This window comes from Anaeroglomus insulsum, assembly GCF_050689095.1.
GTDB classification, from domain to species: domain Bacteria; phylum Planctomycetota; class Phycisphaerae; order Sedimentisphaerales; family Anaerohalosphaeraceae; genus Anaeroglomus; species Anaeroglomus insulsum.
The window spans coordinates 173,014-230,684 of record NZ_JBOGCL010000003.1 but is presented as its reverse complement, the minus strand read 5'-3'; the positions used below and the strand labels follow the sequence as shown (position 1 = coordinate 230,684).

The following is a 57,671-nucleotide window of genomic DNA, read 5'->3' as shown; positions in this document are numbered from 1 at the left end:
GATCATGATTGGCCGCGATGACCACCGCACAGATAAAAAAGATGAAGGTTACCGAGACTGCCGGAAAGACATCCTTGACCGCTTCGGCAAACCGTCGGAAAAAACGCCGAAACAGGAACCCCGCCGCCAGCGGCACAAGCACTGTCAAAATCAAATCGAAAAACATCTTCCAGAAACTGACCTCCAGTCGGGTCCCCACCAGCAGCTTGGTCAGCCCCGCCGTCATCAGCGGACACAACAGCGTCGATACCGAGGTCAGTGCCACTGAATACGCGGTATCAGCCCCCGAGATATAGCAAATCACATTGCTGGACATCGCTCCCGGTGCACACCCGGCCAGAATCAGCCCTGCCGCCAGCTCATCGGGCAACTGAAACCACTGCGATATCAGATACGCACTGAACGGCATAATCGTATATTGCGCCGCCGTCCCCAGCAGCACCAGCCACGGCTGCCGCACCACCGGCATAAAATCCGCTGGCGTCAGCACCGCCCCGATACCAAACATCGTCAACGCAAAAAAATACAGGTTGTACTTCTGTGCTCCGGCAAACACACCGGGCCAGAAATACGCCGCCACTCCGGCCAGCACAATCCACAACCCGAAGAGCCGACTATAACCTTGCAGTATTTGTCTATACACAACGACGACTTTCTTCTAACACATTTTTAATCTTCATTTTGGACCAGAAAAGCTAAGATTAGTGCCCTTTTTGTGCGAAATCAAGCAAATATCCCACATTCCGCCCTTCCAACGGGAAACCCATTTTAATTTGACTTTAATTGCCCAAATTGTTATAATTATTTGATAAATATCGGAAATTCTTCCGTGTTATTACTACTTTCGGAGAGGAGAAATGATGAAAACCACCCTATTTTTCAGTCTTGCTTTGTGTGCCCTTCTGGCAACAGCCACCCCGGCGTCCGCTTCTGTGTTAGCCGTTTGGAATTTCGGCGACAGCAGTGCCTTTTACACCGAAAGCCCGGCCTACTACAACACCGTTACCGCTCCGACTCTGTCCCTGCTTGGCTCCGGCCTTGACACCAATGGAAAAAACGGCATCGCCTATACCGATTCGGCCGGGATTTCACATATTGCCGGTCAGGCTGCCGCATGGGATGACATCAACAAATCCGGTACGGACAATGATGCGGCATTAATCATCACACTCAATACCACAGGCTTTACCGGCCTGACCATCCGCTGGGATTATAAATCCGAACTGGCGGTCAGTTTTGATTTCGCTTATCGCACCTCCGCCGACGGCAAGTGGACCCAGGTCGCCGACAACCAGGCCATCACACCCGGGTGGGCCACGGATTCCTGGTATTCCGTAACCCTGGATTTATCCGCATACACCGCAATCAATAACCAGAGCTTTGTCCAGCTTCGGCTCGACGACCTCGTGGAAGGCCCCGGCAACGATAAGTTTGCCATCGACAATATCGAAATCGCCAGCATCCCTGAACCGGCAACACTGCTGATGTTGGGTCTGGGTGGAATGGCTTTGAGAATGCGTAAAAAATAAACGAGAGGGTGATGTCACCATACATCACTTTTGACGATAGGCCGCGGGTGACCCTCGCGGCTTTTTTTATTTGATAGCCCAGCGTAATTTTGCCGACGCACTGCGCGGATTGGAGGCAATCTCTTCACGCGAGGGCGTAATCACGTCTTTGGCCGCCATCGCGTACACCCCCTCACGTACTCCATGGGAAAAGGCATGTTTAACCAGCCGGTCCTCGCCGCTGTGAAAACTAAGGATCCCGATTCGACCGCCGGGCTTGAGGCAGTATGGCACCACACGCAGCAATTCCCGCAGCGTCCCCAGTTCATCATTAACCAGCATCCGCAGCGCCTGAAATGTCCGTGCCGCCGGGTGCAGCAGCCCCGGATTCTGCCGCCGCTTCCAGTCCTGCATTGTGATGCCTTTGACCTCAAAAATCAGCGTAACCAGCTGCCTGGTTTCGACAAATTTCTCTGTTGCCCGTCGCTGAACAATCCGGCTCGCAATCGCCTGGCAGTCCGGCTCATCGGCCAATTCGTCCAGGGCCTGGGCCAGCTCCTGCTCTGACAGCGTATTGAGCAAATCCGCCGCTGTCCGCTGCCGCCGGTCATCCATCCGCATATCCAGCGGCCCATCATGCTTATAACTCATCCCGCGAGCGGGATTATCGATCTGCATGCTCGACAGCCCCAGGTCGGCGAATATCACATCAAATCCCTCCAGCCCTTCCTTCGTCATCACATTGGCAATCCCCGCAAAATTGCTTCGATACAGGCTCATCGGCACCCCCAGCGGCTCCAGCCGATTGCGGGTCCGTTCCAGTTCGGCTCCATCCACATCAAAGCCCACCAGCCGACCCGTTGGCCCGATCCGCCGCATAAATTCCGCTGCATGGCCGCCATAACCCAGCGTACAGTCCGCCACGATTTCCCCCGCCGCGGGCCTGAGCACATCCATGACCTCATGGACCAGAATCGGGATATGTGTCCCTGCCGGCGTCTTGCCCTTGGCCCGAAGATGCTCCAGCAGCTCCGGATGCGCATCGATGGCGTGCTCCTTGTATTTTTCGGTAAAATGCCTCGGGTGTGTGCCGCAGTAGCGTTTTCGACGCTGTGGCTTGTTCTGCCCTGACGAATCAATCGTGTTCATAGACCCCCGCTTTTAGCCGATTTACTTTTCGTCGTCCTCGTCTTCGTCGAGTTCTTCAGTGGGGCTGTCATAGTCTTGGTCAGCGGCGGCTTCCTGGGCCAGGTCCTTATAACCGGCAACTTCATCGGCCAGCATATTCTTTCGCATCTGTTCGTATTCATCGAGGGTCATGGTCACTTCGCGGGCCTGTGAACCCTTGTATTCGCCGAGAATGCCGGCGTTGGCCATCATCTCGATAATTCGACTGGCGCGGGCATAGCCAATCGATAATTTCCGCTGCAGCAGCGACACACTGCCGCGTCGGGTCTCCAGCACAATCCGCACCGCCTCATCAAACAGTTCATCCTTGCTGCCTTCGCCGATATCAATACGGTTCATCTGAATCAATTCAGGGTGATACTGCGGCTGGGCCACATCCTTGAGGAAATTGACCACGCCGCGGATTTCATCATCATCCAGGTACGCCCCCTGCGAGCGAATCAGGTCGCTGGTGCCGGGCTTGAGGAACAGCATATCACCCTGTCCCAGCAGGGCCTCCGCACCGTTCTGGTCAAGGATAATACGGCTGTCCATCCGGGCGGCCACACGGAAACCGATACGACAGGGCATGTTGGCTTTAATCAGGCCGGTCACGACCGTCGCCTGCGGACGCTGCGTCGCCACCACCAGGTGAATCCCGACCGCACGGCTCTTCTGAGCAATACGCACGATATACGCTTCGACTTCCTTGGCACTGGTCATCATCAGATCGGCCAGCTCATCAATGATAATTACGATATACGGCAGCTTCTTGGGAATCTTGAGTTCTTCTTCCGGCGTGGACGGCTTGAAGATGTCGTTAATCTGCTCCGGCGTCAGCATATTATACGAGGCAATATTGCGTACCTTGGCCTCGGCCAGCAGTTCGTACCGCTCATCCATCGTCGTCGTCGCCCATTCCAGAATCTGTTCGGCCTTGCGGGTCTCAGTAACCGTCGGGCACATCAAATGGGGAATCGATTCAAAAGCCGCCATTTCCACCATCTTCGGGTCAATCAAAATCATCTTGACCTCATCGGGCCTGCGAGTCAGCATCACGCTGGTAATAATCGTATTGATACAGACGCTTTTACCCGAGCCGGTCGTACCCGCAATCAGCAGGTGCGGCATCCCTGCCAGATCAGACACCAGTGCCTCACCGGAGGAACTCTTGCCCAGAAACAGCGGAATCTGCATCCGGGCAATCTGCGAACCGCCTCGCAAAATCAGATCCTTGAGCCGAACTGTTTCTCGCTGGCTGTTGGGGACTTCGATGCCGATGGTGTGCTTGCCCGGCAGCGGTGCCACAACACGAACCGTCCCCGAACCCAGTGCCCGAGCCATATCGTTGGCCAGATTGGAAATCTGGTTGACCTTGATGCCCGGAGCCAACTGCAATTCATACATGGTAATCGCCGGTCCCGGCTCAGCATTAACCACCTGGGCATTGATGCCAAACTCATTGAGCAACCCTTCCAGTATCTGGGCCTTCTCTTCAACCATCTTGCCCTGCACGGCAGCAAAGCCCTTTTCCGGATCCTTGAGCAAATCCAGCGGCGGAAGCTGATAATCATCATACGTCGCAGGTTTGTATTCCGGCTGCTTGGGCCGGGGGGCAGGACGCGGCTTGATCAGGGATTTGGCAGCGGGGGCCTTGGCTTCTGTCTGCTGGGTGTGCTGAGTCTCAACACCATCTCCTTCTCCAGCGGTCTCAACCGCTGTCTGTTCACCTACTTCTCCAGCCGTCTGCTCCTGACCTTCACCTAATTCCGTCTGATCGTGAGCCTGTGGTTCCTGTGCGGAAGGTATCAGCGAGACCTTGGGCTGGGTGCGACCCAATGGAATCCGGTTGGGCAATTTAATGTCGCGCAGGGAGCCATCCCCTCTGGCTTTCTGCTTTTCGCTAAGTCGTTTCCAGATATCACCCAGCACGGCCGACTGCTCCCGGGCAGCGTGAATCGCAGGGCCGGCAACACCAAAGAATTTCATCACCCCATACCCAAACCACCGTACCACCGCCAACACCAGCGAATCCGCCAACAGCACCGCTCCCACCAGCCAAGTACAGCACAAGACAATTACCGACCCCAGCAAGGCAAATTTCTGTTTGAGCAACTCCCCGGCAAAATGACCAATAATCCCGCCATTGCCCATCGGGAATTCATCGCCATTAAAGGCCAGCACCCCGCCGGGCAGACGGATAACCTGATAATTATAAACCCACCCCAAAGCCCCCTGATAAAATACACCGTATTCCGCTGTATTGACCGGCCAGAGCAGATACCAAGTCGTCGAAGCGGCTGCAACCAGCAGCAGCATCCCAATAACCCGCAATACCGGCTGGGAAATCTCCTTACCCGACAGATGCGTAATGAGCATCCAGATACAGGCAAACAGTCCCAGTAAAACCCCCGGACCAATATAGTAATGCATATAATAGGCCGCCAGCGCCCCAGCCGGACCTATCCAGTTCTTTACCGGCTGGTTATGCGGCCAGGCATAGTCGCTTGGAGGATCGGCGATGTCGAAACTGGCCGCGCTGCAAAACAATAAAATGCACCCGCACAGCAGGATGCCCTCCACGGCAATACGATATAAATTGCTATGTTTCACCGCTTTTCTGTATTCCTGTATCGAGGTCAAAAGCAGGTCAATCCCGCCACGACCGCCTATGGTCTATCTGTATTTCCTCTGTTTTCAATAAAAACAGCCCTGATAATACTGGCAGGGCCGATTGTTATTGTATCGGCCAAAAAGGGCCCTTCTCTGTATAGTCTGGAAAGATATTTCCAACTTCGCCTGAATGTCCCAGAATATCGTGTTTTACACAGGAAACAACCCCGAATTCCCGTTTTTCAAGACAACCGAGCTGCTCAACACCCCCGGCAGGAAGGGACGATGCAGCCTCCGTCGCCAGTGGTTTTCTATGCCCGTTGATTGGGGATATGTCGTTAGCGGTAATAAAAGGTTTTTTTCTTTTTCTCAACCAGACGCGGACCACTAAAGAACATAAACGCCACCAGAATCAGCGCTGCCCCTGACAGGCATAGTGCCGTCCGATAACGCGGATAAATCACCCGCTTCATCCACACAGGAATCTGTTCATTGGGATCAGCAGGTTGGGAATTTTCAATGATTTCCCTGGCCATATCAGCAAGCTGGGTATTATATTCGGATGGATAGGCCGTATTTTCCTGCACCGGCGTCTGGCGAAGCGTAATCTGCTCCAGACGCTTGAGGACATTGGGTTCCTGCTCAATAAGGATAATCTGAGACTTGTATTGGTCGATTAAATCCCTGATCTTGTCGTTATCCCGCCGGGTCTTTTCCAGCATCTCCCGGCTCTGGAGATAATCTGTCATTTCCGGCTTGACCAGAAACGAGACCACCATCGCGGTCCCGCCCACCGCGAAAAACGTGCAGAATATCAGATATCGTATCAACAGTCCCAGCCTGCTCATGCCAGACATAACCGCCCTTCTCGACGGACAGCAGTCAATAAAAAAAGCAGAGGTCCCTGCAACAGAGACCTCTGCTGTACAAAATCGACTAAATTAGCCTTTATACTTGAAGATTTCGCCGCCATACACCGCCGCCGAACCCAACTGCTCATGAATCCGCAGCAACTGGTTGTACTTGCAGATGCGGTCGGTACGGCAGGGAGCACCGGTTTTGATCTGGCCGACGCCGGTAGCAACCGCCAGGTCCGCAATGGTGCTGTCTTCGGTTTCGCCGGAACGATGGCTCATAATAGCGGTGTAGCCATTGCGGGAAGCCAGGTTGATTGCCTGCAGGGTTTCGGTCAGGGTGCCGATCTGGTTGACCTTGATGAGAATCGAGTTGGCACAGCCTTTTTCGATACCCATGGCCAGACGCTTGGTGTTGGTAACGAACAGGTCGTCGCCGACGAGCTGGCAGGTGTCACCGATCTTGTCGGTCAGGGCCTTCCAGCCGGCCCAGTCATCTTCAGCCAGGCCATCTTCGATGCTGACGATGGGATAATTCTTGACCCACTTGGCCCAATGCTCGACCATATAATCGGAGCTGACCAGGTTCTTGGGGGCAGATTTGAAGAATTTATACTTCTTGTTTTCATACATTTCAGTCGATGCAGGGTCCAGTGCAATGGAAATATCCTTGCCTGCCTTGTAGCCGGCCTTTTTGATGGCTTCCATAATCACGTCCAGCGCCTCTTCGTTGCTCTTGAGCGAGGGAGCAAAGCCGCCTTCGTCGCCGACGGCGGTGTTGTAGCCCTTGCTTTTCAACACACCCTTGAGCGTGTGGAAGACTTCGGCACCCATCTGCAGGGCCGTCGGGAAGTCCGGAGCACCAATGGGCATAATCATAAATTCCTGGAAATCCACGTTGTTATCGGCATGTTTGCCGCCATTGAGGATGTTCATCATCGGCACCGGCAAAACATTGGCATTGCACCCGCCGATATAGCGGTACAGAGGCAGGTCCACCGAAATCGCAGCCGCCTTGGCCACAGCCAGTGACACGCCCAGAATGGCATTGGCACCCAGTTTGCTCTTGTTGGCTGTGCCGTCGATATCGCACAGATACTTGTCCAGCTCTTCCTGAGCCAGGGCATCCATCCCGATGATTTCCGGGGCGATCTTCTTGTTGACATTGTCAACCGCCTGCTGTACGCCTTTGCCCATATAGCGTTTCTTCTTGGGATCACGAAGTTCGCAGGCTTCATAGGCACCCGTGCTGGCTCCCGACGGAACCGCAAACCGGCCAAACGACCCATCATCCAGCAGCACATCGACTTCGACGGTCGGATTGCCGCGAGAATCCAATATTTCTCTTGCTTTTACATCCACAATTGTCGTAAACATATCCGTTTCCCTTTCGTTCTGTTAGGATTTCAACCGTTATTCACACACTGGGTGCAGATTATCTCCATCAGAAAACAGCGACAAAGAGTACCCGAATTCCCCCATACCGTCAAGTCTAAAAGAAAGGAATCCGCCGGGGAAAGAGGCTTTGGCGTATTTAGGAACTGATTGCGGTGGGTAAAACAACTCGTCCCAAAGCCGCTGTACACCGCCAATACGAGCTACGATCGGGAGCCGACAGCCCTGGCAATGTTTTCGAGCGCTTCGCGAGCTGGACCAGGCTTGAGTTGGCAGATGGCTTTGAGAGCCATTTGCGAATAATCCGAGGCTTTTTGTCGTGCCAGGTCCAGCGCCCCATTAAGCTGCAACTGCTCAATACGACTGGATTTATCCATGCCGGCCAGGGATTCAATAAATGCCCTTCGTGCCGCAGGCCGCTTTTTTCGGAGGCAGTAAATCAGCGGCAGAGTCAGCTTATTTTGTCCCAGATCGGTACCGAGCGTCTTGCCAAGGCGTTTATCATCACCGGTAATGTCAAGGATGTCATCTGTAATCTGGAATGCCATGCCGACGCAGCGGCCATATTCGCGCAGGATATCTTCCTGAACCGGATTCGCCCTGGAGGCGATGGCCCCCAAAACACACGCCGCAGAAAACAGACTGGCCGTTTTACCTTCGATTATCTCAAGGTAGTCTGCTTCAGTCAAAGAGACATCGCCCTGTCGGAGGTTCTGAAGAAGCTCTCCCTGACAAATCTGTTCCGCGGTCTGGCTGAGAATCTTGCCAGAACGAGGAAGATTCAGTTCCGCCCCGGCCAGAAACGCCCGGCTCAGAAGAAAATCGCCCATCAGAACAGCGGCCGTATTGCCCCAGAGCTGATTCATCGTCGGCTGATTGCGGCGGGTGCGTGCCTGGTCGATGACATCATCATGCAGCAGGGTAGCGGTATGCACCAGCTCAACCATCATGGCTAACTCAATATGATCATGTCGGATAGAACCAATGACCTTGCCGCTAAGCAGCAGCATGGCGGCTCGAAACAGCTTGCCCTGGCCGGCACCAATCGATTCGATCTGGGAATTGACGCGATCATAACGACTGGTCAGACGCTGGGTCAACTGGCGACGGACCAACTCTATCTGTTCGGCCACAGGAGCAAACAAATCCGCAAACGCCGCAGCCGGCTGCGGTTTTGATGAGGCCTTGTTGGATTTACGAACGGGCATATTCAAAAAACAGCTTTCGCAGTTTCTGAGTGATCGGCCCCGGGGTACCCTGGCCAACTCTGCGACCATCGATTTCCACTACGCCGATGACTTCAGCCGCCGAACCCGTCAGGAAAAATTCATCCGCAACATACAAGTCAAACCGTGTCAGATTCTTTTCCACCACCGGCAATCCGGCCTGTGAGGCCAGACGCATGACAACCTGGCGTGTAATTCCATCCAGAGAGCCGGCCTGCACCGGCGGCGTGTAAATCGTTCCATTTTTCACGATAAAGACATTGTCCCCGCTGGCTTCAGCGACATACCCTTCGCTATTATACATAATTGCTTCACTGGCTCCGGCATCGATGCACTCGATCTTGGCCATAATATTGTTCAGATAATTCAGACTCTTGACCTGCGGCGGCAGTGCCATGGGGTGATTTCGCAGGGTTGGGACACTGACCACCTTGAGGCCTTTTTCATATAATTCCTCTTTATAAAGCTGGATGTTGGCGGCAATAATAATCACACAGGCCCGTTTGCACAAATAGGGATTAAGGCCCAGATCGCCGACACCGCGGGTGACCACCTGACGAATGTAACCATCGACAACATTGTTGGCCCGGACGGTCTGATAGAGAGCCTCGGTCATCTGCTCCATGGTCATTGGGATTTCCAGACGAATGACTTTGGCAGAATCCCACAAACGTTTGAGGTGTGCCTCAAGTTCAAATATTTTGCCGCCGTACACCCGAATCCCTTCAAATACACCATCTCCATACAGCAAACCATGGTCAAACACTGACACCTTTGCCTGCTCTTTGTCCACCAGCCCGTTGTCCAGCCAGATTTTCATGCCACAACCTTTCATTGATGCCTGTACGGCTTATTTAGGATACGATCTTCCCATCGGACAGCTTAATCACACGCCCCGCCTGACGGGCAATCCGGTCATCATGGGTCACCATCAGAATCGTCTGACCCTGCTGATTCAGTTCATTCAGAATCTCTAAGATACCATGTCCTGTCTTAGAGTCAAGATTTCCGGTCGGCTCATCAGCCAAAAGGAGTCTGGGACTGTTGATTAAAGCCCTGGCAATAGCCGCCCGCTGACGCTCACCGCCGGACAGTTCATAGGGTTTGTGCCGCAGACGGTCCTTAAGCCCCATCCGTTCCAGGAGGGAAATGGCTTTGTTTCGCACATTTTTTTTAGACTTCAGCCAGCCGACAGGCCCGGCAGCAATCATAGCCGGCAACAGGACATTTTCGAGAACATTCAATTCATCTAATAAATGATAAAATTGAAAGACAAACCCCACATTTTGATTGCGGAACTGGTTGAGCCGGCGGTTGGACATCTGGTCGAGCCGCTGGCCTTCGAATTCTATCATTCCTTTGTCGGGTTTATCGAGGGCGCCAAGGATATGCAGCAGTGTACTTTTGCCGCTGCCAGAGGCGCCAACAATTACGGCAAAATCACCGGCCGACAGACTCATCTCGACCCCGCGGAGAACCGTCAGAATCTGCTTGCCCATCGTATAGGATTTATGAAGGCCTTTTGCTTGTAAAATGTGTCCCATGGTTTATCCGTTCGGGGAAATAGTCCTTTTAAATCTGGCTGACCTGCAAGGCCCGTACCGGCGATTGTCGAGCGGCCTGGATACTGGGCACGCTGGCCCCCAGCAGACAGGCCGCGACTGCAGCCGCAGCCACACAGACCAAAACCGGCCATTCAATCGCGTTGGGAATCTGGTCAATGGCATAAATCGCCCGGTCCCAGACACGCCAGCCGTAATGGTCGTACAGCCAGTTTTCCATCGCGTTAATCTTCCACAAAAACAGGCACCCGGCGGTCATGCCAATGGCGGTGCCAATCAGACCGACAATCGCAGCAAACCCAAGAAAAATCGCGGCAACCCGCGAGGCCGGCATACCGAGACTTTTAATCAGACCCAGGTCACGGGTTTTATGGCCGATAATCATATAAAAGACAACGAAGATGATAAAGACTGTTACAACGCCCAGCATTAAAAATAATACAGTCAGCATCAACTGTTCTTTTTCCATAGGGCCAATGAATTCTCGCCGATCCTGCTGCCAGGTCAGCACTCGCACACCGTCGAGCATGTCGGCATAAGGTTTGTCTTTGCAGGATTGCACATAGGCCTGCCAGAGCTGCTGGACCTGCCGGACACCCTCGGGAACAGAGACTCCCTGGGCAAAACGAATATGGAGAGCACTGGAACGAACAACCGGGGCATCCATCCCACTGAGGATGCGGGCCTGCTCCAGCGGCAGATAGATGGTTCGTCCATCCGGCTTGACCAGACCACTGTGACTGTGGTCACTGTAGTAAAAGGTTTTGGTGCTGACCATATCCAGGCCAGCACGGGCCAGTCCGCCTTTGGGATTCAACGGAAAACTGCTGATGGTTCTGCGTTCGGGCCAGGGACGGCCGGGGTTATCATATTGCCCGGTATCCGGACGACGATAGAGAATCAAATCCACGCCGAGAACGCAGCCATCCATTTCGGGGGCATAGGGCGGCACAAAAGCACGTGCCGGATCGTCTGCATGATAGCCCAGTGTTTCTGCAAAATGAGTCGCCTGACTGTGCTTGACCGGGTCCAGACCGACATAATCGATGCCGACATTCCATGAGGAGCCTGGGCGAGTCATCAGGCCAACCCCCTGAACGGTTTCGGAGACGGCAAAAATAAAGGGCTGCTGTTCGAGCTGCCGGATAAAGTCGGCGGCGTAGGGGAACCCCGTCAACGATGAGGCACGGATGACACAATCGCCGACAAAGCGATGGTTTTTTTCCTTAAACTCGTTAACCAGGCCATTCATGACGCTCATCACCACCACAACGATAAACACGCACAGCGCAACGGAAATGACCGCCAGGATGCTGATCCGACGGTGAAGAAAATAACGCCATGAGAGTTTTATGCCTATCATTATTCGTATCGCAATAGTCTGACGGGGCGGATGCGAGCGGCAGCCACAGCAGGGATCAAGGCTCCCACCGCCGCAGCGGCCAGGGCCGCAATGCAAATCCAGAATGCCCACTGCCAGTTGACTTCATTGGGGATTTTTGTAAACAGATAGGTGCTGGCCTTCCAGATTTTCAGTCCGGTCATGGCCGTAATGCCTTTTTCAATGATTTCGATATTTCGGGTAATCAGCCAGCCCAGCCCCGCTCCCAGCAGCGAACCGAGAACCCCGTTGACCAGGCCGAATAACAGATACATCCCCGCCACCGACAGGCTCGACGCCCCACAGCTTTTGACGATGGCAATATCTTTCTGACGGGTCATCACAATCAGATAGAAAATGCAGAATACCAGCAGCACCACGCCGAAGCTGACGATGCCGAATATCAGCATCAGCATATTCAACTGCTTGTGATATTCGGCAATCAGCAGGGCCTGCATCTGGCGGCTGCTCTGGATTTCGACCTGTTGTGCCCAGGGGTAACGGTCTTGGGCATAGACAAGCCAGAGACCGCGAATCATCGCCATGGCCTTTTCCTCATCGGCTCCTGGCTCCAGTGCGATCTGGAAGGATTCACAGCAGGGTTTGCGGTCCGGGTAGAGCAAGCTGCTGAGAGCTTCAATGGGGACATAAACAAAGGCCTGATCGAATTCATAAACACCCGTCTGGACAACATCGGCAATGGTAAAGCGAAGAACTTTGCGGGTAAAACGCGGGCCGGCCGTTTCAGCGGCAGGATCGGACTCAGCGGGGACCTGTTCGACCAGCGTGCCAGTGGTCACGGCGGCCTTGCGGCCGATGAAGGACTCGACTGTTGGCATATCGTAGCTGTCGGTCATTTCATCCGGGTCGTCGATAAGACCAATGCCGACAAAACCACCGATTTCAGCCTTGTCGGCAAACTCACCGAAGGCCACCTGCTCATCCGGCAGATTCTTCTGGCGTATCAGGGCGTCCTTGAGCGGAGAGACCCGCAGCTGGTTTTTTAAATCAATCCCCAGAATCTGAGCCGCACGAATCTGGCCGGGCCCAGTCAGCAGCAGGCCATTGCCGCTGAGAACCGGGGTGGCGGCCTTGACGACGGACAGGCCGACCAGCTGCTGCTGGAAATCGGCGTACTCTTCAATCTTGAACGTGCCCGGAGCAGAAAGAATCACATCCCCCAGGTAATCGCCGACGCTGTCTTCCACCGAGCGAATAAAGCCGGTAAACAGACTGGCCACCGTAATCAGCAGCGCACAGCATAACATCACCGCGGTCATGCTCAGCAGCACAATCCGCTTACGACTCAGATAACGCAGACATAAAAACACGCTCCACTGTTTCACGCAGCAGCCTTTATGACAAGAGGCAGTCCGTCTCCAATGAGGCGGAATATCAATCGGTTATTCGCTTTTAGGTTCTTTGGCTTCCGGCTTGAGCAGCGGGAACAAAATCACATCCCGGATACTGGTCGCCCCGGTCAGCAGCATAGTCAAACGGTCAATGCCGACCCCCAGCCCGCCGGCCGGGGGCATGCCGTATTTCAGTGCCGTAATGAAATCATCATCCATCTTGGCCATGGATTCTTCTTCGCTAAGCCCCCGCAACTGCTGGCGAAAATTGGCTTCCTGGACGTCCGGATCATTTAATTCCGTATAGGCATTAGCCAGCTCCATACCGGCAATATACAACTCAAAGCGTTCGGCATAGCGCGGGTCTTTTTTGCTCTGTTTGGTCAACGGGCAGATGGCCGAGGGATAATCCATCACAAATGTTGGATGAATCAACGTCTGCTCAACGGTCATCTCGAAGACGTCATTAATCACAACGGCGTCGTCTTTATCGGCTTCGTGAATCCCCAGCGAACGGGCTTTCTGGCGCACGGCAGCAATATCATCGATGTCACAGCCGGCACATTCTTTGAGCAATTCCGCATACGTCGCACGACGCCACGGACGGGCGTAATTGACCGTCACTTCACCAAAGGGCAGTTCCCAACCGGAACAATGTTTTTCAACCAGATGGGTAACCAACTCTTCGGTCAGGTCCATCATGACTTCATAATTTCCGCAGGCCTGATACAGTTCCATCATGGTAAATTCAGGATTGTGCCGCGTACTGAGACCTTCGTTGCGGAAATTCCGGTTGATTTCAAAAACCTTTTCCATACCGCCGACCAGCAGCCGTTTGAGAAACAGTTCCGGGGCGATACGCAGATATAAATCGATATCGAGGGCATTGTGATGGGTCACGAACGGACGAGCTGCCGCACCGCCGGCGATCGCCTGCATCATGGGTGTTTCGACTTCGATAAAACCGCGAGCCTGCAAAAACGCCCGGATGGAAGCCACCATCGCACTGCGTTTACGGAAGCGCTCCATAACGTCGGGATTGGCCCACAAATCCACATACCGCTGACGATAGCGTAAATCCTGATCGGACAAGCCATGAAATTTCTCCGGCGGAGGCAGCAATGCCTTGGACAGAATCTCAACCTTTTCAGCCCAGATGGTGATTTCACCGGTCTTGGTCTTGCCCAACTGGCCTTCGGCCCAGATGATATCGCCCAGGTCCAGCAACTTAATCATCTCCCATTTGTCAGCCAGCAATTGCTTGCTGAAACCCAGCTGAATCGAACCGCTGGAGTCACGCACCGTCAGAAAAATCAGCTTGCCGATATCCCGCAGCAGAACGATACGTCCGCTGCAACGAGCCTTGCGCCCTTCCTCATAGCCGGCCTTAATCGCCTCTGACAATTCCGGAGACGGCATCCGCTGGCCATACGGATCAATTCCCAGCTGGATCAATTTCTGGCGTTTTTCACGACGCATTTGTTCAAATTTATTGGCTGCTGCTTCTGTCAATTTCATATCCTTTCACACACAATCCACCGGCCTTGCTTTTTTAACAACACACACGCCGGCGTTGCCATCTTCTGACTAGTTATCTTTTCAGCACTATCATATTGGGGTCAGCGGGAAAGACCAGTTCCCTGCCGCCATGAACCAGCTTGGCTTGCAGCACCAGAAGTCCGATGGCAAGCTGCGGGTCCGAATCGAGGGTCTGGGCCAGGCTGCTGCGTTTGGTCGGAGCGCTGGATTCATCGTGGTCGGCCTGAACCAGCACATCATTATCCCGCTGCATCTGGAGCATCTCGCGAAGTTCGGCAGTATTCGTCACCACTTCCACATCGGGAGCAATCCCCCAATCCTTGCGGCCCAGTTTTTCCATCTGGTAACGATTCTTCACCTGCTGATCACTGGGGAGATGATAATAGGCTACGGTATATTTCAGCTGCGAACCGCCGCCGGTATAGGAGGTCACAACCTGAACACTGCCTTTGCCGTAGCTGCGTTCGCCGACCAGAGTCGCTCGATTATGCCGGGGATCCTGCAACGCTCCGGCAACGATTTCCGAGGCACTGGCCGAGCCTTCGTTAATCAATATCACCAACGGATAATCCGGGTGCGTGCCTTTGGCGTGGGCGATGTCATACGATGCAAACCCGTTCCGGGGGCTGCTTTTGACAATGACGCCTTCTTTGACAAACAGATCCGCCACTTCCGCCGCACTCGACAGATAACCGCCGGGATTATAGCGTAAATCCAGAATCAGCCCGTTGAGGCCGTCTTTTTCAAGTTGTTTGAGAACCGCATCAAGATCCGGACCGCTGGTTTCCGTAAAGGTCGTCAGCCGTACATAACCAATCCGATTGGCCGGATCCACAATCCAGTCCCACTGGCCGTCCGCTTTCCGCTGCCAGCCTCGCAGCGGCTGGACCACAATGCGATCCCGAACAATCGTCACATCCCAGGTTTTGCCGGTAGATGGCCTGCGGACGGTCAGAGTCACCTTAGTGCCTTTGGGCCCTGTAATTTTCTGGACGGCACAATAAATCGACATCTTGTCGGTAGGCTCCCCGTTGACATTCAGAATTTCATCATCGGCATCCAGACCGGCACGATAGGCCGGGGTATCCGGAAGCAGACTTCCGATTTTCAGCACACCGGTGGCCTTGGAAATCTCCACACCGATTCCGGAAAACTGCTGGGTCATCGATTTTTCAAAATCCTTGACATTCCACGGCCAGACAAGGTTGGTGAACGGATCCAGGGCCGACAGGGCAGCTTCGGCAAAATGAGCAATCACCACTTCTTTAGGCACCGCCAGAGACGTTTCATTCAGCTCAATCATATCATCAAACAACTGGGCAATGGAACGCAGGGTCTTGTCCCCCTTTTCCTGTGTGAACGCCGCCTCGATGGAATCGATACCGGCATTCCATTTGTCCAGCGCATTGGGATCCGCACGCCAGCCAAGTTCTTCCTTGCTGTCGGTCAAGACTCGCCCCAGCAGACGGCATCGCCGGATGGCTTTTTCACACATCAGCTTGTAATCCAACCCGTTGACATAGTTGGCCTCCAGGGCCTGCAATGCCCGCACAAACATATAAGGCTCAATGCCCTCATATCGCTGTTTGGCCGATTCTCCGCAGTCGCTCTTTTTCAATGACAGCTCTATCGTAGCCAGCTCCGTCAGCTTTTCAGCATAGTCCTTATAGTGCGTGTCATCTTCATACAGCAGGGTCAGCCAGTAGTAGCAATGCCCGTAGGCCTCAATCCACTTGCCTTCCTTTTCATACTGTTCGGCTGCGGCTTTGGCCTTCTGGATAGCCTGCTGGACAAACGGGTCTTCCAGAACAGCGCCTTTGGCTTCGGGGGCGGCATAATCCCGGGCACGAATGGCCGCCGCCAGAATCAAATCGATGTCATTGGGTTCATAAGCGATATCCAAATCGCCAAAGGGCTCCTCAAGCAGGGTGTCCTTATCAGCAGCCGGGGCATTCTGTGAAGCCGGAGTCTCCGCCGCCACACCAGGACGATTGGGGTCGGAATCGTAGGAATGAACCTTGGCCTTCTGTTTATTCAATTCGGCAAGCTGCTCTTCGAATGCCGCCTGACGTTTTTTCTCGCGTTTTTTCTGAAGCTCTTCATAACGGCTCAGGATATTGGCCAACTGGGCCATCTGGGCATCGGAGCCGGTGTTGAGAAAATCACAGGTTTGCTTTGCCCCGACGAAATCCCCGGCCAGAATTCGCTCAACAACCGCATCGACAGATCCTGCCTGAGCCACAATCACCGGTTTTGCAGGCTGCTCAGACGCAACTACGGCAGTCTGAACATTCGGATCCGCCGCAGAGTCGCCGGCCGTATTGTCGCTGGAGGGCTCACATCCGGTGATTACCACAGCAAGGCTGATCAGCCAGCCGCATATCAGCATGAAATAGACACTTCGTTTCCGATTAACATGATAAAAATAGAATGAATTCATAATCGCCTTAATTGACCGGAAAACGGCAGGACGACGCTTCGCCGCCCTGCCGTATCGTTTTCCTTATCCGCCTGTGACGGATTTGACTCGATTAATTCATTAGCCTGTTACAGACATTCGGCAGCTTTGCCGGCACAACCCAGCACATGCAGCTTGTGCTTGACCATCTGACGGATAGCCTCGCGACCCGGCGCCAGATACTTGCGAGGATCAAATTCGCCGGGCTTTTCAGCAAAGACCTGGCGAATCTTGGCCGTCAGGGCCATACGCAGGTCGGTGTCGATGTTGACCTTGCAGACGGCCATCTTGCCGGCCTTGGTGATGGCCTCTTCCGGAACACCCATTGCATCGGGCATCTTGCCGCCGTATTTATTGATCAATTCCTTGAATTCCGGCAGGACGGAGCTGGCCCCGTGCATCACCAGCGGGAACCCGGGCAGACGTTTCTGAATCTTTTCGACGACATCAAAGGCCAGCTTGGGGGCGCTTTTGAATTTGTAGGCACCGTGACTGGTACCAATTGCCACCGCCAGCGAATCACAGCCGGTCCGTTTGACAAATTCTTCCGCCTGGGCCGGATCGGTCAGGTGAGCCATCACATCATCCACACCGGCGACATGCTCTTCAATGCCGCCCAGCTGTCCGAGTTCAGCCTCAACCACCACACCATGAGCATGAGCGTATTCCACGACCTGCTTGGTGATTTTGATGTTTTCTTCAAACGGATGATGCGATGCGTCAATCATGACGGAGGTAAACCCGTCATCCACGCACTGCTTGCAGATTTCGAAGGTATCCCCGTGATCCAGGTGCATGCAGATCGGAATCTGCGGGTTTTCCCGGACCGCAACATCAATAATGGCGCGAAGATAACTCATCTTGGCATAATCGCGAGCCCCCTTGCTGATCTGCAGAATCAGCGGAGCCTTTTCTTCCACAACGGCCTCCACGATACCCTGCGTGATTTCCATATTGTTGACGTTGAACGCACCAATGGCATATCCGTTCTTATACGCCATTTCAAACATTTTTTTCGTTGTCACTAACGGCATAACTTCTCCTTATGCGAAAAGGTTAATAAGTATTTTATGTTAAACGGTTCATCCGCGTCGGTGGACACGATCCATTCTTTTGTCGAATTACTGCTGCGACCTGGCGCCGATCAGGCCCGTATAACGGCGCGACCCGAGGGTCAGTTCCTTAACCCCCTGCGGCCAGACACTGAACATCACGCTGCTGCGATCCAGGGACTGATCAAAGGACATTTCCATGGAATAGAACAAGCGGTGATATTGACGAATCAGGGCAAAATCATTGCGGATGCCCTTGCCAAAATCAAAGTTATATTCCTGAGAGTACGTCACCCAATAACGAGGGGCAAGCTGATAGGTAATCGCACCGATCACCGAATGCGACCCCTGTTCATAGATATCGGAAATTCCGTCACTGTTTTCATCCACATCGACAATCACCGGACGCAGATAACGACTGCCCAGATAGACGCTCATATCCGGAAACAGATAACGTGACATGCCCATATCAAACTGCTGCACCACACCGCTTTCCATATCATAATTCATATCACTGAGCACCGCGGTAGTATCACTGACACGCCATTCCATATCCGTATTAATGGTATCACGCACCAGGCTGTAATACCGGTCGTTGCGCCGCAGAAAGACCGGAATTGACGGATCGTTGTAAATAAATCCGGCCGGCCCGAACGTGCCGGGAAGTCCCTGGGCGGAAGGGGCGTCGTCGTTGACCCAGGTTGAATCCACATCCAGCCGCAGCCAGTCCACCGAACGGCGATTGTCGGCCTGACCGCGATGGGTCTGCCAGCGCTGGCTTAACCCCACATTGACCAAATCACGCTGTTTGATGCCGGCTTCGGTTTCCTCGAATGCGACAGCTTCCACATGCGGCGTCACAATGTGACGAATGCCGTCAATATCCCACAGTCGCGACTGCACTGACGGGTCTTCCTTCCAGAACATCGTCGAAGCCCGCAGGCCGCCTTCACCCAGCATCGCGGTATTGTTGGAATTGGACGCCATCGGCCCGCTCAGGGCCAGATCATAACCGTTCTGATCCTCAAAGGCATAGGTCCCGGCCACATACGGAGAGAATTTCGCCGTACCCAGCATAAACGGCCAGTCCACTTCATTGCGGGTACTGCCGAAGGTATAAAAATCCTCGGAAGGATGATCCATCCCATAGAACCGGGCATAATCATTATCATAACGGTCGCGCAAACGACTGATACGGCTGTCGCTGTACCAGGTCAACTGATGATCCCACAGGGATTCGCCCTTGCGGTGATATTCAATCGTCGGCTGTTCCTCGGTCACAGTCTCAAAGTCGTTGATCCGCGCCTTGCCCAGAATCGTAAACGCCCAGTTGTCCCGCTGCTGCTTGAGATACAACAGGGTTTCCTGACCTTTATCCGTATAGAATTCATCGCGATACATCAGCTCCTGGAAGTTGCGGTCGGACAGGTACCCCACCTCGATGGTCGCCTGCCAGTCGTCCGGCAGCAATTCCCGATGACGGAGGCCAAAACGACCACGCACATCCTGATCAGGATCCAGATTTCGGCGGTTCTTCGAACGTCCCAAATCGTCCTTGCCCCGGTCGGTCATGGCATAGCCAATCAGACGGCCCAGCGAGTCGTCATCTTCGTACTCCGCCTCAACACCGCCACCCACGCCACGCTTGCTGAAATAATCCGCCGCCAGACGGGCTTCCATCCCCGGCGGTTCCTTGAAGCCCAGCAGACGGGACAGATACCACCGCGTTTCTACGGAAGTTCCAAAATCCGAATCATTGCCCACTGCCAGGCTGCTAATCGGAATATCCGGGCGGACGAATTTGGTCCGCATTTTCGGCCAGCCAAACAGCTTGGTCTGGTAGTATTTCATATTGACATCATACATCGAGCCTTCCCAGTGAGCGGCTTCATCACGCCGCTGTTCGGCAGTAGCCTGCTCGGCCTGCGCCAACGCATCGGCACGCCGACTGACATCCTCTTCCCGCATGACCACCATTCGGCTGGCATTGGCCGAGATCTGCGGGATATAAAACTCACTGCTGGTCAATTGCACATTTTCAGCCTGAAACAGGCTTTCTCCAACCTGGCGAAGACGCTCCGCCGACAGGTAAATCGGCAGCCCCCGCTTTTCATCAAAAAACCGCATCTCGGCATTGACCACCGCCGCCTGTTTGCTGGCAAAATCATAATAAATCTCGTCGGCTCGAATCGTCCGGCGGCCTTCCGTCATCACAATATTGCCCCGCAGATAGGCCGATTCCAGCCCACCCTGTGCCAGATCACGACCGCTTTTTTCTTTGGCCAGGTCAAACTGACCTTCCTGAAAAAACAGTACAGCACTATCAGCCTGAAACTCCAACAGAGTGTCGGCGTTGAGCCGCTGCCATAAATAAAACCGCCCTGATACTGTTACCACTTCCCGGCCATCGGGTGTTTTCATTTTTTCAATCACCGGTTCCGGGTCCCAGACGGCGGATACATGCACCGGATAACGAAAGACCGGCTCTTTGGCTTTGGGCTGCGCTGCCGGCTCCGTTACGACCGGAGATTCGGCCGCCGCCGCTTCGCTGACAACGGCTCTGGGGGCATCCAAATCCCTGGGGCGAACCGCCTGAGGCACCAGGGCTTCAGGGGAAATCTGAGGCCCTTCCTTGATGGACGCCGCGGCATCCTGGGCTCGTTCATACAACGGCTGTTTCTGCAGTTGATCACAAATCAGGTCATTCTGTTGGTCAGCCGACGCAAACACCTCACCGGTAACCACCACACGAACAATCAGATTATCCCCGCCATCCAGCAGCAGTCGTTCCATGCCGGTACTGCGAGACCGTTTGCCCTGTCGAACAACGACATCGTTTTCCAGATAAACCTGAACCTGATAATAGGATTGATTGCTCATTCCTGGGACATCACGACCATAAGCACGCAACCATAACACGGCATTCTGACTGGACAGATAATTGTCGCCAATCGTCATCGAAAATCCGTTTTCGAACAACAGTACATGCTCATCCGGCCGCTGAGTCTGCCGGCAGGCCCACATCACAGGCGCCTTCAGTTGAAGGTCCTGCCCAGCCAGCAAACTCGTCGAATCCATCGGTACATCAGCTATTCCGCTGACCAGTACCGCGATTATCAACAGTCCTGTCATATCAATCCATTTCGTTTAAGTCGTTATTCAATGTCGTCTATGCGCAGTTTCCCCACCGCCGCGTCGGCAAATTATAGTCGCTGCGGCATGCTAATTCCAGCGGAAAAACCTTTTTGTCAATCCTAAAAAAGAACAATCCACCAAAAATAAAGACATAACAGATATTAAATAGTCAAATTAATATCCCTATTTCTCCATACAAGATGTTAAGAATAGACAATTACGCCTATAAACAAAAACAGCGGTAATCCAAAAACTGAGATTACCGCTGCTTAATCACGACAGCACGTGTCAGATATTAGTCTTTTGGAGTAAAGCCGGAAAATCTGTATGAACTTTGATAATCAGTTCGCCGAACAGGGTGTTCGCCCAGGCAAACCATTTTCGTGAAAAGTCGGCGGGATTATCCTTATGAAACGACTCATGCATAAAACCGGTGCCGGCATGGGTCGTTTTGAGCATGTGCAGGCACTGGAGCACTTCCTGTTCATCGGTACTGGTCAAGGCACGCAGGATAATACCCATCGGCCAGATGCTGTCTTTGCCGGTATGCGGGCTGCCGGAACCCTCGGCGGCCTTGCCCCGCATATACCACGGATTCGAATCACTAACGAGGAATTTGCGGGTCCGCTGATAAATCGCATCGTCAGGCTTATGGATACCCAGATAACTCAGCGACATCAGGCTGGGCACATTGGCATCGTCCAGGAACAGACGGTTGCCGAAGCCATCAGCTTCATAGGCGTAAATCCGACCGAAATCCAGATGCTCCGCCGTTCCCCACTGCATAATGGCTTCCTGCACTTCGTCAGCCAGAGCGTTGCACTCGGCGGCAAAGTCAGGGGTCTTCAGGGCCTTGGTATAAATTTCGGCCAACTGACGCAAGACCTGCACTGCAAACAGGTTAGAGGGAATCAAAAACGGCAGAACCGTCGCATCGTCGGACGGACGGAACATGGAGCAGATCATTCCGACCGGGCGAATCGGCATGCCAGTCCCTTCGTACACCGGAGCATCCGTCATCCGGCTGGTTTCGCGAATGAACCGATACGGGGTTTTGCCGTCTTTGCGCTGTTCGGTCTTGAACGTCGCCACAATCAGCCGCATCGCCTTGTCCCAGTCGGCATCGAATACCGACGTATCCCCGGTAATGCGATAATACTCATACGCCAGACGCACAACATAGCACAGCGAATCAATTTCCCATTTGCGTTCATGAACGCCGGGCTTGATTTTCGGACGGTCGCTGTTCCATTCCGACACCCGGTTCAGGTCCTTATAAAACGCATTGGCATACGGGTCCAGCAGGACGCATTTGGTCTGGCGGACAATCAACCCCTGAATCATCTTGCGGAGCTTTTCATCCTCATGCACCAGCGGCATATACGGCCAGACCTGGCAGGTCGAGTCACGCAGCCACATCGCATCAATATCCCCGGTAATAATAAAGGTATCTGGCTTGCCATCGATCAGTTCATAATCGACTGTCGTATCCAGCGTATTGGGATAGCAGTTTTCAAACAGCCAGGCCACTTCAGGGTCTTTAATCAGGGCTTTGATTTCGGCAATCTTGTTATCCACAGCCGTACTGACAAAGGTCCGCTTGCCAGGGTCCGGACGTCTGGATACAAATCCTTCGGCAGACGGGGCAGCCATCACGGAACGGCCCACCGTCAAACCCACCGTTGCGGCCGAAGCCGCTTTTAAAAAGTCACGTCGTGTGTACATAAGGGATTCTCCTGTTTTCGATTTTGTTACGAGTCGATTCTATTGCCGGCGATCCAGTGTCTGCAAAGCAAAGACCGCAGCCCCTACGGATACCGCCTTGCTCGTATCCAGCACCGCATGGCCGATACCCAGCCGTTTCATCGAATCGTATGGCAGTGTCTTGTGCGACCGCGGGACGGTGATTTGCTTGACATTCCCCGCGATAAACTGCTGACATTGCTGCGGATCCTCCAGATCGAAGGTTTTCTGGACAATTCGGGGCAGCTTCTGGCCGGTATAGCTTTCGATGGTGCCATTCATCTCGGCCAGCACGGATCCAATAAACAACGGATAGGCATCTGCAAGCCCGCCGCCGATGACAATCAGGCCATCCAGCAGGGTAATCGCATTGGCCAGGGCGTCACCGATGACTTCGCCCATCTCGGCAAAGGCCTGCAAGGCCGCGGCCTTATGGCCGGGCTGTTTGCCGATGCCGATTTCGTAAATGTCCTTGGGCGACGGAGCTGCAGCAGGATCAATCCCGGCCACACGGGCATAGGTTCCCTGCACAGCCCGAATGCTGACTCCTTCTTCTGCGAAACATTTGGGATGCCGCTTGTTGCGGGTAATCCAGATTTCACCGGCGGCGGAATTGTCGCCGATATAAAGCTGACCATCGCGGACAATCCCGGCGCCAAAACCCGTACCCAGCGTAATGCCGAACAGATTTTTGAACCGTTTGGGCGAGCCGGCATCCGCAAGCATTTGATTCACTTTAGGCAGAAAACCCCCTATCGCTTCGCCATAAACGAACAGATCGCCGTCGTTATTGATAAAGACCGGAATCCCAAAGGTCTCCTCCAGAAACGGCCCGAGGGCAACACCGCCGCCATAGGCCGGCAGATTGCCCATATTATCGATGATGCCGTTGGGGTAATCCGCAGGCCCGGGAAACGCAAAACTGATCGCCACCGGCTTTTGCGGCAACTGTTCCATGACCTGCTTGAAACCCTGCACCATCGTATCCAGGCTCTTGTCCAGTTCTTTGGCATAGGCCGGCAGCCGGACCGGTTTGGCAACTTCGGTCACTCCCTGCATCGCAGAGAACACAAAATTGGTCCCGCCCGCATCGAGCGTCAGGACGATTCGTTTATCATGGATATAACTCATGGTTACTTCCCTTCTGAATGAATTACTGGATTAGCAGCAGGCGCATTTTTCGGCTTTACTGGGGCCTTTCAGCGACAACACCAGCAGGTACGCAAAACAGATCGCCGGAACGATATAAGACAGGGTTCCCATCTTGGCATCCACCAGTTTGCTCATCACCATCGGCACAATGGCCCCGCCGGCAATCGCCATACACATCAGGCCGCTTAATTCACTGGCCCGGCTCGGCTCTTCTTCCACGGTAATCGAGAACAGCATCGGCCAGATGTTGGCAAAACCAAGACCCGCAGCCAGAACCGACGGAATCGCCAGAGTCGAACCGCCAAACATCAGCCCCAGACCGCCCAGCAGACCCAAAGCCGCAGAGACACGGAAAAAGTTTCGCGGAGTCATCATCGTCAACACCGCCCCTCCCAGCAGACGGCCAACCGTCAGCATCAGGAAAAAGAAGGGGGCACTGAATTTTTCGGCGGTTTTTTCGGCCACTTTGGCTTCTTTCATCAACGGCAGCAGGAACCGTCCCATGGAAGCTTCAGCCCCCACATACAGAAAAATCCCCAGAACCGCCAGGGCAAAGACCGGCTTTTGCAGCAGGCCCAGACTGGAACCGATGCTCGGGGGAACATCCGCCTTGGTCTCCTCAATCTTCAGCGTCAGCACCCAGACAAAGGCACCTGCCATCAGGACAAAAAAGATGGGGAACACGCCGCGCCAGCCCATTTTGGCAAGAATGGCAATACCCGACAGGGCCGTGCCGCCGACAATAAACGAAGACACCGTACTGCCGACACCCTTGAAGCCCTGCGCAAAACTCAGGTTACGACCGTAAGCCCCTTCGGCGCTGACATCCCGCATAATCGGGTTACCCGCAACCTGCAGGAAGGTGGTACCGACACCCAGAACAAAGATACAGACCAGCAGCAATATAAAATTGGGCACAATCAGACACGGCACCAGCATCGCCACCGCGTTAAGACCCAATCCCAGCAGCAGCAGATTTTTCTTGCCGATGCGGGCCGCCAGCAGACCGCCGGGCACACTGAACACGGCAAAAGCAATGAACACAAAAAATGACAGCAATGTCGCCACGACATTGCTCAGTTGATAATTCTCCTTCACCGCATCCGACATCGGTCCCATCGCATCAGCGACACCCATGACAAAGAACGCCAGCAGAATCGGCAGGGTCTTCATTCTCATTTGGTCTTCCTTTCTGAAATATCGATTATTGGACTACACTGCACCGTGTTACATGCTTGTTACTGGTTTTCCAGAGACATCGAATACGGGGCATCTTCCGGCGCCGTACCCCACTGGGTATTGGGCTGCGGCCCCATCTCAAAGCGTACCGTTCCGCCTGCCAGAATCGCATCGTGACGCAGGAACGTCCTGGTGTAAGGCTTGCCATTGAAAGTGGCGGACTGAATATAGAGATTGTCTTTGGAATTCTGCGGGGCCTGAATCTCAAAGGTCTTGCCGTTTTCCAGCTTCAGCGTAATCTTCTGGAACAGCGGAGCACCGATAACATACTCACCCGCACCGGGACAGACCGGATAGAAACCCATCGCCGAAAAGACATACCATGCCGAGGTCTGACCATTGTCCTCGTCGCCGCACAAACCGTCCGGCGTCGGAGAATACAGCTTTTCCATCACTTCACGGACCCGCTGCTGTGCCTTCCATGGCTGGCCGGCATAGTTATACAGGTAAATCATATGCTGAATGGGCTGGTTGCCGTGGGCATACTGCCCCAGATCCATGACCGTCATTTCGATGATTTCGTGAATCGGGAAGCCATAATACGAACAGTCGTATTTGGGCGGCGTCGTAAAGACCGCATCGAGCTTCTCCACAAACGGTTTAGCCCCGCCCATCAGATTCATCAGGCCCTGCGGATCATGGAAGACCGACCAGGTATAATGCCAGGCACAGCCTTCAGTAAAATCACCGCCCCATTTCTCGGGCACAAACGGCGTGGACCAGCTTCCGTCTTTCTTTTTGCCTCGCATAAAGTTGGTCGAGGCATCAAAGACATTTTTGTAATACTGGGCACGTTTATAGAACCGGTCGATTTCTTCCTGCGGACGATTCAGGGCTTTGGCCAGCTTCCAGATATTAAAGTCGGCAAAGCAGTATTCCAGCGTGCGGGCCACGTTCTCATTGACATCCACATCACAGGGAATGTAACCGAGCTTGTTATAATACTCCACCCCAAACCGCCCTACCGACCGCAACGGGCCGGCGTTTTCAGAATTTTTCAGAATACCCTGATACAGGGTGTCAATATCGTAACCACGAATGCCCTTTAAATAGGAGTCGGCAATATTCACAGCCGAATTGGACCCGATCATGCAGTCGCGGTGCCCGGGGCTGGCCCACTCCGGCAGCCATCCGCTTTCCTTGTAAGTATTGGCCAGGCCTTCCATAATCTGGGCATTCAGTTCCGGATACATCAGCGTAAAGAACGGAAACACCGCACGGAAGGTATCCCAGAAGCCGTTGTCGGTGAACATATACCCCGGCAGGACTTCGCCATTATACGGGCTGTAATGAACGATTTTATTGTCGGCATCGATTTCATAGAATTTCCGCGGGAACAGCATCGCCCGATAAAGGGCCGTGTAGAAGTTTTTGTACTGGTCAAGAGTCCCGCCGCTGACATCAAAACGACCCAACTGCTGATTCCAGGCCTCTTTGGCCTTCTGGCAGGTCTGGTCAAAGGTATCTTGGGCCAGTTCACGCGTCAGGTTGAGTTTGGCCTGCTCGGGGCTAATGAACGAAGACGCCACCCGGACATGGACTTTCTGGCCTTTGGTGGTCTTGAACCGCACCACAGCACCCACGTGCTCACCTTTGTCTTCGGTCTGCCCGGCCTGGACTTTCCAGTCATTCCAGGTCGAAACCTCTTCAAAATCCGTATCAAACACAGCGATAAAATAGTTATGGAAGTTGTTCGGCACCCCGCCGCTGTTGTTGCGGCAGTAACCGATGATGGTCCGTTCGGCAGGCACAATCTTGACAAATGAGCCTTTATTGAATGCATCCAAAAGGACATAGGACGCGTCCGACTCCGGGAACGTAAAACGGAACTGGGCCGCCCGTTCAGTCGGGGTAATTTCCACGGTCACATCAGGGTCGGCCAGATACACCCGATAATAATGCGGGCGAGAGATTTCGGCCTTGTGCGAAAACCACGAGGCTCGCTTTTCCTGATCCACTTCCAGCTTCCCCACCACCGGCATCAGCGAAAACGCAGCATAGTCATTAATCCACGGGCTGGGCTGGTGAGTCTGTTTGAAACCGCGAATCTTGAAGGCATCATACTGATAGCCCCATCCATCCCCCATCTTGTTGGTCTGGGGTGTCCAGAAGTTCATTCCCCATGGAACTGCAATCGCCGGGTAAGTATTGCCGGTGGAAAAATTGAAGGTTGAATCAGTGCCAACCAGCGGGTTGACCAGCTCGGTGTAATCTCGGGCGGCAGCTGAGGCTGCACAGCCCACAGCGGAACACAACAGCCCCGCACCAATAATCCCCCACATCAGGCGTACAGGTAATTGCGAATTCATTTCGGATTCTCCTGGTTTCGATTTTGCGATTGACGGCCTTGCGATATCAACACAACACCCACAGAGAATTCGGGTACCCGGCACTGACGGCCATGATCTCTGTCGGCGCAACGTTTATCCTATCGACGCTCCATGATGCGCGTAGTGTACCTTATGGGCCGGCAAACTTCAACCTGATATTTTCCTGAGGAGTGCCGCCGTAAGCATCTTTAGTATAACAGCTTAGACCGTCCCCACCAAAACATAACTATCGATTTGCAAATACGTTGCGGAATGCAGGGCAAAACAAATCACCTCAGACAGAACAAGGCGTGTTACAATTGTCCTATAAATGGTACAATATTAATCTGGGTTTATCAGGACAAATCTGCGTTCTGAATCAGGATTTTATTGACTTTTTTTGATGCAGAATTGAATGGCCGTCTCAGCCGTCATCCAGACCGCCATAATCAGAATCACCGCACCCACACTGCCCAGCAGCCAGTTTTTCTGATGAATAAATCCGATTTCATTGAGGACCATCGCCCAGCAGGTAATACTTAAAATCACAAGACAGGGCAATCCCGCGATCAGCCAGCTTGGACCTCCCTTGCGGCGCAGGTACATCGTAACCACCAGCAGCGCCAGTGCCGCCATTAATTGATTCACCGTCCCAAACAGCGGCCACAGCCTCAGGGCGCCTGTAGCATTCGCTCCGAATCGGATATGCCCCCCGGAAGTATCCAGAAATGCCAGAATCGCCGCCGAAATCACCGCAATGACCGTCGCCGGATAGCGTCCCGACAAGACAGACAGTTTCATATCGTCGGCAATCTCGGCGACCACATAGCGTTGAATTCGAACCGCGGTATCGAGCGTTGTGCCCGCAAACGAACAGACAAAAACACCGAAAATCGCCAGCCCCAGACCCTGGGGGATCCCCAGAGTCTGCATCATATTAGCCGCCCCAACCGCCACCGGCTGGAGATTGTCTTTCATACTGCGTCCTTCCATCCAGCCGGTATAAAACTGGTCCCATACCGCCCTGCCGGTCAGCCCCTCATACCCCATCCCCAGCCCTGCTGTAATGGCAATAATCACCAGCACTGCCAGCATCCCTTCCAGCAGCATTGACCCGTACCCGATAAACAGGGCATCCGGCTCACTGGCAAGCTGCTTGGGGCTGGTCCCGCTGGCCACCAGCGAATGAAATCCGCTGATTGCCCCGCAGGCAATCGTTACAAACATCATCGGCATCAACCCCGGCACATCCGCCGGAACCGGGCGATGAATCGCCGGCGCACACAGCGTAAAGGAATCCGAAAACAAGGCCGCCCCGACAACACCGGCCCCCAGCAGCCCCATCATCAAAAATAACTGCCAGGCATTGATATAATCCCGCGGCTGCAGCAGAAATGTCACCGGCAGGGTCGAAGCAACCGAGCAGTAAATCAATAGCAGTATCGTCCACAATCCCGTCGAGGGCATCCCCCACACCTCCGGCAGTTGCGATATCCCCGGCCAGCGATGTTCCAGATAGGCCCCCAGACCAATCATCAGATACATCCCCCCCACCGCCGCAATCGTACAGACTGCTACATTGGCATTTTTCTTATACACCCCCCACCCCAGCGCAATAGCAATCGGAATCTGCAGCCACGTGGGAATCACACTGGCCGGATACAGCTTAAAGACCGTCGCAATCACAATCCCGAAAATGGCAATGATGATCAGCAACGCAAAAAACACTATCAGAAAAAACAGCAGCCGTACCCGCGGATTGATATAGCGTGAAGCAATTTCGGAAATGCTTTTCCCTTCGTTGCGAAGCGAAATGACCAACGCCCCGAAATCGTGTACCGCCCCCATAAAAATACACCCCAGCGTCACCCACAGCAGCGCCGGCAGCCACCCCCAGATTAAGCCGATCGCCGGGCCAATGATCGGTCCTGTTCCGGCAATGGACGTAAAATGATGCCCAAACAGCATGCCCTTGCGCGACGGGACATAATCGATGCCATCCTCCAGCTCCCGGCTGGGCACGGGGTTGGCAGCCTTCAAGCCGAAGATTCTGCGGGACAGCCACCGCCCATACGTATAATAAGCCACCAGATACCCCACCCCGCAGACCAGCATTAACACCAGTGCATCCATAGTCAGCTGAACCTCAATACTCAGTCATTGAAACTCCGCCGTGTTCGTTCCCGCAGCAGCAGCCGAATGGGAACTTCTTCCAGCCCCAGCAATTCGCCAAGACGATTTACGGCATATCGTCGGAAATTATCATCAAACAAGTTAATCCGGTTAACAAACAGCAGTATCGATATCGGCCGCACAGACACCTGAGTACCATAATAAATCCGCGGCACACCCGCACGTTTGGAGGAGGTCTTCTCCTGACGCAGAACATCTATCACCTTGTTCAGTTTGCCGGTGGGAACCTTAACCGAGGATTGCTTGAATAATTCCGTCGCCAGGTCCAGCACACCTCCAATATTCTTTCCATCTTTAGCCGTCGTAAACGCTATCGGGGCATGCGGCAGATTGGGAATCACCTTGCTCATGTAATCCGCATAATCATCTGTGCAGGCAAAACCTTTGGCAAGGTCCCATTTATTCACCACCAGCACACACGGCTTGTATTCTTCGGCAATCAGGTGGGCCAGTTTCCTATCCACCTGTCCCAGCGGCGTCGTCGCATCCATCATAAACAGCACAACATCGGCTCGTTTGATGCTGCGTTCAGCCCGAGTATAACCATAAAACTCGATACTGTTATCCATTTTGGCTTTTTTGCGGACCCCGGCCGTGTCAATCACAATAATCGTCCGTCCGTCCTTTTCAAATCGCACATCCACCGCATCCCGCGTCGTGCCCGGCACCTCACTGGCAATCACCCGTTCCTCACCGACAATCGCATTGACAAAGGTGCTCTTGCCGGCGTTGCGTTTGCCGACAATCGCAATCTTCATAATCGCATCTTTGGGTTTTTCTTTGGGCAGATGATCCAGCTCCTGGCATACCCGCTCTAATATCTCTGTTTTATTCAGGTTATGCGTTGTCGAGATACAAATCGGATCCCCAAAACCAAGCTGGGTAAATTCCGTCGCTCCGCGGGCATGTTTGGGCGTGTCACATTTGTTGGCAACAAAAATCACCTTGAGATTATATTTCCGAAGCAATTCCGCCATCCGGATATCCAGCGGGACCAGCCCTTCCTGCACATCGACAACAAAAATCACCACCGCTGCCGCCGCCAGGGCCTGAAAAATCTGGTTCTCGACGTGTTCGCTCAGAGCATCGCTATCCACAATCCCGTAACCGCCGGTATCAACCAGCTCAAAATACCGATCTTGATAATCGACAATCGTCGAGACCCGGTCACGCGTCACCCCTGCTATCGGGTCAACAATGCTAATCATCTGCCCGACCAGGGCGTTAAACAGGCTGCTTTTGCCGACATTAGGCCGGCCTACGATTGCAACGGTTGGTAATGCCATATCTATTCTTTCAAGAGTAATTATGTCGTAATATAAACTTTTTATTATACCAGACCTTCCACCGTGAAAAAAGAATTTCTGCAATCATAATTGCTTGCCATAACCTGCCAATTTCGTGTATTTTACAGCAGTAATGCAGGCTTTGCCGAAATAACAACAGAATGACAGGTAGAAAATAAAGCTTAGATGGCGATAGAACAAACCAAAAAATGTCCGTTTTGCGGCGAGCGAATCAACGCCGAAGCGATGAAATGCCGCTTCTGCAAGGAGTTTCTGGAGGACGACAAAGGCCTTCCCGTCTCCAACCATGCCCGCCGGAAACTGCCGCCGCGTCCTGAGCAGCCGGACGATACTCAGACAAAAGGCCCCGACACAATTATCGCGGTCCCCTCTCTGTGGGGGATAGCAGGGACGCTCTTGTCGGCAACGATGTTTTTTATACTCGGCATGATTCTGCTGATCTGGCCGTTGAGCAGTCTGCTCAGGCAAATCCCCAATCTTACCGATAACACCCTTGAACACACCGAACAGATAATCCGACTGGCCGGCATGGGCATCATCTTTATCGTCGTCCTGTATGCTGCCTACCAGATTGCCCGCATCAAAAGTATCCGCTATGAAATCTCCGCCGACCGGATCGAATGGGTGCGCGGCATCTTCAGTCGCAAAATTGATAATCTCGATATGTTTCGCATCGTCGATATTAAACTGCACCGCTCGCTGCTGGATTGCATACTCAATATTGGCACGCTGACTCTGATGACCAAAGACCAGAGCACGCCGGAGTTTATATTCGAAAAAATCGCAAACCCCAAAAACGCCTATGATTTTATCAAAACCGCCGCTCTGAGCTCCGATCGCAAACAGGGCGTCATTCACGTGGATTAATCTATGCTGGACCTGTTACGTACTCGACGCAGTATTCGCAAATACAAATCCGCCCCGATTGCCCCTGAACAGATAGAACTTCTCAAAGAGGCCATCCTGCGAAGTCCCTCCTCACGCGGGCTGGACCCGTGGGAATTTATCTTCGTTCAGGACAAATCCCTGCTGGAACAGTTATCCGGGGCTAAACAGCACGGCGCCGAATTCGTCCGACACGCCGCCCTTGCGGTGGTCATTTGCGCAGACCCGGACGCCTGTGATGTCTGGATTGAGGATTGCTCCATCGCCTCGATCATCACCCATCTGGCCGCTCACAGCCTGGGACTGGGAAGCTGCTGGGTGCAGATTCGTCTCCGCCAGACGGCTGATGGGACCGACAGCGAAGCACGCGTCCGCCAGATTCTGGGTATTCCCGATTCCATCCGCGTCCTATCCCTGGTCGCCATCGGCCAGCCCGACCAGAAACTCCGCCCGGTCACCAAAGACAAACTGAAATACTCAAAAATTCACAGTAACACCTGGTAAACAGGGGGTTGCATTATAAAATATTGATATTCATCCTTGTGTAAACTCTCTTTCTGGTCGATTCATAAATATGAGTCTGGAAGATTTGCCAATCTGTTTATAAATAGATTATGGATACATTATTACAAGAATTCAAGGAAATAGCCGCCAACACAGGACTACTCAGCTTCCTGCCCCCGCTTTTGGCTGCTCTGGTGTACGGCGGGATTATCGGCATCGAACGGGAAATACACCAGAAACCGGCTGGATTACGGACCAATATGCTGATATGTATGGGAGCCGCGGCATTCACTCTCATCGCTAAAAATATCAGTATTAATCCGGATGCCGAAACCAGGGTGATTCAAGGGGTCGTAACAGGGGTTGGCTTCCTTGGGGCCGGGGTTTTAATCCATCAGCAGGGCAATGTTCAGGGGTTGACCACCGCAGCCACCATCTGGCTGGTTACAGCAGTTGGAATTGCTTGTGGCGCAAGGCTTTACGGATTAGCCGCCGCGACGGTCATTCTGGCTATTATCGTTCTGATGGGACTGTCTCCCCTCGAGCAGAAATTGCGGAAAAATAATCCTTTAAAGAATGATAAGATAAGCCAGTAAATAGAGATATGAGCATTTTTCAAAATTTTACTTGAACCAAAATAGCAATATATCGTATGATATAGCAAGAGCAATAAGACATTACCCTCCTCCTCCTAAAGCCAGGTTCTTTAACCTGGACCTGCAAAGCGGCGGTTGCCTCCTTACCGCCGCTTTCTTCTTTTATATCCCTAAAATGTTATCCGTACAATTACTTACCAGACAGAGTATATTTCGGATAAACATAGTACATATCAGGCACAGATTATCCGATAAAAACCCATTAAAAACTCCCCTGTTTTCAGTTATGCAAACAGGGCCTCGACAAATTCATCCGGATCAAATTCGGCAATATCCTCCGGTTTTTCGCCCAGGCCGACAAATTTGACGGGAATATCCAGCATGTCTTTGATCGCAATCACAATACCCCCGCGGGCAGTACCGTCCAACTTGGCCAGGAAAATACCACTGACCTGAACTGTCTCAGAAAACATCTTAGCCTGAATAATCGCGTTCTGACCGGTCGTGGCATCCAGCACCAACAGTACCTCATGCGGCGCGCCGGGGATTTGCTTGACCACCACGCTGCGAATCTTGCCCAGTTCATCCATCAGATGTTTTTGGGTATGCAGGCGACCTGCTGTATCGAGAATAAGGTAATCCGCATTCCGATTTAATGCCGCCTGGCAGGCATCATAGGCTACCGCCGCCGGATCCGACCCCTGCTGATGACGGACAATCTGCACACCGATCCGCTCGGCCCAGATACTGAGCTGTTCGACCGCCGCCGCCCGGAAGGTATCACAGGCCGCAACGACAACTTTTTTATTATTTCGACTCAGGATATGAGCCAGCTTGGCAATACTGGTCGTCTTGCCCGAACCATTGATTCCCGCCACCAGGATGACCGTCGGGCCGGATGCGGCCAGCTTGAGCTGCCGGTCCTGAGCGGGCCAGTAGGTTTTCATCTGCTCTTTGAGAAATGGCACAATTTCCTCGGCACTTTTAACCTTGCCCGCTCTCCACGCCGTTCGAATGTCGTTAATCAGCCGTTCGGTTGTTTCCACGCCAATATCATCGCCTATCAGCGTCTGTTCAAGCTCATCCAGGAGCTGCTCATCAATTTTCCGTCCAAAAGTCAGAACTGCAGACAGACTCGAACTGATCTTCTGACGGGTCTTGGTCAGGTGATCCTTGATAAACTGTACTGTTTTTGAAAAAAAACCCATAAATACTCCCAATCTGACATCGATGGATAGTGCCATGATTCCTAATAAAACAGAGCTGCCAACAAGGGCAAATTTGCCTATTTTTCACCCCGGCAGTGTCGCAGAAACAGGTGCTTTTTTCAAGTGAAAAGGAAATGCAACAAGAAAAGAAAAAAGGAAGAACCCCCTATTCTTCCCCTGCTCCCTGCCGCCAATCATAAGCCAGTATGCCCAGCGAGTGTCCTCCCATAGGCGATTATTTTACAGCAACAAGCAGGGTAATTTCTATTGTGGAAACTACGTATTTTTTGCATTTTTCTGTGTTATTTTTGTCCTTTTTCTGAAAAACGTGTTAATTTAGGTACGTTTTTGCTTCACGGTTCATAGTGGATCGTCACATTATCGCGATACATTATATCGTTTTTGCTGCTTTTGTACATCACAACCCACATTCGGATTCCATAGCCAATAGCCGAAAATCCAGCCAGAAAAAATACTGCCGCCGCCAGAAAGGCAAACAAATCCCGTAAAACAAAAACCAAAAGGCCAAATCCAATCAGAAACAACCCGCCAAAAATACTGCCCCGAATCAGCGTGCTGGAAATCTGATTGCTGACCGGCCGGGAAAAGAAAAATCGAAACATCATCGGCTCCTGAAAAAAATCCAATTCAATTTGATTCTACTTGAAATTGCCGTTTCGCCTCGGCGAAATAAGGCAACTTCAACCGTCTGCTTATTTGCTCAAGGCATAATCCTGCCCCTTGGGCACAAATAAAAAGTCAGGAACTCCAGGCTAACCTTCGAATTCCTGACTTTTGTACGTTTTTTCACGCAAGTTGGTTTGGTTCGTTTTGTAACCGCAGCTTATTTCAGGACTTCTGCAATCGCTTGACACAGCGGTTCCATGTTGGCCTTCGTCATCCCGGCCACATTCATACGTCCGCCGCCCACGATGTAGATGCCGTATTTTTCTTTGAGTGTTTTGACCTGATCATCACTGAGGCCGCTAAACGAAAACATTCCGTATTGAGTCGTCAGGAAAGAAAAGTCCTGCTTGACGCCTTTGGCTTTCAAAGTCGATACAAACAGTTCACGCATCTGCTTGATACGCTGGCGAATCTCCGCCACCTCCGCTTCCCATTCCTTGCGAAGCTCGGGGCTGTTCATAATCGTGGTCACAACCGAACCGCCATGGCTCGGCGGATTGGAATAAATAACGCGAATGGTGATCTTCAGATGGCTAAAGGCTTTGTCGGCAGCATCCTGAGTCGCTGCTGTCAGTGTTACTGCACCCACGCGCTCATTATACAAGCCGAAGTTCTTGGAGAATGAACTGCAAACAATCATCTCCGGTATAGCCGCTGCCAGAATCCGCACGCCTTCAGCATCCTCTTCAAGTCCGCGTCCCAGGCCCTGATAAGCAAAATCAATCAGCGGGAAGAGGTCTTTTTCTTTGGCAACCGCTGCAATCTGCTTCCACTGCTCGGCAGTCGGATCGATACCACTGGGGTTATGGCAGCAGGCATGCAGGACAACAATATCACCCGGGGTCATCGCCTTCAGCGAAGCAAGCATCCCCTCAAAATTCAGACTGCGGGTTTGGGGATTATAATAGGTGTACTTGCCAACAGGGAATCCCACAGCACCAAAAATGCCGTTATGATTGGGCCAGGTCGGATCGCTGACCCAGACTTTGGCGTTGGGTTTGAATTTCTTGAGGAATTCGCCGGCAATCCGAAGAGCCCCTGTTCCGCCGGGGGTCTGGGCAGTGCAGGCGATGACTTTGCTGTTTTTGCCGAAGACCAGTTCCTGGACGACCTTGCCGTAGGCCGGGGCGCCCGGGATGGGCAGATAGCTTTTGGTTTTTTCGGTCTCGACGAGGAGTTTTTCCGCCTTGCGGACGGAGTTCATGATCGGGGTATTACCCGCTTCATCCTTATAGACCCCCACGCCCAGGTTGATTTTGTTGGGATTGGGATCCTTGTTAAACGCCTCTGTCAGGCCCAGAATCGGGTCGGCCGGGGCCATTTCAAGCTTTTCAAACATTTTGAACTCTCCACATCGACAATTTTATCTTGTTCTTTCAAAACCCGTAGATTTATACCGACTTTCAGCTTATTTTGCAAATGTTTGTTTTGTCGATAAAATCCCTTGATAGGCTGGACCATTGGCTAATAAGTCCGCAATATACACCCTCTCGTCCACCCGCCGAAAAAAAAACGGGCCTGGCAAAAGCCAGACCCGTAGGAGTAATTCCACTGTTGGGGCATATTCGTTCCTCTGACTCCCCGTCGTTGGGAGAACAACACAGAAAGAAACGATACGGTTTTATCGGCTTAGTACATTCCCATGCCGCCCATACCACCCATGCCGCCGCCACCGGGCATTGCAGGGGCTTCTTTCTTTTCAGGGATTTCACTGACAATCGCATCCGTCGTCAGCAGCAGCGACGCAATCGAGGCACCGTTCTGCAGGGCGGTACGCTCCACTTTCGTCGGAACGATGACGCCGAATTTGATCATGTCGCCGTATTCCTTGCGAACCGCATCATACCCGAAGTTCTTTTCCTTGGACTCCATGACCTTCTGGGCGACGATGGACCCATCGAGACCGCCATTGGCCGCAATCTGCTTGATCGGGGCCACGACGGCGCGACGGATAATATCGACACCGATTTGCTCGTCGCCGGAGGTTTTGATTTTGTCCAGGGCCGGCAGGCACTTGAGCATGGAAACGCCGCCGCCGGGCAGAATGCCTTCTTCAACCGCAGCACGGCAGGCATGCAGGGCGTCTTCGACGCGGGCCTTCTTTTCCTTAACTTCGGCTTCGGTGGCCGCACCAACTTTGATGACGGCCACGCCGCCAGCCAGCTTGGCCAGACGTTCCTGAAGCTTTTCAATATCGTATTCGCTGGTCGAAGCTTCAATTTCACGCTTGAGCTGCTCGATACGACCCTTGATGTCGCTGGTCTTGCCGGCACCTTCGACAATAGTTGTGGTGTCCTTGTCGATGGTGATGCGTTTGGCCTGACCGAGCTGACTGAGCTTGACATTTTCAAGCTGCACGCCGAGATCCTCGAAGATGGCCTCGCCGCCAGTCAGGACTGCGATATCCTGTAGCATGGCTTTGCGTCTGTCGCCAAAACCGGGGGCCTTGACGGCACAGACATTCAGCACGCCGCGGAGCTTGTTGACCACCAGAGTCGCCAGGGCTTCGCCTTCGACATCTTCGGCGATAATCAACAACGGACGTCCGGCCTTGGCAACCTGCTCCAGCAGAGGCACCAGTGCCTTGACCGCCGAGATTTTCTTTTCGTAAATCAGCACAAAGGGCTTTTCCAGGACACAGGTGCGTTCTTCGGGATTGGTGATAAAGTGCGGAGACAAATAGCCTTTATCAAACTGCATCCCTTCCAGCAGGTCCACGACGGTATCCAGCGACTGACCTTCTTCAACCGTAATAACGCCGTCCTTGCCGACCTTATCCATGGCCTGAGCCAGGGTCTTGCCGATTTCAGCATCCTGGTTGGCCGAGCAGGTTGCAACCTGTTCGATTTGCTTGCTGGATTCAATCGGGATGCACATCTTCTTGAGTTCTTCAATGATGGTCTCGACGGCCTTATCGATGCCGCGTTTGACCTGCATCGGGTTGGCCCCGGCAGTAATATTCTTCAACCCTTCCTCGAAAATGGCTTCGGCCAGAATGGTCGCAGTTGTAGTCCCATCACCGGCGACATTGCTGGTTTTGGAGGCCACTTCTTTGACCATTTGGGCGCCCATATTTTCATACGGGTCAGACAGCTCGATTTCCTTGGCGACCGATACGCCGTCCTTGGTGACGGTAGGTGAACCAAAGGATTTTTCGAGAATGACGTTGCGGCCGCAAGGGCCAAGGGTAATTTTAACGGCACGTGCAAGCTTGCGAACGCCCTCACGGATCGCCGCGCGTGCTTCTGTATCGAATGCTATTTTTTTAGCTGCCATGATGATTTCTCCTGTATTCTGTCTTGGTCAGAGTCCTTTGTCCGGAGTCTTGGACATGATTTCCTTAGTTCCGCCGGCCAAATACACTCATACATTGATTTATGCTTCAACAATAGCCATAATATCCGATTCGTCCATAATCAGATATTCCTTGCCATCAATTTTAACTTCTGTGCCGGCATAACTGGTAAACAGGACTTCCTGTCCCTTTTTTACCGTCATTTCACCGCGTTTTCCATTATCAAGCAGTTTCCCTTCACCCACGGCAATCACCTTTCCGCGCTGGGGTTTTTCCTTGGCCGAATCCGGCAGAACGATACCGCCGGCCGTCTTGGACTCCGCTTCGATTCGCTGAACAATCACCTTATCCGCCAAAGGTCTGATGTTCATTGTGTGTTACTCCTTTCAATACAATACTATTTTATTCCGATTTTATTGGTCTTGTTTCTGTCGAAACAAACATCTCTACTTGGAAAAGCGGGAAAATGCAAACTACGTGCCAAATCCCGAGAAATACCCAGCGAACACACTGTATCCTGTTTCTTATAAAGCATTTACAAAAAAATACGGCAGGTCCATTTATAAATGAACCTGCCGATTATAATTAGCTTTCACTGCCAGTATGGCAGAGTTGACACCAGACCCGACAGGTCTGATGTTGTCCTGCCAGTTATGCCTGGTGTGCTTTTTTCGGACGAATTATCTCAGTTAGCTTCTGAACCACCACATAGAAGACTGGAACCATCAAGACTCCAAACACTGTCGCCAGCAGCATGCCGCCAAAAACCGCGGTTCCTAACGCTCGTCGAGCCACCGCGCCGGCACCGGTGGCGAGCACCAGAGGAACCGTACCAATCAGGGTCGATAATGCCGTCATCAGAATCGGACGGAACCGCAAGCGGGCGGCTTCAATCGCCGATTCTTCGATACCATAGCCTTCCTCGTGATGGGATTTGGCAAATTCCACCAGCAGAATCGCGGTCTTGCTGGCCAGACCAATCAGCAGCACAATACCAATTTGTGTATAGATATTGTTGTCATACGCGCGAAGCCAGGTAAATGATACCGCCCCCAGCAGCGCCAGCGGCACGGCAAACACAATCGCCACCGGAATCGTCCAGCTTTCATATTGAGCCGCCAGGAACAAAAATGAAAACAGCGCCGCCACCATAAAGATAATCGGGGCCTGATTTCCGGCTCGAATTTCCTGATAACTCATCCCCGACCATTCATAACCAATACTGGACGGCAGCGTTTCCTTGCAGAGCCGTTCCATCTCGGCAATCCCCTGGCCGGAGCTGAAACCCGGATTGACTGAACCGGTAATAGTGGACGACGGATACAGATTGTAATGTGTCACAAGCTGCGGGCCAATCGTATCCCGAACCGTCAGCAGTGTTCGCAGCGGCAGCATTTGACCCTGTGCATTGCGAACCTCAAGCTGACCGATGCTGTCGGCGGTAGCACGAAATTCCCGGTCAGCCTGAGCGACGACCTTAAACGTTCGCCCAAACAGGTTAAAATCGTTGACATACGTACTGCCCAGATACGTCTGCAGGGTATCAAACACGGTGCTCAGCGGCACACCAAGACTCTTGGCCTTGACGCGGTCGATATCCACATACAACTGCGGCACACTGGCCCGGAACGTGCTGTTGAGTCGGGTGATTACGGGGCTGGCACTGGCTTTAGCCAACAAGTCATTGGCCGCCTTCTCGAGAGCCAGCAGGCCAGCACCGCCGCGATCCTGAAGCCTTAGCTCAAAGCCGCCGGTATTACCCAGACCACGAATCGACGGCGGACCGAAGACCAGGCAAAAGCCGTCGGTTATGCCAAACAGCCGCTTTTGCAAAGTACCGATGATTGCCGAGACCTGCAGCGAGGGGTCTTTGCGTTCGGCCCAGGGCTTCAGATTGACAAAACATATCCCGCCATTGGCCGCAAGAGTCCCATCCAGCATGGAATACCCCGCCACCGACACATAATCCTGGATACCAGGAGTGGTCTGAAGGATCTGTCCAACCTGCTCCAACACCTTTTGCGTTCGTTCCAGAGTTGAGCCATCCGGCAGACGCACATTCACAAAAACAGACCCTTCATCTTCATCAGGAATAAAACCTGTCGGCAGCTTCTTTAATAACATCAGAGAACCGGCTGTCATGACTGCAAAAATCAGCATCGCAAAGATGCTTTTACGAATAACCGACCGCACCACGTTCACATAACTGCTGGTGGAGCTTTTCATAAACCGGTCAAACCATTTGGCCAGACGGTTGCCGTGTTCGCTGCGGGGCCGAAGCAGCAGCGCCGTCAATGCCGGGCTGAGCGTCAGGGCGTTAATGGTTGAAAAACATACCGCAATGGCAATCGTAATACCAAACTGCATATACAGCATACCGGTGATGCCGCCCATGATGACCGTCGGCACAAACACCGCCAGCAGCACCAGCGTAGTCGCAATAATCGGGCCGGTAATCTGTTTCATCGCCTTAATGGAGGCATCGCGAGCAGACAGATTCTCATGCTCCATGATACGACTGACGTTTTCCACCACGACAATCGCATCATCCACCACAATACCGATAACCAGCACCAGGCCGAACATCGTCAGGGTATTAACCGACATCCCCAGCGCCAGCATCACGGCAAAGGTGCCAATCAGCGACACCGGGATGGTGATCGACGGAATGAGGGTTGCCCGCCAGTCTTCCAGAAAGATATACACCGACAGAATCACCAGAATCACAGTAAAGATCAGCGTAACCAGCACTTCGTGAATCGACTCACTGACAAAGGTGGTGGGGTTATATGGAATATAATATTCCAGGCCTTCCGGAAACGACTTGGACAGCTCTTCCAGCTTTTGAGCAATGCCGGTCGCCACTTGCAGCGAATTGGCACCGGGCCGCTGAAAAACCCCCATTGCAACCGACGGTTTGCCATTGAGCTGAACCGACCAGTAATAGCCTTCGGCGCCCAGTTCGACACGGGCCACATCTTTAAGCCGCAAAATCTGACCGTTCGGAGCGGCTCTGAGTACAATATCTTCAAATTCCTGAACCGTACTCAAACGCCCGAGTGTTTTGATGGTATACTGGAATTGCTGGTTGTCGGGGCTGGGCGTCGAACCAATCTGGCCGGCAGCGACTTCAATATTCTGTTCCCGCACCGCCGCCAGCACATCACCCGTGGTCAAATGACGGGCTTTGAGTTTTTCCGGATCCAGCCATAACCGCATGGCAAAATCCTTGGAACCGAAAACCATAATGTTTCCCACCCCCGGCACACGAAGCAGTTCGTCTTTCATCCGCAGATTGACATAATTGCTCATATAAATATCGTCGTACCGGCCATCGGGTGAAATCAGGCTGGCCACCAGCGTAATATTGGATGACTGCTTTTGTGTGGTAATCCCCAGGCGTTTGACTTCTTCGGGCAGCTTGGCTTCGACGGTGGCAACGCGGTTCTGCACCAGCACCGTGGCCATATCGATATCGGTACCCACTTCAAATGTTACCGTCACGCTCATCCGTCCATTGTCGCTGCAACTGGAGGAAATATACAGCATATTATCGACACCGTTGATCGCCTGCTCGATGGGCGTGGCCACGGTTTCGGCCACGACTTCCGCATTGGCACCGGGATACGTCGCTTCGACCACCACGGTCGGAGGAGTAATATCCGGCGTCTTTTCCACGGGCAGCATCGGAATAGTAATCAGGCCGATCAGCACAATGACAATTGATATCACGCTGGCAAAAATCGGACGATTGATAAAAAATTCACTAATCATAGATAGACGATCTCCTTACCGCATCAGGTTTGATGCTGACAGGGTTATGGGTTTTGATTTGCCGAGGCAGGCTTGCCCGCTTCCTTTTGGGCCGGGGCGGGGGCCGCCTGACCTGCCCGCTGCGGAGTCACGGGAGCCCCCGGCCGGATCAGATGAAATCCGCTGACAATATACGTCTGATCCTTCTTGAGGCCAGACTCAATCACAATTTTGTCACCAACCTTGGGACCCAGTTTGACAGGGTTATACTCCACACTATTCTGGGCATTTACCGTCAGAATATACTTGCCGCCAACATCGGAATTAACCGCCCGTTCATCCACCAGAACTGCATTGGTTTTCATCTCGGCGGGCACACGAATCCGCACAAACATCCCCGGCAGCAGCCGCTTGTCGGCATTGGCCACCTGCCCGCGAACCGTAATTGTCCCCGTCATGGTATCGGTCTTATTGTCAATATAATCCAGTACTCCTTCGTAGGCATACCCTTGCTGTCCTGGCAGACCGATCTCAAATTTAGGTCCAGAGCCTTGTTTGGCATCGGATTGATATTTCAGAAAGAATTGATGATACACATCTTCGCCAACATTGAAGTACACATACATTGGATCCATGCGGACCACCGTAGCCAGCAGGGTATTGTCTCCGGCACCGACCAGGTTGCCGACATCCACCAGCCTGCGGCTGACCCGCCCATCTATGGGACTGGTAATGCGTGTATAACTCAAATCAAGCTCGGCAGTCTGCAGACTGGCTTTGGCGGCCAGCACGCGGGCCTGAGCCTGATGGAATTCCGCCTCCCGGGTGGTCAGATCCTGGCGACTGACGGCATTGACCTGGACAGCCTTTTGGACACGCTCATAATCCAGTTGCGCCCGCTGCAGTTCCGCTTCGGCCACGGCAAGCTGCGCCGTGAGCTGTTCGCAGCGAGCCCGATACTCGTCGCTTTCGATAGTAAACAGCAGATCTCCGGCCTTGACTTCTGTGCCATCCACATAATCGACGCTCTTGAGATATCCCTTGACGCGGGCACGAATATCGACCTGCTCAATCGCATCGGTATTCCCTGTAAACTCATAATACGCTTGAACATCCTGAACCACAGGGTCCTGAACCATCACCACAGGAGCCATTCCCATCGCCCCCTGCTGAGGTGCCGCCTGGACAGTTACCCGTTTATAAACGAACCACAAGATGACTGCTGCCAGCACTGCCAGCAGCAAAAAGGAAATCACTTTCTTCATAGTCCGAAAACCTGCCTTTCAATGGATAATGAGAAATCAACCATAACGATGGGTTTAATGCGTTGCCGGCTGGGCCTGCCCGACGGTGTCTGGGGTATGTGAAATCTGCCAGCCGCCGCCGAAGCCTTTATAGAGCCGCACCAGCGTCTGCAATACTTCGCCCTGGCTGGCGGCAAGCTGATCCTGCTGGACAAACAACGACCGCTGCGTCACCAGAACATTCTGGAAATCGGTCAGCCCGGTCTGATACAGCTTTTCCACCAGTTCCACCGACCGCACCGAAGCTTGAACGGATTCGGCCAGCAGGGCCTGACGCTGCTGCTGCTGATAATAGGAGACCAAGGCGTTTTCCACATCCTCAGCAGCCAACAGGACCGCATTTTCCCAGTTGGCCAGCAATTCCTTTGCCGCAGCTTCTTCCATTTTAATCACATTACGAATGCGGTTGCCGTCAAACAGATTCCACCGCAGCCCGGGACCAACCGAATAGGCCTGGTTATGAATATTGCCCAAACCGCTCAATTGACGGGATTGAATTTCAAACGTACCGACCAGCTGCAGCGAGGGGTATAAATCCGCTGTCGCCACTCCGATTCGGGCCGTCTGAGCCGCAAGCTGCCGTTCGGCACGACGAATATCAGGACGATTGCGAAGCACATCCGCAGGCACACCAATCACAGCCTGTCGGCAAATCGTCGGCATCCCCGAGAAGGTCCCCAGACGGTCTTTGAGCGATGTCGGCATCCGGCCCAGCAGCACTCCCAGACGGTGTATTGCCGCAGCCTCTGCAATCTTCAGCACATGCAGTTCCGATCGGGTGCTGGCCAGATTGGATTCGGCCTGTCGCACATCCAGCTCGGGAGCCAATTCATACTGAAACCGACTTTGGGTTAACTCCAGCGTCCGCTGCTGAATAGTGATGTTTTCCGTGACATAGACAATCCGGGCCTGGATGGTTCGCAATTCAATATAATTACGGCACACTTCGGCCAGCAGCGTCACCATCACATCCCGATAATCTTCGACGGAAGCCTGATAAGAGGCCTTGGCGGATTCGACAGACCGCTTAATGCGACCAAATAAATCGATCTCCCATTGAAAATCAAATCCAGCTGAATGCAGATTGATCGGGTCGATCGGGTCGTGAGAAAGCATCGTACCGTCTTTGCCAACTTTGACACGACTGTAAGCCCCCATCGCATCCACCGTGGGAGAGTACTGCCCCGCAGCATAATCCCACATCGCTCGAGAGGCTTGCAGCCGATACACTGCCGCCTGGATGGAGCGATTTTCCGCCAGAGCCTGTTGAATCAGTTCATTGAGCTGGGCGTCGCCAAATATTGTCCACCACTCAGCGAGATTGGGATCTGTCTGGACGGCCACGACCCCCGCCGAGTCCTGCGACCACTGCTCCGGGACATCCCATTTGGGCTGCTGGTATTCCTGACCCACGGTACAGCCCTGCATTGCCGCAGCCGCACCAAGAGCCAATATCACAATCAGTGCATCCCGCATCCATATGGATCGATTTTCTCGTGTTCTATTCATATCCATCATCTATTCATCCTTATCACTCGTCCCGTCGGCATTGTTATAACAACACCGCAGAGGTTGACTATCCTGACAAAAGCCCTTGAGGTGATATCTGTTGTTCCGGAGATACAATCAATTGAGATTATATAGGCCGCACCCTGCAAAGCAAATGAGAAACCGCCGCAAAGGGTGATTCAGCCGGAAACACAATTCAAAAAGTGCTGCTTGAACTGGGTTTTATATTTCTATCTTTTGTGACTCCACTTTATGATTAATTTTGCCAACAAATATTTAAAACATTTATTTCAAATGATTATTTATCAAATTTCTGCCGCGTTGTCAACCCCTTATTTTATGCGTTGTGTTATTTTACGCTGGCCTCTTCGACGCACAGGGTCCGACGTTTTTTTGTGACTGGACCATAAATCGTTATGTTTGAGAATCTTACAACACACCCCAAAAAACATACTCGCCTATCGCCCCAGCAATCTGACTATCATTCAAAAAATATCCAGAAACATCTCAAAAAATCGATTGACTTGCCCGCACCCGATTTACTACAATGTCGCGGATTTTGTGTCTACTGTAAAAGGAATCCTTAATGCAGGAGAAACCAAGTGGAAAATGTAGCTGGATTTTTACAACAGAAGCTTTCCGCGGACAATTATGCCCGACTGACGGCCATTGCCAACCCGAAGATGCACGCTTTCGTGGCCGAGGCCATTGAATTGACCGAACCGGCCGAAGTCGTCGTCTTCACGGACAGCGATGACGATATAGCCACGATTCGAAAGTGGGCCTTGTCCGGCGGCGAAAAGCCCCTGAAAACCCCTGGTCATACCTACCACTTCGATGGCCTCAACGACCAGGGACGCGATACATTCAGCACACGTTACCTCCTGCCCAAGGGTATGGATCTGGGCGAAAGCCTCAATTCCATCGAACGCGAAGGCGGCCTGTCGGAAGTCAAGGGCTTCCTGAAAGGGTCGATGAAGGGGCGGAAAATGCTGGTCTGTTTCTGGTGCCTGTGCCCCACTGGCTCCGATTTCTCTATCTCCTGCATCCAGATTACAGACTCCCCCTACGTCGCTCACAGCGAAAGTATTCTGTATCGCCCCGGTTATGAACAATTTAAAAAACTCAAGCCGACCGAGGACTTCTTCCGCTTCCTGCACAGTGAAGGTGAGCTCGACGAAAACGGCTGCAGCAAAAACTGGCAGCAGCGCCGCGTTTATATCGACCTGACCGACAATATGGTTTATTCGGTCAACACCCAGTACGCCGGCAACACCGTCGGTCTTAAGAAGCTGGCTTTGCGTCTGGCTATCCAGAAAGCCAGCAAAGAAGGCTGGCTGGCCGAACACATGTTCATTATGGGGGTCAAAGGTCCTCACGGCCGCACAACCTATTTCACCGGTGCATTTCCCTCGGCCTGCGGCAAGACCTCCACAGCCATGCTTCCCGGACAAACCATCATCGGCGACGACATTGCCTATCTCCGCAAACGTAACGGCGTCATGTATACCGCCAATGTCGAACAGGGTATTTTCGGCATCATCGAAGACGTCAACGCCAAAGACGACCCGGTGATTTACCAAGCCCTGACCACCCCGGGCGAAGTGATCTTCGGCAACGTCCTGGTCAAAGACGGGATGCCTTACTGGCCTGGCATGGGCCGTGAGATGCCCGACGAGGGCGACAGCTTCAACGGCCCCTGGCATAAGGGCAAAACCGACGCCGAAGGCAAACCGTTACCGCCGGCTCACAAAAACGCCCGCTATACGATTCGCCTGTCAGCGCTGGCCAATCTCGACAAACAGGCCGACAATCCCGACGGGGTACCCGTGGGCGGCATCATCTACGGCGGACGCGACAGCGACACACTTGTCCCCGTCGAGCAGGCCTTTGACTGGACCGAAGGCATTATCGCCAAGGGTGCCTCAATTGAATCCGAAACCACCGCCGCAACCCTGGGCAAACAGGGCGTGCGGACATTCAATATTATGGCCAATCAGGATTTTGTCTCCATCCCGCTGGGCAAATACATCCAGAATAACCTGGACTTTGCCAAAGGGGTAAAAAATCCGCCGCTGATTTTCTCAGTCAATTACTTCCTGCGGGATGAGAACGGCAAGTTCCTCAACGGCAAGCTCGATAAGATGGTCTGGGTGCTGTGGGCCGAATTGCGGATACATAACGACGTCACTGCTCTCAAGACCCCGACCGGCTGGATTCCCAAATATGACGATCTTGTCCCGCTGTTTAAGAGCAAATTGAACATCGATTACACCCAGGATGCTTATATCAAACAATTTACGATTCGTATCCCGAACCTGATCGCCAAGTATGACCGCGTCGAAGCCATCTATAAAGCCAAGGTCTCCGATACGCCCAAGATTGTCTATGACACCTTTGCAGCCATTCGCAAGCGTCTTGAAACCGCAAGGGCCCACTACGGCGATACCATCAACCCGATGGATCTGAAATAAACCGGAATGAGGATTAAAAAAAGGCTGGAACGCCAGGTGGCATTCCAGCCTTTTTTATTTTGGTTTGCGATTTAAATCACCTCAGAACGTAATTCGCAATCCGCCATTGAGGGTATGCGACAGCAGGTCACTGTTCACTGTCATCGTGTAATCCGCAAACAGGCTGATATTGGACTTGAGATACCAGTCCAGCCCGCCGGCAAAAACGCCGCTGTTGCGATCAATCTGAAGACCCGAATTCGTATAGGTCGATCCCAGCAGGCTGACGCTGCCGGCCATCTGGTCATTCAAAAATTCATAATCCCATGCCGCCGAAACAAAGGGGCGCAGATGTGTTCCGTTCTCAAGGGTAAACATCCGACTGACCCGCACACCCAGCGTTTGCCGCAGGCTGTCTGTATCATTGCGATGCACATCCAGATTCAAGGTTCCGGCACCGCTTTCTTTGCAGCCCCCATCGGAACGCAGTGTATAATGATAAACCACAAACGGCTCCACGTCATAGCCATAGACATCATAAAATAAACCCCCGCCGACAAACAGGCTGTATATGTCGGATTCATAGTCCCCTTTAGCCCTCAATCCCAGAGGAATAATCGGCCGGCGTGTTTGAGTCCAGGCATGACCGTAAGACAGCCCTGAATCCATATGCCAGGTGTCCGTAAACCAGCTTCCGTACAGGTTTCCATAAACAGAGGTAATGTCGGAATGACCACTCCCTTCAAAACCATTGACACCACTCCACAGAGCCGCAATACTGGTGCCCAGCATGAAATTCTCATGAACCAAGGTTTCGGCACCCACGTCCACACCATGAGTTTCCCATCGGTATCCTTTGGCCCCACGGCTGCCATCCACCTGCCCCCAGTCATTCAGGGTCCGGGAGTAACCCATCCAGCGTCCTTCACTCATCTGCGGCAAATTCGCAGAGGCTCGCATAGCTTCTCCCAATTGACCGTTGCTGACATCCGCAAGGGCATAATCCCATATTCCCTTTTTCGATTGACGTGATGCCAATTGAACCGTACTGATGCGCCCCTGCGTGGAACCATGGACCGTGCCCATTTGCTGTCCTAAAACCTGACTGGCCCCCTGGTATCCCTGAGGCTGCATTTGCTCCATCACCTGATTCAGACTATTCTCATCCAATTGCTGCAGCTGCGTCATTTCCGCCCCACCCTGCCCGGCGTTGGCCGCCTGTTGCAGAATCCCGGCAATCTGTCCCATGTTGCCATTGCTTCCGGTCCCGGACGCCTCTGAAAAATCGCGATCCATTTGAGTGGTCAGAATTACATTCTTGCCGTCTCCTGACAGCGATAAATCAAAGTCCAACAGGAAAGACCGATCGGAAATGGCCTCCTTCAGATTCGCAGGGTCACCTTCAATCCCATCGGAGGTCTGAATAATGGTATAATCCCGCTGAGCCGTAATCACTTCTGTAGGAACCGCTTTGACCGTACCGCGAATCAGCTCGGCGGTCGTAGCGGCAATTTTGTCGGCAGCACCGGCATCATCGAGTTCGATTTCCAGTGTTCCGCCATCCAGCTTGAAATGATCCACTGTTAATGTTCCGATGGAATTACCCGGACGGACAGAACCGCCGGACACGGTCAGATCACTGTCCAGAACACCAACGCCACCCAGCCATCCCCCTTCCACCAGAACGTCACTGACAAACGCACCGTTAATCACCAGTCCGCCGTCTTTCACACGGGTATCGCCCGTGAATGTGCAGTCTTCATCAAGCGTCAGTGTGCCTGCACCGGTCTTGAGCAGTCCGCCTGTGCCGCTGATAGCCCCCACGGAACCTTCATAGCCGTTGGTATCCATGGTGACCTGATGTCCATTGAGCAATTCAATGGCATTGGGCAGTGCAACATCATCCGACCAACGCAGCACCGCTCCATCAATCTCAGCATCTCCGTCGCCCAGGACGTCGTCATCCACAACATCAATCAGTGTTAACACACGAGCTCCATTCGCTGTCATTGCATAGGCTGCCGTATTGGAAAAGTCACACACCACAAACGTCTCATTGCCATCCCAGCCACCCGCGGCCCCAAGAGAGCTCTGGGCCGCAGATTGCATCTCCATACTGAACCAGTAGGTTTTTCCCACTGTGGCATGAAAGGTTGTTGTCTTGCTGAATACAATATAATAAATGCGGTTCTGAGTATGGCTGTATTGCGGATTATTGGAAATGGAATCCTGAATAGCCTGGGGTATCGCATCCAGATGTCCCTGCAACACTTCAAACTGATCCGGATGCTCCGGGTCAATCACGGCAATCGTCACATGACGACCGTTATCCTGATACCAGTAATTCTGATCCGGATCTTCACCCAGCTCTTCGGCATCCAGATTAACGCAGATTTCCGGCGCCATATCTCCAACCGCCGTATAGGTATGGGTGACTCCGTCTTCGGCCAGATAATCTTCGATACGAAGCTGACCGATAAAACTGAAGGTTTCTCCCGCCGTGGTCACCACGGGCACTTCCCCGTCTTCATCATAGGCACTGATCAGCCAAGCAGAAAAATCGATCTGGCCCGAAGAATATTCCCCCGGCTGCTGCTCGCGAAGTAGAATCAAGCCATCATAGGTAACGTTGATGGTACACAGCGTGCTGGCACCCTGGGGCAACCGATCTGATACCACCGTGAACGGCTTGGAGACTTCCGACATCATCCCCATCGACCCTCCCTGGTCCGCCAGATGCATATCTTCAAACGGCGGATTAAAATCATGGTAATATTTGGCAGCAACCGCCCGAACGGCCCCCCCGCCCAGACGAGCTACATCCGCGTCGGTCCAGCCATAAAAGATAGTCCTGCCGTCATCGGTATAGGTCTGTTCGGCATTGACTTTTCCATCATAATCACACCACCCGTTAACCATCGTCCCCAGCTTGACCCAGGCCCACAACCCTCCTTCCTGCGGATCATACTCCATTTCAAAAGGTTCCGACCACACCCCAGCCGTAAGAACAAACCCCATCACGCCTAACACAATCCATCGCTGTCTCATACTTACAATCCCTTTCAACACAAATCTGGTAACCTGACATCCAACATATCGCATTATCAGTATTGATAATGCAATGTGTTAATGCGACTCGTTTCAAATGACTATATGCTCGCAATTCCGGCACAAATACCGTTGCAAATACAACAACGTTTCAGAAAATTGGCGAACCGGCGAGTATCATCAAAACATTACAAACACTATCGGCAAAAACGACAGACAATCTTCAAAATACTGAATTGCAAATCGGTCGTGTTCAGCACAACATCGGTTGTGGCTGAGGCCTACTCAAGCCTCTGGCATAGACATGATCAAAATAATGATCACCCTGTTTGAGTGATAGTACCAACGAACCTCGGTCCTGAATCTTGCCAACGATCGGAAGACATGAAACACCAGGCGACATTCCAGCCCTTGTGTATGTAATGCCGCACAGCCCTCATTCTGCAAAATATCAAACTTACCTTAAACAATCTTTGCGAATCAGTCGAAATTGTCAATAGGATAATCGATACCGCAGCCTGAGATGAGGCTGAGTACCGCTTCCCTCTGAGCAGGAACAGAATAAGCTGTTCAGCAAAAAACATTCTTGATAGATTGTTTGACAAACGGATGCCAGCAGCATAAGCTGCCGCTATCAAAAGGAAGCGGATTCGGGCTATCCCGGATAAAGGATGCAAATTGTGGACCCAAATGAACTTGAAAAAGAGTTTTTGAAATCACTCGACGAATCGTTTAAAGGTGGGGATCCCGGCCAGGACCTCTTATCATCAGACCAGCATGCTGTTGAAAATCCTCACTGGATTCGCCTCGGCCAGCTCATTCTACGAATGCATGACGGCGACCTCGAAACACGCTATATCCACCGCCTGGAAAGATGGCTTATGGCGGACCCCGAGGCTCTGGATTATTACGTCCAATTCACATGGCTTTGCACAAGCCTGTATTTGCTGTACAATCCCTGCAAAATCTGGCAGGCGGAAACGATAGGCAGCAAAAGTACGGTTTAATGTTGTAAATTCCCCCCACATCCCAAACACAGGGCGACGCCCTCTGTTTTCCCTAAAAAAGACATCTAATCTCTCTTAAAGTTATATCAATAATTCCCATTGCCCCCTTGACATGAAAGGTCCAATCTGATAGCATACGATTAAGCTCCTTCTGCCGCCTGTGGTTGTAGCCCTGAGAAGCCTCCCCGGCTTCTTCCTCCTTCTAAGCCGCAGGCGGTCTTTTTTTTTCATTTTTGCTGTCTTTTTATTAAATCTTTTTCAAACCGCTGGCCGATACATTCCGTAGAAACATCCAGGGAAAAACAAACTCAAGCAATGACATACAATGGCTCTTAATCAATAACCCAAAAGGCTATTTTAGCTGACTCCCGAATCGCTGAATCTTGAGTGCTGACACACAAGGCAGATCGTAATCCTTAGGCGACCAGCGACGACGCTAAAACGGATACGAGAAGAGCCATTCTGAAAAAGGGAGAGCCGTACGCTCTCCCCTTTTATTGTCTATTGCAATAAAGGAGCCTGGAGGGGGATAGTGAGCTACAGGAGCCATCCATCTGATCCTGACTTCCTCGTTGACCTGCTTGAAGCCCTGGCAGCTGAGTTATTTATCTGGCCTGGCAATATCGGAAGATCAAAAGCAATTTCATCGTTGATTGCACAGGTTCGATCCCGCATAAACCAAGGTTTTTTCCAGACATAAGCGATTTTTACCTTGACAGCCTGATTCGGCGTCTGTATGGTTCGTCAGGTTTAGCCACGGCAAAAGAAATCCGGATAGAGTGTATCCGGCTATTTTCAAAATGCCGGAACCGGCTGACCAATGGCCCATTTTTTAAAACATAACTCTTTGTATTATAGATTTTTATATTAATATTGATACGCCGTATCCAAATAATTTAGATTGTGTAAAAATGGCAAAAACAGCTAAAGATAAGTCGCTGGTGATTGTGGAATCACCCGCCAAAGCCAAAACGATCAATAAATACCTCGGCCCTGATTTTGTGGTCAAGGCCTCCATGGGACATATTCGGGATTTACCCTCCAAAGGCCTCAATGTCGATCTGGAACACAATTTTGAGCCGACCTATGAAATCGCCCCCGGACGTAAAAAAACGGTCGCTGCACTGAAGGCGGAGGCCAAAAAATGCTCGACTGTGTATCTGGCAACCGACTTGGACCGCGAAGGGGAAGCCATCGCCTGGCATCTGGCCGAAGTCCTGGGACTCAAGGATGAAAACACATTCCGGGTCGTCTTTAACGCGATTACCAAAAACGACATCCAGAAAGCCTTCTCCAGTCCCGGTAAATTGGACATGCACCGTGTCATGGCCCAGCAGGCTCGACGTATTCTGGACCGCATCGTGGGCTATCAGATCAGTCCTTTGCTCTGGAAAAAGGTTGCCAAAGGACTTTCCGCCGGTCGTGTCCAGTCCGTCGCCGTCAAACTGATCGTCCAGCGAGAACGGGAGATTCGCTCCTTTGAACCCAAAGAATACTGGCTGATTCCCGCAATCTTTTCGACCAAATCACAAACCGATTTATCTGTTCAGTGGAAGGCCTTTCTGGGCAGTGATCCGGAGAACCCGCCGGTCCAGGCCCAGCAAAATGCCTGGCTGGCAAAGCACGACGCTTTCAAGGCCGAACTGCATAGTGTCAATGGCAAACCGTTTCATGCAGACAATGAAACACAGGCCAAAGCCGTCCTTGAGGCTTTGCAGGGCGCCGCTTTTACCATCGACAGCCTGACAACCAACCGGGTTCAGTCTCGTCCGGGGGCCCCCTTTATTACATCCACATTGCAGCAGGCGGCAGCCAATCGGCTCGGCTTTTCAGCCTCCAAAACCATGATGCTCGCACAGCAGCTCTACGAAGGTATTGACCTGGGAACGATGGGCGCCCTGGGTCTGATTACCTATATGCGTACTGACAGCACCCATTTGTCATATGAGGCGATTCAGTCCGTACGGCATTTTATTGAACATCAATATGGGAAGAATTATCTGCCGGAAAAGCCGAATTTCTTTTCATCATCCAGGGATGCTCAGCAAGCTCACGAAGCCATCCGACCGACCGATCCGGATTTGACACCGGATGATATCCGGCAATTTCTGACCGATGACCAGTTCAAACTCTACGACTTGATCTGGCGACGGTTTGTGGCCTGCCAGATGGCAGCGGCCCAGTGGGACACGACGCGAGCCGAAATCATGGCCAAAACAGCCATCGGCCCCTGCGTCTATCGTGCCTCGGGACGTGTGCAGGTGTTTGATGGCTTCACAAAAATATGGTCCACCGCCACCGAAGAGCCGGTTCTGCCAGAAATGACCATCGGCCAGGCGGTCTCTGCCGTCTGGATCGATGCCCAGCAGCATTTCACCAAGCCGCCGGCCCGCTATACCGAAGCGTCTCTGGTTAAGGCCCTTGAAAAAGAAGGAATCGGACGTCCCAGCACATATGCCTCCATCATTTCCACGATTCAGGAACGTCAGTACGTGGAAAAGAAGGATAAGAAATTCTACGCGACACAAATTGGCGAGATTGTCACAGACAAACTGGATGAATTTTTCCCGCAGGTGATGGATATCGCCTTCACCCGCCACATGGAAGAGCAGCTTGACAAGATCGAAGATCAACATCTCGACTGGGTCAACGTCCTGAAGGAATTTTATACACCCTTCTGTGACAGTCTCGAAAACGCCAAAAAAGAAATGGTCCACGCCAAGGCTGAGACCCAGCCCAGCGAATACCAGTGTCCCCAGTGCGGGCAACCCATGGTTTATCGTTTCGGCAAAAACGGTCGCTTCTTAAGCTGTTCCAAATATCCCGACTGCAAATTTGCCTGTCCCTGCGATAATGAAGGCAAAATGGTGCAGGAAACGACCACGGAGCATCCCTGCCCCAACTGTGGCAAACCGCTGGTGCAGAAACGCGGCCGTTTTGGCACGTTTTTGGGCTGTTCGGATTATCCGACCTGTAAAACCATCGTTCGCCTTGATAAACAGGGTCAGCCTCTGCCGCCCAAGCCTCCGGCCCAGCCGACCGGCGTCACCTGTCACAAATGCGGCAAGGGAGAATTGGTTATCCGCCAGAGCAAACGCGGACCGTTTTTGGGATGCAATAAATTCCCGCGATGCCGGACAATCGTCAAAATGGACAAGCTCGATATGCTCAAAGACTTACAGAGCAAAGGCCAGTGGCCTCCCAGAGATGAACAGCAGGCTAAAGACATACTCGGCGGCGGGGATGATACCAAAAAGACCGCCAGAAAAAAAACGGCAAAAACAGATACGCAACCTTTATCTGAGTAGTATATGGCAGAACCTGATATGAACGACGCTGCAGCAAAAGAACTATTCGAAATCGTCGAACCTATCGGCAAACGTGTCCTGATTCGCAAGGATGAGGATAAAAAGCAGACCAAAGGCGGGATTCAACTGCCGGACAATATCGAAATTCCCACTATCACCGGGCGAATTGTCGCGGTCTCTGCAGAAGTGGAAATGTCCAGCGAATATCCGCTGCGACAATATGACAAGGTATTATTTAACCCCAAGGGCGCCATTCCGGTGGATTTCGAAGGTGATAACCGGCTGTTTGTGGTCGAAGTGGAGAATGTCGTCGCCGTATTTCGCAAACAAAAATAAACACGGCGATTCCTCAGATTGATAGGGTTCGCAGAGCGGCCATAAAACGAATATGGCCAAGGTCATCACACCCTTGGCCATATTCAACAACACCTCTCCTCCAGCGCTAATGCAAAATAAACATAAAAGACGCTCTATGATTGCCTTTTGCAACGGATCCGTGTCGCCGCTGCGCCTAACGCAAGAAGCAGAAAGGTTGCAGGTTCAGGAATGTTGTTGTCATCGTCGTCTTCAATGACATAGGTCACATCCACATCGCCGCGATAACCGGAGGTGCTGACTGGCGAAGCAGACGGCGAAGATGGGGACTTAATCAATCCTCCGTTGTTGGACGATGCGCCGCCCACAATCCCGACTTCTGGCAGCTTGTCAAATTGCTCACGCTCGAACACGGCTACTACCAGCTTGGGGCTATCCATACGAACGAAGGTCTGAGCAGTACCAACTTCACCGACATCCCCAATCCAATACAAAAACCGATACCCGGTGCTGGGTACTGCCACCACTTTGACCTGATCGCCGATCTGGACTCGATGGACTCCATTGCCTGGCGAGACTCTTCCGCCATCGACAGGACTGGATTGCAGCAACAACGCATACCCCGTGTCATCTACTGCAAAAGCCGATAAGCCCAGACTCACAAACATCAAGCATACAATTACTGCATACGGGCAATAGTATTTCATCTGTACACTCATCATAAATTATCCCCCCGGATAAGTTACATTTTAACCAACTTTTCTTGCCCGCCTCGCTCTTGTCGCTTTGATTCACATCCTGTGAGGATACAAAGGTGAGAATAAAAACCCTCTGTTTAATGACCTCATTGTCATTAATGTGATTATTTCCCCCCCTTTAGGGGGGGGGGAAATAATGTCGTACTCTTCAAAAAATGCTAAATTAGCGCTTGCGGCCGCAAGTACGCAGAGCCAGCCAGCCAGCACCCAGCAGAACCATCGTCATCGGTTCCGGAATGGGAGTCAGAATGCCGCCTTCGAGGTAGTTAAATGTACCCTTGGTTCCCAAACCTGTCAATGAACCCAGATCCCGTGTCGGAGCACCAGGGCTGGTGAACCAGACAACCGAGGAATCCACGCCGGGGGCAATCTGAATTGCAAACAGACCTTCAACACTGGTCGCAGGGACACCAACCGTGGTCCACGAAGTGGGATCATTGGTGCCAGCATCATACCCGGTACCAGTCACAACCGCACCCGGCAAAAGGGCCACTGAAAACCAGCTAAAGGTATTCGTGGCATTTTTGATTTCGTAGGCATAAATATACCCACCTCCAGTAGCAGCATACACCGTACTGGTCACTTCAGCAGAACCGGTTCCATAAACGGGGGAGAAGGTCGTTGTAATCTGCTGGACCTGTGAGCTATACGCCGGCAGAGCGACTGCCTGCAAGCTCATTGCGCAAAACGCAATCACCGCAAGAGATACCATCAGTTTCTTCATCATTTCCTCTCTTTCTGAGTTTATCAGCATTGATAAACTGCTTGAGACTTTTCAACGAGAAAAGCCCTTTTTACACATTTTACACCACAAATACTACACGATTTGCCACAACACAACACACTTAACACACACATCACACAAATAACAGCCCACACAGGCTGACACACGCATTATTAATATTCACGATCCTTGTGAAAGACTTATCCCCTGATCTGAATGACCCTCATCTGCTGACAAAGAGAAAAGACATTCATCCTTGAATAGATTTAACTTTTCAAAGATTCACTGCTGTATAGCTCTCTTCACGCTATTGATTTAAGCGTATTAAACCAAATAAGCCGTTTCCAGTCAAGAAAAAAAACTGTAAATATTCGCCTTATTAGCATCAAAAACGGCGTTTTCAATAAAATAGGTAAAAATACCTAATTTTCGTCATCATGACAGGATTTATCAGATATTATTGGCCTGCCGGCGGAGTCTTAGCCCCAGGAACCGGTTTGCCTTGGACAAATCGACTGATATTTCGGAGCGCCTGGCGAAGACGGTGCTCATTCTCGACAAGTGCGATCCGCATACAGTACTCTCCGTTTTCACCAAACGCCCTTCCCGGCGCAATGGAGACATTGGCGTACTCCATAAGGTCCATTGCAAAATCTATGCTGCCTTTGCCTTTGGACTGTTCAACCGGATAGCGTGTCCAGACGAACATCGAAGCCCTCGGAATATCAACCTGCCAGCCCATTTTTTTCAGACCCTCGCAGACGACATCCCTGCGAGCCTGATATTTCGCGTTTTGCTGCACAATAAAATCATCGCATTCCCGCATGGCGATAATACTGGCAATCTGAATAGCCTGGAAAATTCCGTAGTCATAATATCCTTTAATGGTAGCCAGTGCTTCGACCATTGTCTTATTACCTGCGACAAAACCAATCCGGAATCCGGCCATACTATACGGTTTACTGAGAGTCGTAAACTCAACTCCAACGTCTTTAGCCCCTTTTGTGGATAGGAAACTGGGTGCTTTATAGCCGTCAAAGAGGGTTTCTCCATACGCAAAGTCGTGAATCACGGCAAATTTAAATCGCCTGGCCAATTCTACAACACCTTCAAAAAAACCAGGGTCCACAGT

Annotated in this window: 40 protein-coding genes (2 of these 40 only partly in view); 8 read left to right on the top strand and 32 right to left on the bottom strand. The window is 52.3% G+C overall.

The annotated features are described in order from the left end of the window. Window positions 1–643, bottom strand: partial view of a bile acid:sodium symporter family protein gene (locus tag ACQ9LF_RS04550; protein WP_462488187.1) — the 5' portion only. The gene continues 311 nt to the left of window position 1, outside the view; only the first 643 of its 954 coding nucleotides appear in the window; it begins with the start codon at window positions 641–643; its stop codon lies off the left edge, out of view. Window positions 644–857: 214 nt separating this feature from the next. On the opposite strand from ACQ9LF_RS04550, the gene ACQ9LF_RS04545 reads away from it, so the two are divergent. Next, window positions 858–1,529 (top strand): PEP-CTERM sorting domain-containing protein, encoded by a 672-nt coding sequence (locus ACQ9LF_RS04545; protein ID WP_462488186.1) that lies wholly within the window; start codon window positions 858–860, stop codon window positions 1,527–1,529. Window positions 1,530–1,595: 66 nt separating this feature from the next. On the opposite strand, the gene rsmH is transcribed toward ACQ9LF_RS04545, so the two are convergent. From rsmH to der, 19 genes are all read right to left on the bottom strand, one after another. Continuing rightward, complete coding sequence (gene rsmH / locus ACQ9LF_RS04540; RefSeq protein WP_462488185.1) at window positions 1,596–2,657, bottom strand: 16S rRNA (cytosine(1402)-N(4))-methyltransferase RsmH; 1,062 nt, start codon at window positions 2,655–2,657, stop codon at window positions 1,596–1,598. Window positions 2,658–2,678: 21 nt separating this feature from the next. Then, the gene (locus ACQ9LF_RS04535; RefSeq protein ID WP_462488184.1) at window positions 2,679–5,288 is read right to left on the bottom strand and encodes an FtsK/SpoIIIE family DNA translocase; all 2,610 of its coding nucleotides are present in this window, start codon (window positions 5,286–5,288) and stop codon (window positions 2,679–2,681) included. 338 nt (window positions 5,289–5,626) lie between these two features. Further along, a complete protein-coding gene (locus tag ACQ9LF_RS04530; protein ID WP_462488183.1) occupies window positions 5,627–6,145 on the bottom strand; it encodes a hypothetical protein in 519 nt (172 codons plus the stop codon). A gap of 84 nt (window positions 6,146–6,229) precedes the next feature. Then, the gene (gene eno / locus ACQ9LF_RS04525; protein ID WP_462488182.1) at window positions 6,230–7,519 is read right to left on the bottom strand and encodes a phosphopyruvate hydratase; all 1,290 of its coding nucleotides are present in this window, start codon (window positions 7,517–7,519) and stop codon (window positions 6,230–6,232) included. A 221-nt stretch (window positions 7,520–7,740) separates the two neighbouring features. Continuing rightward, entirely contained in the window at window positions 7,741–8,745 is a 1,005-nt protein-coding gene (locus tag ACQ9LF_RS04520) for a polyprenyl synthetase family protein (protein ID WP_462488181.1), read from the bottom strand. Then, window positions 8,732–9,583, bottom strand: a complete 852-nt coding sequence (gene ilvE, locus ACQ9LF_RS04515; protein ID WP_462488180.1) for a branched-chain-amino-acid transaminase — start codon at window positions 9,581–9,583, stop codon at window positions 8,732–8,734. The genes ACQ9LF_RS04520 and ilvE overlap by 14 nt, the downstream gene beginning before the upstream one ends. Window positions 9,584–9,617: 34 nt before the next feature. Then, window positions 9,618–10,307 (bottom strand): ABC transporter ATP-binding protein, encoded by a 690-nt coding sequence (locus ACQ9LF_RS04510; protein ID WP_462488179.1) that lies wholly within the window; start codon window positions 10,305–10,307, stop codon window positions 9,618–9,620. A gap of 28 nt (window positions 10,308–10,335) precedes the next feature. Beyond that, window positions 10,336–11,688, bottom strand: coding sequence for an ABC transporter permease (locus ACQ9LF_RS04505; protein ID WP_462488178.1), 1,353 nt, complete (start codon window positions 11,686–11,688; stop codon window positions 10,336–10,338). After that, entirely contained in the window at window positions 11,688–13,052 is a 1,365-nt protein-coding gene (locus ACQ9LF_RS04500) for an ABC transporter permease (RefSeq protein ID WP_462488177.1), read from the bottom strand. The genes ACQ9LF_RS04505 and ACQ9LF_RS04500 overlap by 1 nt, the downstream gene beginning before the upstream one ends. Before the next feature lie 57 nt (window positions 13,053–13,109). Further along, window positions 13,110–14,576, bottom strand: coding sequence for a lysine--tRNA ligase (gene lysS / locus ACQ9LF_RS04495; protein ID WP_462488176.1), 1,467 nt, complete (start codon window positions 14,574–14,576; stop codon window positions 13,110–13,112). A gap of 73 nt (window positions 14,577–14,649) precedes the next feature. Continuing rightward, window positions 14,650–17,037 carry a S41 family peptidase gene (locus ACQ9LF_RS04490; RefSeq protein ID WP_462488175.1) on the bottom strand — a complete coding sequence of 796 codons (2,388 nt, stop codon included), beginning with the start codon at window positions 17,035–17,037 and terminating at the stop codon, window positions 14,650–14,652. 107 nt (window positions 17,038–17,144) lie between these two features. Further along, a complete protein-coding gene (fba, locus tag ACQ9LF_RS04485; protein WP_462488174.1) occupies window positions 17,145–18,089 on the bottom strand; it encodes a class II fructose-1,6-bisphosphate aldolase in 945 nt (314 codons plus the stop codon). A gap of 87 nt (window positions 18,090–18,176) precedes the next feature. After that, a complete protein-coding gene (locus ACQ9LF_RS04480) occupies window positions 18,177–21,239 on the bottom strand; it encodes an LPS-assembly protein LptD (protein ID WP_462488173.1) in 3,063 nt (1,020 codons plus the stop codon). A 291-nt stretch (window positions 21,240–21,530) separates the two neighbouring features. Further along, a complete protein-coding gene (locus tag ACQ9LF_RS04475; RefSeq protein WP_462488172.1) occupies window positions 21,531–22,967 on the bottom strand; it encodes a glycoside hydrolase family 125 protein in 1,437 nt (478 codons plus the stop codon). Window positions 22,968–23,006: 39 nt separating this feature from the next. Beyond that, window positions 23,007–24,116 carry an ROK family protein gene (locus ACQ9LF_RS04470; RefSeq protein ID WP_462488171.1) on the bottom strand — a complete coding sequence of 370 codons (1,110 nt, stop codon included), beginning with the start codon at window positions 24,114–24,116 and terminating at the stop codon, window positions 23,007–23,009. Between the two features lie 30 nt (window positions 24,117–24,146). After that, window positions 24,147–25,316: an MFS transporter gene (locus ACQ9LF_RS04465; protein WP_462488170.1), complete on the bottom strand. Its 1,170-nt coding sequence runs from the start codon at window positions 25,314–25,316 to the stop codon at window positions 24,147–24,149. Between the two features lie 59 nt (window positions 25,317–25,375). Further along, window positions 25,376–27,685, bottom strand: coding sequence for a GH92 family glycosyl hydrolase (locus ACQ9LF_RS04460; RefSeq protein WP_462488169.1), 2,310 nt, complete (start codon window positions 27,683–27,685; stop codon window positions 25,376–25,378). A gap of 387 nt (window positions 27,686–28,072) precedes the next feature. Next, window positions 28,073–29,818, bottom strand: a complete 1,746-nt coding sequence (locus ACQ9LF_RS04455) for a carbon starvation CstA family protein (RefSeq protein WP_462488168.1) — start codon at window positions 29,816–29,818, stop codon at window positions 28,073–28,075. A gap of 20 nt (window positions 29,819–29,838) precedes the next feature. Then, window positions 29,839–31,164, bottom strand: coding sequence for a ribosome biogenesis GTPase Der (der, locus tag ACQ9LF_RS04450; RefSeq protein WP_462488167.1), 1,326 nt, complete (start codon window positions 31,162–31,164; stop codon window positions 29,839–29,841). Between the two features lie 186 nt (window positions 31,165–31,350). Here der and ACQ9LF_RS04445 point away from each other — a divergent pair, with 186 nt between their 5' ends. The 3 genes from ACQ9LF_RS04445 (at window position 31,351) to ACQ9LF_RS04435 (ending at window position 33,170) form a co-directional block, all read left to right on the top strand. Then, a complete protein-coding gene (locus tag ACQ9LF_RS04445; protein ID WP_462488166.1) occupies window positions 31,351–32,052 on the top strand; it encodes a PH domain-containing protein in 702 nt (233 codons plus the stop codon). A gap of 3 nt (window positions 32,053–32,055) precedes the next feature. Next, entirely contained in the window at window positions 32,056–32,574 is a 519-nt protein-coding gene (locus tag ACQ9LF_RS04440) for a nitroreductase family protein (RefSeq protein ID WP_462488165.1), read from the top strand. A gap of 110 nt (window positions 32,575–32,684) precedes the next feature. After that, the gene (locus ACQ9LF_RS04435) at window positions 32,685–33,170 is read left to right on the top strand and encodes an MgtC/SapB family protein (protein ID WP_462488164.1); all 486 of its coding nucleotides are present in this window, start codon (window positions 32,685–32,687) and stop codon (window positions 33,168–33,170) included. A gap of 284 nt (window positions 33,171–33,454) precedes the next feature. On the opposite strand, the gene ftsY is transcribed toward ACQ9LF_RS04435, so the two are convergent. From ftsY to ACQ9LF_RS04395, 8 genes are all read right to left on the bottom strand, one after another. Then, entirely contained in the window at window positions 33,455–34,378 is a 924-nt protein-coding gene (ftsY, locus tag ACQ9LF_RS04430) for a signal recognition particle-docking protein FtsY (RefSeq protein WP_462488163.1), read from the bottom strand. Between the two features lie 353 nt (window positions 34,379–34,731). Beyond that, window positions 34,732–35,004 (bottom strand): hypothetical protein, encoded by a 273-nt coding sequence (locus ACQ9LF_RS04425; RefSeq protein WP_462488162.1) that lies wholly within the window; start codon window positions 35,002–35,004, stop codon window positions 34,732–34,734. A gap of 218 nt (window positions 35,005–35,222) precedes the next feature. Continuing rightward, window positions 35,223–36,404: an amino acid aminotransferase gene (locus ACQ9LF_RS04420; protein WP_462488161.1), complete on the bottom strand. Its 1,182-nt coding sequence runs from the start codon at window positions 36,402–36,404 to the stop codon at window positions 35,223–35,225. Window positions 36,405–36,694: 290 nt separating this feature from the next. Then, window positions 36,695–38,341 (bottom strand): chaperonin GroEL, encoded by a 1,647-nt coding sequence (groL, locus tag ACQ9LF_RS04415; protein ID WP_462488160.1) that lies wholly within the window; start codon window positions 38,339–38,341, stop codon window positions 36,695–36,697. Window positions 38,342–38,440: 99 nt separating this feature from the next. Then, on the bottom strand, window positions 38,441–38,731 hold the full coding sequence (gene groES, locus ACQ9LF_RS04410; protein WP_462488159.1) for a co-chaperone GroES: 291 nt from the start codon (window positions 38,729–38,731) through the stop codon (window positions 38,441–38,443). 280 nt (window positions 38,732–39,011) lie between these two features. Further along, window positions 39,012–42,134, bottom strand: coding sequence for an efflux RND transporter permease subunit (locus tag ACQ9LF_RS04405; RefSeq protein ID WP_462488158.1), 3,123 nt, complete (start codon window positions 42,132–42,134; stop codon window positions 39,012–39,014). A gap of 44 nt (window positions 42,135–42,178) precedes the next feature. Continuing rightward, complete coding sequence (locus ACQ9LF_RS04400; protein WP_462488157.1) at window positions 42,179–43,378, bottom strand: efflux RND transporter periplasmic adaptor subunit; 1,200 nt, start codon at window positions 43,376–43,378, stop codon at window positions 42,179–42,181. A gap of 54 nt (window positions 43,379–43,432) precedes the next feature. Beyond that, window positions 43,433–44,935 (bottom strand): efflux transporter outer membrane subunit, encoded by a 1,503-nt coding sequence (locus tag ACQ9LF_RS04395; RefSeq protein WP_462488156.1) that lies wholly within the window; start codon window positions 44,933–44,935, stop codon window positions 43,433–43,435. A 593-nt stretch (window positions 44,936–45,528) separates the two neighbouring features. Here ACQ9LF_RS04395 and ACQ9LF_RS04390 point away from each other — a divergent pair. Beyond that, a complete protein-coding gene (locus ACQ9LF_RS04390; RefSeq protein ID WP_462488155.1) occupies window positions 45,529–47,400 on the top strand; it encodes a phosphoenolpyruvate carboxykinase (GTP) in 1,872 nt (623 codons plus the stop codon). Between the two features lie 81 nt (window positions 47,401–47,481). Here ACQ9LF_RS04390 and ACQ9LF_RS04385 read toward each other — a convergent pair whose 3' ends face one another. Beyond that, window positions 47,482–50,427, bottom strand: coding sequence for an autotransporter outer membrane beta-barrel domain-containing protein (locus ACQ9LF_RS04385; RefSeq protein WP_462488154.1), 2,946 nt, complete (start codon window positions 50,425–50,427; stop codon window positions 47,482–47,484). A gap of 680 nt (window positions 50,428–51,107) precedes the next feature. Between ACQ9LF_RS04385 and ACQ9LF_RS04380 the strand changes: the two genes are divergently transcribed. The 3 genes from ACQ9LF_RS04380 (at window position 51,108) to ACQ9LF_RS04370 (ending at window position 55,078) form a co-directional block, all read left to right on the top strand. Then, window positions 51,108–51,434, top strand: coding sequence for a hypothetical protein (locus ACQ9LF_RS04380; RefSeq protein ID WP_462488153.1), 327 nt, complete (start codon window positions 51,108–51,110; stop codon window positions 51,432–51,434). Window positions 51,435–52,345: 911 nt separating this feature from the next. Then, window positions 52,346–54,742: a type I DNA topoisomerase gene (gene topA, locus ACQ9LF_RS04375; RefSeq protein WP_462488152.1), complete on the top strand. Its 2,397-nt coding sequence runs from the start codon at window positions 52,346–52,348 to the stop codon at window positions 54,740–54,742. Window positions 54,743–54,760: 18 nt separating this feature from the next. After that, a complete protein-coding gene (locus ACQ9LF_RS04370) occupies window positions 54,761–55,078 on the top strand; it encodes a co-chaperone GroES (protein WP_462488246.1) in 318 nt (105 codons plus the stop codon). Window positions 55,079–55,212: 134 nt separating this feature from the next. Here the strand turns inward: ACQ9LF_RS04370 and ACQ9LF_RS04365 are convergent, their stop codons facing one another. From ACQ9LF_RS04365 to ACQ9LF_RS04355, 3 genes are all read right to left on the bottom strand, one after another. Beyond that, on the bottom strand, window positions 55,213–55,779 hold the full coding sequence (locus ACQ9LF_RS04365; protein WP_462488151.1) for an InlB B-repeat-containing protein: 567 nt from the start codon (window positions 55,777–55,779) through the stop codon (window positions 55,213–55,215). Window positions 55,780–55,978: 199 nt separating this feature from the next. Continuing rightward, on the bottom strand, window positions 55,979–56,542 hold the full coding sequence (locus ACQ9LF_RS04360; protein WP_462488150.1) for a hypothetical protein: 564 nt from the start codon (window positions 56,540–56,542) through the stop codon (window positions 55,979–55,981). Between the two features lie 454 nt (window positions 56,543–56,996). Next, window positions 56,997–57,671, bottom strand: the 3' portion of a protein-coding gene (locus ACQ9LF_RS04355; protein WP_462488149.1) for an aminotransferase class I/II-fold pyridoxal phosphate-dependent enzyme. Its footprint extends 555 nt past the window's final position; only the last 675 of its 1,230 coding nucleotides appear in the window; the start codon falls outside the window, past its right edge — the gene reads right to left on this strand; its stop codon occupies window positions 56,997–56,999.

What these genes read in the sequence shown, in the direction of transcription:
- ACQ9LF_RS04545 (WP_462488186.1), top strand. Translation starts at nt 858, where the DNA reads ATGATGAAAACCACCCTATTTTTCAGTCTTGCTTTGTGTGCCCTTCTG.
- rsmH (WP_462488185.1), bottom strand. Translation starts at nt 2,657, where the DNA reads ATGAACACGATTGATTCGTCAGGGCAGAACAAGCCACAGCGTCGAAAA.
- ACQ9LF_RS04530 (WP_462488183.1), bottom strand. Translation starts at nt 6,145, where the DNA reads ATGTCTGGCATGAGCAGGCTGGGACTGTTGATACGATATCTGATATTC.
- eno (WP_462488182.1), bottom strand. Translation starts at nt 7,519, where the DNA reads ATGTTTACGACAATTGTGGATGTAAAAGCAAGAGAAATATTGGATTCT.
- ACQ9LF_RS04520 (WP_462488181.1), bottom strand. Translation starts at nt 8,745, where the DNA reads ATGCCCGTTCGTAAATCCAACAAGGCCTCATCAAAACCGCAGCCGGCT.
- ilvE (WP_462488180.1), bottom strand. Translation starts at nt 9,583, where the DNA reads ATGAAAATCTGGCTGGACAACGGGCTGGTGGACAAAGAGCAGGCAAAG.
- ACQ9LF_RS04510 (WP_462488179.1), bottom strand. Translation starts at nt 10,307, where the DNA reads ATGGGACACATTTTACAAGCAAAAGGCCTTCATAAATCCTATACGATG.
- ACQ9LF_RS04505 (WP_462488178.1), bottom strand. Translation starts at nt 11,688, where the DNA reads ATGATAGGCATAAAACTCTCATGGCGTTATTTTCTTCACCGTCGGATC.
- lysS (WP_462488176.1), bottom strand. Translation starts at nt 14,576, where the DNA reads ATGAAATTGACAGAAGCAGCAGCCAATAAATTTGAACAAATGCGTCGT.
- ACQ9LF_RS04490 (WP_462488175.1), bottom strand. Translation starts at nt 17,037, where the DNA reads ATGAATTCATTCTATTTTTATCATGTTAATCGGAAACGAAGTGTCTAT.
- fba (WP_462488174.1), bottom strand. Translation starts at nt 18,089, where the DNA reads ATGCCGTTAGTGACAACGAAAAAAATGTTTGAAATGGCGTATAAGAAC.
- ACQ9LF_RS04480 (WP_462488173.1), bottom strand. Translation starts at nt 21,239, where the DNA reads ATGACAGGACTGTTGATAATCGCGGTACTGGTCAGCGGAATAGCTGAT.
- ACQ9LF_RS04475 (WP_462488172.1), bottom strand. Translation starts at nt 22,967, where the DNA reads ATGTACACACGACGTGACTTTTTAAAAGCGGCTTCGGCCGCAACGGTG.
- ACQ9LF_RS04470 (WP_462488171.1), bottom strand. Translation starts at nt 24,116, where the DNA reads ATGAGTTATATCCATGATAAACGAATCGTCCTGACGCTCGATGCGGGC.
- ACQ9LF_RS04465 (WP_462488170.1), bottom strand. Translation starts at nt 25,316, where the DNA reads ATGAGAATGAAGACCCTGCCGATTCTGCTGGCGTTCTTTGTCATGGGT.
- ACQ9LF_RS04460 (WP_462488169.1), bottom strand. Translation starts at nt 27,685, where the DNA reads ATGAATTCGCAATTACCTGTACGCCTGATGTGGGGGATTATTGGTGCG.
- ACQ9LF_RS04455 (WP_462488168.1), bottom strand. Translation starts at nt 29,818, where the DNA reads ATGGATGCACTGGTGTTAATGCTGGTCTGCGGGGTGGGGTATCTGGTG.
- der (WP_462488167.1), bottom strand. Translation starts at nt 31,164, where the DNA reads ATGGCATTACCAACCGTTGCAATCGTAGGCCGGCCTAATGTCGGCAAA.
- ACQ9LF_RS04445 (WP_462488166.1), top strand. Translation starts at nt 31,351, where the DNA reads ATGGCGATAGAACAAACCAAAAAATGTCCGTTTTGCGGCGAGCGAATC.
- ACQ9LF_RS04440 (WP_462488165.1), top strand. Translation starts at nt 32,056, where the DNA reads ATGCTGGACCTGTTACGTACTCGACGCAGTATTCGCAAATACAAATCC.
- ACQ9LF_RS04435 (WP_462488164.1), top strand. Translation starts at nt 32,685, where the DNA reads ATGGATACATTATTACAAGAATTCAAGGAAATAGCCGCCAACACAGGA.
- ftsY (WP_462488163.1), bottom strand. Translation starts at nt 34,378, where the DNA reads ATGGGTTTTTTTTCAAAAACAGTACAGTTTATCAAGGATCACCTGACC.
- ACQ9LF_RS04425 (WP_462488162.1), bottom strand. Translation starts at nt 35,004, where the DNA reads ATGATGTTTCGATTTTTCTTTTCCCGGCCGGTCAGCAATCAGATTTCC.
- ACQ9LF_RS04420 (WP_462488161.1), bottom strand. Translation starts at nt 36,404, where the DNA reads ATGTTTGAAAAGCTTGAAATGGCCCCGGCCGACCCGATTCTGGGCCTG.
- groL (WP_462488160.1), bottom strand. Translation starts at nt 38,341, where the DNA reads ATGGCAGCTAAAAAAATAGCATTCGATACAGAAGCACGCGCGGCGATC.
- groES (WP_462488159.1), bottom strand. Translation starts at nt 38,731, where the DNA reads ATGAACATCAGACCTTTGGCGGATAAGGTGATTGTTCAGCGAATCGAA.
- ACQ9LF_RS04405 (WP_462488158.1), bottom strand. Translation starts at nt 42,134, where the DNA reads ATGATTAGTGAATTTTTTATCAATCGTCCGATTTTTGCCAGCGTGATA.
- ACQ9LF_RS04400 (WP_462488157.1), bottom strand. Translation starts at nt 43,378, where the DNA reads ATGAAGAAAGTGATTTCCTTTTTGCTGCTGGCAGTGCTGGCAGCAGTC.
- ACQ9LF_RS04395 (WP_462488156.1), bottom strand. Translation starts at nt 44,935, where the DNA reads ATGATGGATATGAATAGAACACGAGAAAATCGATCCATATGGATGCGG.
- ACQ9LF_RS04385 (WP_462488154.1), bottom strand. Translation starts at nt 50,427, where the DNA reads ATGAGACAGCGATGGATTGTGTTAGGCGTGATGGGGTTTGTTCTTACG.
- topA (WP_462488152.1), top strand. Translation starts at nt 52,346, where the DNA reads ATGGCAAAAACAGCTAAAGATAAGTCGCTGGTGATTGTGGAATCACCC.
- ACQ9LF_RS04370 (WP_462488246.1), top strand. Translation starts at nt 54,761, where the DNA reads ATGAACGACGCTGCAGCAAAAGAACTATTCGAAATCGTCGAACCTATC.
- ACQ9LF_RS04365 (WP_462488151.1), bottom strand. Translation starts at nt 55,779, where the DNA reads ATGATGAGTGTACAGATGAAATACTATTGCCCGTATGCAGTAATTGTA.
- ACQ9LF_RS04360 (WP_462488150.1), bottom strand. Translation starts at nt 56,542, where the DNA reads ATGATGAAGAAACTGATGGTATCTCTTGCGGTGATTGCGTTTTGCGCA.